Here is a 57,671-nt window from a genome sequence, read left to right on the forward strand (position 1 = left end):
AAGGAGCCTTCCTTTTCTGACCAGTGATGGCCAGAAAAGGAAGGCTCCTTTATTTTGCGGTCAGGGACTTGGCGGCTACCGCGAGCCGGCGCCGAACCGCAATCTGCGTGTCGTTAGCGGCCCCTGCGGACGCGAATGTTTCGACTCGACGCTCTCGGCGACCATCAGGATGCGGTTCGGCGTTGATGGGGGGCGACGTGCCACGGCCCGCAGATCGCAGAGATTCACCGTGCGCGCGGTGGAATCGGGGCGATCGAACGCCGTCCGGCGACTAGACTGGCGGCCATGTCCACCATCTCCCGTGACGAGGTTGCGCGCGTGGCTGCGCTGGCACGGATCGACCTGCGACCTGACGAGGTCACCCGCCTCGCCGGTGAGCTCGACGTGATCGTCGAGTCCGTCGCTCGCGTGAGCGAGGTCGCCACCGCAGACGTGCCGGCAACGAGCCACCCCCTCCCGCTGACGAACGTGTTCCGAGACGACGTACCGGAGCCCGCCCTGCCGGTCCAGGATGTGCTGGCCGGTGCCCCGCAGCAGGAGAACGGACGCTTCGCCGTCCCGCAGATCCTCGGCGAAGAGTGATGGGAAGCAACGACATGACACAGGACATCACCCGACTGAGCGCGTCCGACCTCGCGTCCGCGCTGCGGAGCAAGGACGTCTCCAGCGTCGAGGCCACACAGGCCCACCTGGACCGCATCGCCGCCGTCGACGGGGATCTGCACGCGTTCCTGCACGTCTCCTCCGAGGAGGCGCTGGCCACGGCCGCCGAGGCCGACGCGAAGCGCGCCGCCGGCGAGGAGCTGCACCCGCTCGCGGGTGTGCCCATCGCGGTCAAGGACGTCGTGGTCACCAAGGGACTGCCGACGACCGCCGGGTCCAAGATCCTCGAGGGCTGGATCCCGCCGTACGACGCGACACTCGTCCAGCGCATCAAGGCCGCGGGCCTGCCGATCCTCGGCAAGACCAACATGGACGAGTTCGCCATGGGCTCCTCGACGGAGCACTCGGCGTTCGGCAACACCAAGAACCCGTGGGACCTCGATCGGATCCCCGGTGGGTCCGGCGGTGGTTCCGCCGCCGCCGTGGCCGGCTTCGAGGCGCCGCTCGCGATCGGCACCGACACCGGCGGATCGATCCGCCAGCCTGGCGCCGTGACCGGCACGGTCGGTGTGAAGCCCACCTACGGTGGCGTCTCCCGGTACGGCCTGATCGCCATGGCCTCCTCGCTCGACCAGGCCGGCCCCGTGACCCGCTCGGTGCTCGACGCCGCACTGCTGCACGAGCTGATCGGTGGTCACGACCCGCATGACTCGACGTCGATCAACGAGCCGGTCCCCGGCGTCGTCGCGGCCGCCCGGCACGGCGCGAACGGTGACCTCAAGGGTCTCCGGGTCGGCGTCGTCAAGGAGCTGTCGGGCGAGGGCTACCAGGCCGGCGTGTCCGCCCGGTTCGACGAGTCGCTCGACCAGCTGCGTGCGCTGGGCGCGGAGATCGTCGAGGTCTCCTGCCCGAGCTTTGGCTACGCGCTGGACGCCTACTACCTCATCATGCCCGCCGAGGCCTCCAGCAACCTGGCCAAGTTCGACGGCATGCGGTTCGGCCTGCGGGTCGAGCCTGCCGAGGGGCCGGTCACCGCGGAGCGCGTCATGAGCGCGACCCGCGGCGCGGGCTTCGGCGACGAGGTCAAGCGCCGCGTCATCCTGGGCACCTATGCCCTGTCGGCCGGCTACTACGACGCCTACTACGGCAGCGCGCAGAAGGTACGCACGCTGATCCAGCGCGACTTCGCCGCCGCGTTCGAGCAGGCCGACGTGCTGGTCTCGCCCACGGCGCCGACCACGGCGTTCAAGTTCGGCGAGAAGCTGGACGACCCGCTCGCGATGTACCTGAACGACATCGCGACGATCCCGGCCAACCTCGCGGGTGTGCCGGGCATGTCCCTGCCGAACGGCCTGTCGGACGACGGCCTGCCGGTCGGCTTCCAGATCCTGGCCCCCGCCAAGGCGGACGACCGGCTGTACCGCGTGGGCGCCGCCCTCGAGGCGGCCCTCGAGTCCCGCTGGGGCGGACCCCTCCTGAACAAGGCACCCGAACTCAAGACCACGGAGCTCGCCCGATGACCGCCGCAACGACGACCGGCCTGGTCGCCTACGAGGACGCCGTCCGCCGCTACGACCCGGTGCTGGGCATCGAGGTGCACGTGGAGCTCGGCACGCTGACCAAGATGTTCTGCGCGGCGGAGGTCGCGTACGGCGGTGAGCCCAACACCCAGGTGACGCCGGTGAGCCTCGGGCTGCCGGGCGCGCTGCCCGTGGTCAACGGCAAGGCCGTCGAGTACGCGATCCGCATCGGCCTCGCGCTGAACTGCACCATCTCGGAGAACTGCCGGTTCGCCCGGAAGAACTACTTCTACCCGGACGTCCCCAAGAACTTCCAGACCTCGCAGTACGACGAGCCGATCGCCTTCGACGGCTGGATCGACATCGAGCTCGACGACGGCGCGGTGTTCCGCGTCGAGATCGAGCGCGCGCACATGGAGGAGGACGCCGGCAAGAACACCCACGTGGGTGGCGCTACCGGCCGCATCCAGGGCGCCGAGTACTCGCTGGTCGACTACAACCGTGCGGGCATCCCGCTGGTGGAGATCGTGACGCGGCCCATCGAGGGCGCCGGCGAGCGCGCACCCGAGGTGGCGCGCGCCTACGTGCAGACGCTGCGCGACATCTTCCGCACGCTCGACGTCTCCGAGGCACGGATGGAGCGGGGCAACGTCCGCGCGGACGTGAACCTGTCGCTCCGCCCGAGCCCTGAGTCGCCCCTGGGTACCCGGACCGAGACCAAGAACGTGAACTCGTTCCGCTCGATCGAGCGCGCCGTCCGCTACGAGGTGTCCCGCCAGGCCGGTGTGCTCGACGCGGGCCTCCCGGTCATCCAGGAGACGCGCCACTTCCACGAGGAGGACGGCACCACGTCGTCGGGCCGCGTGAAGTCGGACGCCGAGGACTACCGGTACTTCCCGGAGCCCGACCTGGTGCCCGTGGCCCCGAGCCGCGAGTGGGTCGAGGAGATCCGGGCGACCCTCCCGGAGATGCCGGTCGCGCGCCGTCGTCGGCTCCAGACGGAGTGGGGATACGCCGACGCCGAGATGCGCGACGTCGTCAACGCGGGCGCCATCGAGCTCATCGAGGCGACCGTCGCCGCTGGCACGAGCGCCGCGGGCGCGCGCAAGTGGTGGATGGGCGAGCTGGCCCGGCGGGCCAACCAGGACGAGGTCACGCTCGAGGACCTGACCGTCACCCCGGCGCAGATCGCGCAGCTGCAGGGGCTCGTGGAGTCGGGCCGGATCAACGACAAGCTTGCCCGCCAGGTGCTCGACGGCGTGCTCGCCGGCGAGGGCGACCCGGAGGCAGTGGTCGTGTCCCGCGGTCTGGAGATCGTGTCCGACGACGGCCCGCTGCTCGCCGCGATCGACGACGCGCTGGCGGCTCAGCCTGACATCGTGGAGAAGGTCCGCGGCGGGAACCAGGGTCCGGTCGGTGCGATCATCGGCGCGGTCATGAAGGCCACGAAGGGTCAGGCCGACGCGAAGCGGGTCCGGGAGCTGGTGCTGGATCGGATCGGCTCGTGATGAGGCCGGGCAGGTGACACGCGGCCCGCTCCTGCACGGCGAGATGATGCGGCTGCGCCCGATCGAAGGGCGCGACGCGGAACGCCTGTGGGAGGCGGTGCAAGATCCGGAGGGTACCCGTCTGACGGGGACCACCGCCGTCTTCACGCGCGAGCAGATCAACGAGTGGGCGAGCACGGTCAGCGACCGGCCCGGCCGCTACGACTGGGCGATCTGCCCCGCCGCGGTGCGGGACGGCAAGCCGGTCAGCGACGACATGATCGGCGAGATCGTGCTCAACGACCTCGACGAGGACGTCCGCTCGGCGAACCTGCGGCTCCAGCTGCTCCCGAACTACCGGGGCCGCGGGTACGGCCGGGAGGCCATCCAGGAGGTGCTGCGGTTCGCGTTCGACGGTGTCGACGGCGAACCCGGCCCGGGCCTGCACCGGGTGAGCCTGGACGTGCTCAGCATCAACCCGCGTGCCCAGGCCCTGTACGAGTCGCTCGGCTTCCGCGAGGAGGGCCGCCTGCGCGACGTCTACCGTGACGGCGACACCTGGGCGGACGCGATAGTGATGAGTATCCTCGAGGACGAGTTCCGGGCGATGCTGCGGCCGTAGGGCGTCGCCGGGGACGTAGGTCCGGACGAGTACGCAGTCCTGAATGTTTGTCCGACTGCGTATGAAGTGAGCGCTAACATCCCTCCATGTCGCATCTGTGCCGTCTGCTGCTGCGGGCGTTTGCCGTGGTGGCGCTGACGTCCGTCGCCGCCCAGCTCGTCTGCGTCCCGGCTCAGGCGGCGACGGATATCACCGACCAGGTCCGGGGAGGCGAGAACGTCGAGCTGGCGGGCGACGCCACGATCACGCTCGGCGACGGCGAGGAGGTCGTCTACGGCGGCGTCTTCTCCGGCGTGGGCACCCTGACGGTCAGCGGGCGGGGCAAGCTCGTGCTGACCGCGGACAGCGACTTCCAGATCCCCGAGGACCGCCGACGGCAGCGGATGGAGATCCTGGGCATCACGAATCATCCCTATGCCGCCGTGCACGACCCCGACCCTCCGGCCGTCACCGTCGAGGCCGGCGCGACGCTTCAGTACGGCGACGGCACCGGTGGTACGACTGGCCGGATCGGCCACTACCCGTACGACTACCCGAACTTCGCGTGGAACGTCCTCAACCACCAGGTCGACGGAACGCTGATCGTCGCCGTCGGCGGGGCGCTGTACCACCCGGGCATCCTCTCCGGCGTCGGCGTCCTGAACCAGCCACGCTTCATCTGGGACGGCGTCGAGCTGGCCGGGGACCACCCGTTCTCGGGCACCATCGTCAACGGCACCGGGGTCCATGCCAGCAAGCGGGAGATGTTCCGGACGTCCCTGCCGAACCTGTCCAAGCTGGTCAACTATGGCTCGTTCATGATCGATACGCCCCACGCCTATGACACCGTCCTCGGTTTCAACGTCTTCTCCCGCGAATGGGGGAACGACATCAACTTCTACGGTGCCCCTGACGGCAGCCGCGTGATCATGTCCGGCGTCTACTCCTGGAGCGACCAGGGCTCGGAGACCGACCCCTCGCTGTCGAACCCCGACCTGAACTACGTCGCGGTGCCCAAGAACATCAACAAGCGTGGCGTGAACATCCAGGGCGCGATCGTCCAGTGGGGCGACGGCACCCACAACCGGTTCTTCCTGCCGGGCACGCGCGAGACGATCTACATCAACCTGTACACGCGCCGTGCCCGCGGGCACTTGATCTTCGACTACAACGGACCCGTCACGCTGGGCGCGCCGATCTCGGGCGGGCAGTACCACGACACGATGGACGCCGTAGCGGTCGGCGACGTCACCATCGCGGGCACGCCGGGGAACGACGTCACCTTCGCGGACCAGCAGAACTACGACGGCACCACCACTATCGAGGGCGGCGCTACCCTCCGGCTGGGCACGGGTAGCCCGGGACAGGACTCCTGGCTGATCACCGGAACCGAAGGCGCGAGCATCGTCGATGACGGCGCCCTCGTCGTCGGCAATGCCGAGCAGGCCATCGAGCTCTCCCGGATCTCCGGCACGGGTTCCTTCGAGCAGGCGGGCCCGGCCGCGGTGACGTTCACGCGTGACACCACCTACTCGGGGCCGACGACGGTGTCGGGAGGCGCGCTCGTGCTCGCCGGCGGAACCCTCGCGTCATCGGCGAGCCTGCAGCTCTCGAAACCTGGCGCGACGCTCGACATGACCGCGGCGGGCGACCAGACCGTGAACAACCTGAGCGGCGTCGGCCGCACGATGCTTCGCCTCGGCGCGGACACCGTGACGATCGCGAGCAGCAAGGACACGAAGTACGCCGGAGGCGTCGAGGGTGCCGGCGGCATCGTGAAGTCCGGGACCGGGACGCTCGCCTACTCCGGGAAAAGCACCGCCAAGGGGCCCTGGGCCGTCACCCAGGGGACGCTCTCGCTCGCGCGCGCGGAGCTCGGCGGGGATCTCGCGGTCGACAGCTCGCTCCGAGTCAACGGGACGGCTGCCGTCGGCGGCAGCCTGACGCTCCGGAGAAAGGCCACCCTTGAGGCGGGCACCGGCTCCGCGCTGACGGTCGCGGGCGACGTCGCCCTCGGCGGCGCCACGCTCAAGATCCGCCACAAGGACGGCGCCCCGCTTCCCCGCGAGGTGCCCGTCATCTCCTCCGGCGGTGAGATCAGCGGGACGTTCAAGGGCCTCGACGAGGGCGCCCGGCTCGACGTCGGCGGCAAGGCCTACGAGATCAGCTACGCGGACGGCCGGGTCGTGCTCGCCGCCCCGGCGCCCGCAGTCGTCCCGAGCTCGGACGCCGCGTCCGAAGCGAGTGCCGGAGTGTCCGCTCCGCCGAGCGGTGCCTCCCCGGTCGTCGTGGGTACCGTCGTCTCGGTAGCGGCGCTCGGCCTCGGCGCGCTGGTCTTCTTCGCCCTCCGCCGACGGCGAGGGATCGCAGGCCCACGGCATATCCGACGCCGCATCGCGGCGTCCTTGCCTAGACCGCAGGCCCGCCCGTGATGTAGGCCGTCAGCTGGTCACGCTCGGCCTGGATCTCGGCGATCCGGTGCTTGACCACGTCTCCGATGCTCACGATCCCCGTCAGCCGGGCATCGACGAGCACGGGGACGTGCCGCACCCGGTGCTCCGTCATGACGGGCATCAGCTCGTCGAGCGTGGCCTCGGGCCCGCAGGTGTGCACGGCGGCGGTCATGATCGCCTCCACCGTGCCGTCCAGGATGCCGTCGCCGTCCGAGTGCAGCCGCCGGACGACGTCGCGCTCGCTGACGATGCCGTCCACGTGCACGCCGTCGTCGGACACCACGACGGCGCCGATGCCGTGCTGGGCGAGCAGGGCGAGCAGGTCACGCACGCTCCGGTCCCGGGAGATCGTGACCACCGAGCTGCCCTTGCGCCGCAATGCCTCTGTTACCCGCATTCGAGTACCCCCTCGCGTGCACGCCGGAATCCGCGTCATTGCGGGCTCCTGGTACGACCGTACGGCACACGACAGGGTTCAGGTAGGGGGTGAAGTCTGATCGTCCGGCGGCGAAGGGACGGGATGCGCCGCCGCTGACGCATCCCGTCCCGGCTAGCGGGGCACGTGCGTCATGAGCACGTGGCCGATGGCAGCGTGTTGCTGCCGTTCTTGTAGAGCGTGACGCCGAAGTTGTTGCCGGCCCCGTTGGGCGTCGCGGTCAGCGTGCCGGTACTGCCGGTCACATTGGCGTTCCAGCTGTTCTGCAGCGACTGGCCGCCGGAGAGGCTGATCCTGGTGGTCCAGCTGTTCGTCCCGCTGACCGACAGGTTCACGTTGAACCGGTCGCTCCACTCCTGCCCCCTGGTGACGTTGACGGTGCAGGAGGTGCCGCCGCCACCACCTCCGCCCCCGCCGCTCGTGCCGACGGTGATGTTGGAGTTGCCGCTGCTCTGGAACCCCTCGGTGGCCATGATCTGGTAGTCGTGGTTGCCCAGGTTCATGCCGCGCGCGGCCCAGGCGTCGAAGTGGGCGCCTGCGGAGATGGTGCCGCCGGTGCGCTTCTGCTGGCGGACGCTCCAGTACTGCGGGAACGTCGCGGTGCCCTCGATGGACGGCTGGTTGTAGCGCATGGTCCGGTAGATGTCGTAGGTGCCGCCGTCGGTGGTGACGGTGCCCTGGTAGTCGCCCGTGGGCCGGTAGGTGCCCCAGTTGTCGACCACGTAGTACTCGACGAGCGGGCTCCTGGTCCACCCGTACAGCGTGAGGTAGGAGTTTCCGGAGGGGTTGAACGTGCCCGAGTAGGTGACGTTGCGCCGGGCGCCGGTGGCCCAGCCCTTGCCGGCGACGAAGTTGCCGGTGTTGCTCCACTGCGTGGAGTAGTTGCCGCCGGAACCAAGGTTCATGGAGACGGTTCCGGGGGCGTCGGTCCAGAACGAGTAGAAATACCCGCCGTGGTTGCCGGTCTCGTTGCGGTCCACCGCGGCGGCGGGGACCGAGGTGGCCACCATCCCGGCCGCGAACAGGGTCAGGGTGGCGCCGATGCTGGCCAAAGTCCGGAGCAGGCGGCCGCGGCGCGGTGGCCCCGATTGCTTGGTAAACGATTTCGCAGTGGTAAACGTTTTCGCCATGTCGCACCTCGTTGTACGTAGCAGTGAGCGGATACATGCGTGTGACGCGCGCGGGTCCCGAACAGCGGCGTCCAGGTAACCGGCATCCTTGCAGGCAGGGCCGATAGTTCGACGTCGGCGGCCTGCCGGTAGACAAGTGTGCACAGGCCGCATGGCTGGGTCAAGGGTTGGCGGGTCACCCTGTGGACGCCGGGTGTCCCGAGCCGCAGACCGGAGGTAGCGTGCAGAGGCCGCCTGCCCCGCACAGTGCCCGGCCAACCAGTGCGGCCACCCAGCATCGAAGGAGCTGAACCGTCATGAGCCGTCCCCTGCGCTCCCGGACGTCCACCCACGGCCGCAACATGGCCGGAGCCCGCGCGCTCTGGCGTGCGACCGGCATGGGTTCCGAGGACTTCGGGAAGCCGATCATCGCGATCGCGAACTCGTACACGCAGTTCGTACCGGGGCACGTACACCTCAAGGACATGGGCGACCTCGTGGCCTCGGCGATCCGGGAGGCCGGGGGCGTCGCCAAGGAGTTCAACACGATCGCCGTCGACGACGGCATCGCGATGGGCCACGCCGGCATGCTCTACTCCCTGCCGAGCCGCGACCTCATCGCGGACTCCGTGGAGTACATGGTGCAGGCGCACACCGCGGACGCCCTGGTGTGCATCTCGAACTGCGACAAGATCACGCCCGGCATGCTCAACGCCGCGCTGCGGCTGAACATCCCGGTGATCTTCGTGTCGGGCGGGCCGATGGAGGCAGGTAAGGCCGTCGTGGCCGACGGCGTCGCGAAGACGCCGCTGAACCTGATCAACGCGATCAACTACTCGGCCGACGAAGGTGTGGACGACGCCGCCCTCGGCCTGGTCGAGGAGAACGCCTGCCCCACATGCGGCTCCTGCTCCGGCATGTTCACCGCGAACTCGATGAACTGCCTCACCGAGGCACTGGGGCTCTCGCTGCCGGGTAACGGCTCGACGCTCGCGACGCACGCCGCCCGCAAGGAGCTGTTCCTCGAGGCCGGGCGCACCATCGTCGACCTGGCTCGCCGGTACTACGAGGACGAGGACGACACCGCCGCGCCGCGCGGGATCGCCACCAAGGCGGCGTTCGCCAACGCGATGGCGCTCGACGTCGCCATGGGCGGCTCCACCAACACGGTGCTGCACGTTCTCGCGGCGGCCCAGGAGGCGGAGGTCGACTTCACGCTCACCGACATCGAGGACATCAGCCGCCGGGTGCCGTGCCTGTCGAAGGTCGCGCCGAACCACCCCGACTACCACATGGAGGACGTGCACCGGGCGGGCGGCATCCCCGCGCTGCTGGGCGAGCTCGACCGGGGCGGCCTGCTGGACCACGACGTCACCTCGGTGCACACGCCCACGCTGCGCGCGTGGCTCGACGACTGGGACATCCGTGGCGGCAAGGCCACCGAGCGGGCGCTCGGCCTGTTCCACGCGGCCCCGGGCGGGGTGCGCACCACCAAGGCGTTCTCGACGAACAACCAGTGGGAGACCCTCGACACCGACGGCGCCGGCGGCTGCATCCGCTCGGTCGAGCACGCGTACACCGTCGAGGGCGGGCTCGCAGTGCTCCGCGGAAACCTCGCGGAGGACGGCGCCGTGTTCAAGACGGCGGGCGTCGATCCGGACGTGTTCCACTTCGTCGGCAAGGCGCTGGTCTGCGAGTCGCAGGACGAGGCCGTCGAGAAGATCCTGACCAAGCAGGTCGAGCCAGGGCACGTCGTGGTCGTGCGCTACGAGGGCCCCGCCGGCGGGCCGGGCATGCAGGAGATGCTCTACCCGACGTCGTACATCAAGGGTCGCGGGCTGGGGAAGGTGGTCGCGCTGATCACCGACGGCCGGTTCTCGGGCGGCTCCAGCGGCATCTCCGTGGGGCACGTCTCCCCGGAGGCCGCCGCGGGCGGCACGATCGGCCTGGTCGAGGACGGCGACGAGATCGAGATCGACGTCGACACCCGCATGATCCGGATCAACGTGCCGGACGAGGTGCTCGCCGAGCGCCGCGCCAAGATGGAGTCCTCCGAGCGGCCGTGGGAGCCCGTCGCCCGCGACCGGTACGTGTCGCCGGCGCTGCAGGCCTACGCGGCGTTGGCGACGTCGGCCGACCGGGGTGCCGTGCGGGACGTCGCGCGGCTCCGCCGGGGCTGATCCGCCCGGCGCACGCAGGACGGCAGGCCCGCACCTCCCGGGGTGCGGGCCTGCCGCTCTATCGCCGTCGCCAAGCGCAGGTCCGTGTCGCACGAGACGGCGCCCTGTGCTCGGGTGAGGCGCGAGTGTCACAGGCTCGTGACAGGGTGAGGCGAGACGAGCAGGGGACGACACCGGGAGACGGGATCATGACGGACGGCATCACCGCAGCGGAGTTCGCCGCGGCAGAGGGTACGGGCGACTGGCGTGTGCAGGGCGATTCGGCGGCCGCGCGGTTCACCACAGGTTCTTTCGCCACGGGCCTGAGGTTCATCACGCGTATCGGCGCACTCGCCGAGGCTGCCAACCACCATCCGGACGTCGACCTGCGCTACGGGACGGTGACCGTGCGGACCTCGTCGCACGACATCAACGGGCTGTCCCGGCGGGACCTCTTGCTCGCGCGGGAGATCTCGGCGGCGGCTCGCGAGCTCAGCATCGAGGTGGATCGGGGCGATCTCTGAACGGGCGAAAAAAGCGGTGACCCTGGCGCGGTGGTCGGGTAGCGTCCTGCGTTTGTGCGCTCGCTCCCGCCCCCCGCTCGGAACCCCTACTGGCGGTTCCTGGTAGCGGGTATCCGCGGCCAGTCGGCCTACCCGCTGGCGACGCTCGCGGGCCTGGTGGCGAACGCGACGTTCGGCCTGCTCAAGGGCGGAATCATGGGCGCGGCGGTCGAGAGCTCGGGCGGCGAGCTGGCCGGGTACTCCGCGGCCACCATGGCCGCGTTCGTCTGGCTGGGGCAGGGCATGCTCGGCTCGGTGAACTTCTGGGGCGGCAGCGACCTGCAGGCCCGGATCAAGTCGGGTGACGTCGCCGTCGACTTCCTGCGGCCGGTCAGCGTGCAGGCGGCGAACGTCCTGACCGACGTCGGCAAGGGGTTGTTCGCCCTGCTGCCGCGCGGGCTGCCGAGCGTGGTCATCGGGGTGCTGGTGTCGAGCATGGTCCTGCCCGCCGACCCTGCCGCGTACGCGCTGGGGCTGATCAGCCTGCTGCTCGGCATCACGGTCTCGCACGCCACCGTGTACGTGGTGGCCACGACCGGGTTCTGGCTTGTGGAGACGCGCGGCGTCAGCGTGCTCTACATGGCGCTCTCCGGGTTCTTCGCCGGCCTGTACACGCCGATCTACCTGTTCCCCGACTGGCTGCTGACCCTTGCGCTGCTCACACCCTTCCCGTCGATGATGCAGTTCCCCATCGATGTGCTCTCCGGGCAGGTCACGGGGGCGGCGGCGGGGCAGCACCTCGGGGTGCAGGTGGTGTGGCTGGCGGTCGTGCTCGGCGTCGGGCACCTGATGACGCGGGCCGGGCGCCGCAGGCTGGAGGTGCAGGGTGGCTGACGTACGCCGCTCAATGCGGGCCTATCGGGCGGTCCTCGCAAGCCGCGCACGCTCGCAGGCGAGCTACCGGGCCAGCTTTCGTATGGACCTGGTCGGCGCCCTGCTCGTGGGCATCATCGAGTTCACCGAGATCTGGGTGCTGTACACCGCGTCCGACCAGATCGGCGGGTTCACGCTCGCGCAGATCATGCTCGTGTTCGGCCTGGCCGACCTCGCCTTCTCGTTGGCGGACCTGGTGTTCGGCCACTGCGACAACCTTCCCCTGTACGTACGCAAGGGCACGCTCGACGTGTTCTTCCTGCGGCCGCAGCCGGTGCTGGCGCAGCTGGTGACGAGCGACCTCAGCCTGCGCCGGATCGGGCGCTGCCTGGTGGGCGCGACGGCGCTGACCGTGGGGCTGGTGGTCAACGACATCGACTGGGGCGTGGGCACGATCGGGCTGCTGGTCCTGTCCCTGGCCTGCGGGTTCGTCATCTTCGCCGCGCAGTTCGTCATGGCGGCCGGGCTGCAGTTCTTCCTGATCAACGGCGCCGAGATGACCAATGCGTTCGTCTACGGCGGCCGGTACGCGGCGACCCAGCCCGCGACCGTGTGGCCGCGCGCGCTGCTGGTCCTGTTCGGCGGGATCTTCCCCGTGGCGTTCGCCGCGTACCTCCCGGTCTCCACGTTGCTCGGGGTGCCCAGCGTGGCCGGGCTGCCCGTATGGCTGGGCTGGTGCGCGCCGGTCGCGGCGCTCTGGGCAGTGTGCGTCGCCTGGCTGTGCTGGCGCTGGGGCCTTCGTCACTACCGAGGAGCAGGCGGATGAACGTCATCGAGACCGAGGGCCTGACCCGGGTGTTCACCGGGCGGCCGGACCGGAAGAACCGGCTGCGGCGGGCCCGGCACGTCGCCGTCGACGGCCTGGACCTGACCGTCGAGACGGGTGAGTCGGTGGGCTACATCGGCGCCAACGGCGCCGGGAAGTCGACCACGATCAAGATGCTCGTCGGCATCCTGGTGCCCACCAGCGGTGCGGTGACCACGGTCGGGCTGCACCCGCTGAAGCAGCGCCGCGCGCTCGCGCGCCGGATCGGCGTGGTCTTCGGGCAGCGTTCGCAGCTGTGGTGGGACCTGCCCGTGCGCGAGTCGTTCTCGATCCTGTCGGCGATCCACTCCCTGTCCGCCGGCGACGAGCGCACCCGGACGGCCGAGCTCGTCGACATGCTCGAGATGGGCGAGTTCCTGACGACGCCCGTGCGTCAGCTGTCGCTGGGGCAGCGCATGCGCGCCGAGGTGGCGGCGGCGCTGCTGCACCGGCCTGAGCTGCTGATCCTCGACGAACCGACGATCGGCCTGGACGTGCTGTCCAAGCAGCGCCTGCGCGAGTTCCTCGTGGCCCAGCGCCGCGAGCACGGCACGACGCTGCTGCTCACCACCCACGACATGGGGGACGTCGAACGGCTCTGCGACCGGATCCTCGTCGTCGACCACGGCCGGCTCGCGTTCGACGGCACGCTCGACGGGCTGGCCCGTACGGTGGGCGCGCGGCGCGAGCTCGTGGTGGACCTCGCGACGGCGAGCCCGGATCTGGTGGACCTGGACGGCGCGGAGCACGTGCGCAGCGAATCGGGCGGCCTGCGGCAGCGCCTCGCGTTCGACCCGCAGCACACGACGGCGGCACGTCTGCTCGCCGCGGTGTCCGAGCGAGCCGAGGTGCTGGACCTGTCGATCACCGAGCCGGACATCGAGGACGTGGTGCGGGAGATCTACCGGGCCACCCGGGGCTGACCCCGCCGGGGCCCCGGGCCCCGGGTGGTCGGCAGAACGTCAGGTAGTCGGCATTCCGAGCTGCCGATGACCTGACATTCTGCCGACCACCCGGATCCAAAACCCGCGCGTCACGGGGGTGCCCTACTCTGTGCCGGTGCTTCCCGAACCAGCCGCCGTGCTGAACCCGGTCACCGCCCGATCCACCGAGCCGTCCCAGCAGCCCTCGCAGTCCCCGCGCCCTGTCGCCCGCATCGCCGAAGTGGCCGTTCACCTGCCCGAGCGCACCCGAGACGTGGCCGACGCCGAGCGCGAGCTGCACCGCAGGAACCCGAAGGTCGCGCCGCGCCTGCCGATGGTGTCGCGCCTGACCGGCGTGCGCCGCGTCCACGTGGCCGACGACGACCAGCAGGCCTCCGACCTCGCCGTCGCCGCCTCGCGCACGGTCCTGGACCGGGCGGGACTGGAGCCGGCGGACGTCGACCTGCTGATCTTCGCCTCCGCGACGCAGGACATGATCGAGCCCGCGACCAGCCACATCACCGCCGCCAAGCTCGGCGTCCGCGCGCCCGTGATGGACGTCAAGAACGCCTGCAACTCCGTGCTGAACGGCATCGAGGTCGCGGAGGCCCTGATCGGCACCGGCCGGTACCGCCGGGTGCTGGTCGCGTGCGGCGAGATGCCCACGCGCGGGGTCCGGTGGGACGTGCCCGACCGCCGCACGTACGCGATGTCCGCGGCCGGCTACACGATGTCCGACGCCGGGGCCGCGGTGCTCGTCGAGGCGACCGGCGCCGGGGGCGGTGGTGCCTCCGGGCGGATCGACGGCTTCGAGGACGACCTCGCCGCGGAGCTCGCGGGGCTCGTCGGGACCGCCGGCCGGCCATCGGGCATCCTCGGCTCGGCGTTCGCCGCCGAGTCGCAGCACTGGGACGTCGGCATGCTCCCGGGCGGCGGCACGGTGAACCCGCGCGACCCCGAGCGGACCTACTTCGAGATCGACGGCTCGCGGCTGCGCGAGGCGTTCGACGCGTTCGGGTCCGGCCCCGTGGACGAAGCCCTGGCCGCGGCGGGCGTGACCATGGACGACGTCGCGCTCGTCGCGGTGCACCAGGTGGCGGTCACCTACCTCGCGGACGTGCACCGAACGGTCGGCGTGCCGGCCGACCGCACCATCGTCACCGTGGCCGACCACGGGAACATCGCCTCTGCGACGCTGCCGTTGCAGCTCGCCATCGCTCTGGAGTCCGGCCGGCTGCAGCGGGGCGACGTCGTGCTCCTGCTCGGCCTCGCGGGCGGGATCAGCATGGGGGCGATGGTGGTCCGGTGGTGACCCCGCACCGCGAGCGCCGCGAAGGAGCGGAAGAAGCAGTGGAGCACCCGCGCCTCGCCGTCGTCGTGCCCGCGCTGAACGAGGCGCACGAACACGGGATCCTGCGCACGCTGGAGGCGCTGCACGCGCAGGAGGACGACGATTTCGACCTGGTGGTGGTGGACAACGGGTCCACCGACGGCACGCCCGACGTCGTCCGCAAGGCGATAGCGGACTGGGGACGGCTGCGCTGGCGCGTCGTCGAGGAGACCCAGAAGGGGACCGGCGCCGCCGCCGACACGGGCATGCGCGCGGCCATCGGGCTCGGCGCCGACCTGCTGGCGCGGACGGACGCCGACTGCCTGCCGCCGTCGACCTGGACCCGTGCGGTGCGGGCGGCCTTCGCGTCGGGCGACGAACTGGTCGCCGGGCGGCTCGTACCGCGGACCGACGACCTGCCGGTATCGCGGTTCCAGCAGGGCGTGCTGTCGTTCGCGCTGTGGGCGTCGAGCACGTTCGGCAAGGTCCGGCCGGGCAACCAGGACGAGGGCTACCTCGGGCCGTACGTGATGACGCCCGGCTGCAACATGGCGATCACCGCGTCCTTGTACGAACGCGCCGGCGGGTTCCCGCGCACCCGGATCGAGGACGTGCACGAGGACCGCGCCCTGGTCAACGCCGTGCGGCGGCTGACGACTCGGTACGCGGAGCATCCTGAGGTATGGGTGCGCGCGTCGACGCGCCGCGTGCACGCCTGGGGCCTGGTGCGCACACTCGGCTGGTACGCGGACCACCGTTACCGGCCCGAGGTCGTGGACATCCGATGAGGACTGCACTGGCGGGTCGGCGGTTGACGGCGGCCGTCGTCGGCGAGGCGCCCGAGGCGGCCTGGGAGGAGCATGTGCAGCGGGCCGCGCACCCGGTGGCCTACCCGGCGCTCCGGTCCGCCCGGAACCGGCCCGTGGTGCGGGTACCGCGCATCGGGGTGGTGGTGAGCGACGCCGCGCTCGCGCGCGAGGTGCTGCTCGACCCGGACCACTTCTCGAAGGTGGGCCCGGGAGCGCCGTCGGACCTGTGGACGCCGGTGCTCGGGCCGTCCGTGCTGCTGAACATGGAGGGCGCCGAGCACGCCGCGCTGCGGCGCGCGCTCGGGCCCCTGTTCTCGCCCCGGGCGGTACGCCGGCTCGTGGCGGCGGACGGCGCGGGCGACACGGACGGCGCGGGTGTGCTGCCGGACCTCACGCGGCGGCTCGCCGACGGGGAGACCGTGGACTTCGCGGCGGCCGTGTCGGCGCAGGCCGGGGCGGTGATCTGCGGGATGGTCGGGCTGCCGCCGACGGACGACGCCGTGCGCTCGTCCATGGCGGCCGCCCAGACGATCACGGGGATGGTGCGGCTGCACCGGCACGGGCTCACCCGGTCCCAGGTGACCCAGGCACGGGCGGTGCTGGAGCGGCTGACCGCGCCCGCACGCGCCGCGTACCGCGCGGGCGACTCCGCGACGGTGCCCGGGCGGATGCGCGACCTGGGCCTGTCGGAACGCGAGGCGATGGGCGCGGTCGGGGCCTTCGTGCTCACCGGGACCGAGACCATCCAGTCGTTCGTGCCGCGGCTCGTCGCGATCGCGCACGACACGGGCTGGACCGCCCGCCTTCTGGCGGACGACGCGCAGCTACGCCGCCGCGCCGTCGAGGAAGGGCTGCGCGTCACGGTGCCGACGCCTGCGATGCTGCGCTCCGTCCGTGGCCCCGCGTCGGTCGGCGGTGTGCCGGTCGCCGCGGGCGACCGCGTCGTGATCGCCACCGTGAACTGCTGCCGGGCGGCCGGCGGCTTCGATCCCGACCGGCCCGTCGACCCCGCCGTCCGGCACCTCTGGTTCGGCGCCGGGCCGCACTTCTGCCTCGGCATGCCACTGGCGGTCGCGCAGGTGGACGCGGTCCTGGACGCGCTCGCGGCGGCGGCGTCGGACGGCCGCGTGCCGGTCGTGGGGCGGCGCCGTGCCGCACACGGCGTGCTGGTGCCGGCGTACCGGTCCCTGAAGCTGAGCATGCGCGCCGTCGGTGGCGCCGGGTTCCCGGAGGTGGCGGCGTGACGCACTTCCTGGACGATCTGCTGGCCGTGGCGCGGGACGCGCCCGACGTCGTCGCGCTCCGCTGGTTCGGCGACAGCCGGTTCGGCGGCCTGCTCGGCCGCCGGGACGGCGCGCGGGTCCGCGAGGAGGTGACGTTTGACGAGCTCGCCGAGCGGATCCAGTGGACGGCAGCCGGTCTGCTCGCGCGGGGCATGGAGCCCGGCGACCGGGTGCTGTTCAGCATCCGGCCCCGGCCGGAGGGCGTGATCCTGTGCCTCGCGATCCTGCGCGCGGGTGGCGCCGTCGTCTTCGTGGACCCCGGCTCGACGCCGGAGCTGTTCGCCGCCCGGATCGCGGCGGCGAGACCGCGCTGGGCGGCGACGGAGGCGTTGCTGTACGCAGCGTCGTCCGGCCCTTTGCGGGGGATCGCCCGGTCGCGCGGGCTGCTGCTCCCGGACTACGGGCGGCTGCCCGTGCGGCACCTGTACACGGGACCGCGGCTGCCGGGAGTGCCCCGCGGCGCCCGGCGAGTGCAGCGCCTGGCGAAGCCGGGCGTGGGTCCCGCTCCGGGCTCGGGTCCGGCTGCGAGCTCGGCTCCGGGCCATGCTTCGGCGTCCGGGGGAGCGACGGACGACGCCGACCGGGAGGCGCTCATCGTGTTCACGTCCGGGACGACGTCCGATCCCAAGGCGGTGGTGCACACCGCGCGCACGCTCGGCGGCATGCTGAGGCTGTTCGCGCAGGTCGGCGACCTGCGGCCCGGCCAGCGGGCGCATACCGACCAGATGTTCCTCGGGCTGCCCGCGATCCTCGCCGGGGGCACGTGGGAGATTCCGGCGAGGTCGCCGAAGGACGCGCCCGAGGCGTTCGCGCGCGGCGTCGCCGGGGCCGACTCGTCGTTCCTGGTCCCGGCCGACGTCACCGCGCTGCTCGACGTCCTGGAGGCCCGGGCCGAAGCGGCACCCGGGTCCGCGGACCCGCGCGACGCGGCGTCGGCGGCGTCAGCGGAACCTCTCGACGGCGGCGAGCGCCGGGCAGTGGGCCCGGCCGTGCTGGCTGTCGGCGCGGCACCCGTCACGGTCGCGCTGCTCGAACGGGGCCGCCGCATCCTGCCGGGTACGCGGTGGCTCGCCGTCTACGGCGCCACCGAGATCCTGCCCGCCGCGGTGACGGACGCGGGCGAGAAGATCGCGGCTGCGGCGTCGGGCGACCTGGTGGGCCGCCCGCTGGACGGGATAGGCGTGCGGGTCGACCCGGCCGTCGTCGACCTGGACGATGCCGCGCCGGGCGGGCCGACGTCGTCGGACGGCGAACCGCCGGTGGGAGAGCTGGTGCTGACCGGGCCGTCGCTGATGGCGGGCTACCTGGCGGATCTCGACGCGGGCAAGCCCCGCGCCACCGAGCACCGCACCGGCGACCTCGCCTATCAGGACGGCGCCGGGCGGATCGTGCTGGTCGGCCGGAACCGGGACATGATCATCCGCGGCACGGTGAACATCTACCCCGGCTTGTTCGAGCCGCGTCTGCGGGAGCTTCCGGGGGTGGCGGACGCCGTCCTGGTGGGTGTTCCCGTGCCGGACGGCGACGAGCGGGTGGTCCTCGTGGTGACAGCGGAGGGCGGGCCCGGGGGAGCGGGGGCGCCGCAGATCCGGCCGGACACGGAGCTGGCCCGGTCGGTCGCGGACCAGGTCGCGGGTGTGCTGGACCACGGCGCGCTGCCCGATCTGGTGGTCGAGGCGTCGCACCTGCCGCTCGCGGGCCGCTCCCGAAAGCCTGATCGTCGTGCACTGGTCAACTTGGTGTCACCACTGGCGGGTACAGTGCGCGCATGAGGGTGGCTGTGACCGGTTCGTCGGGTTTTGTCGGGGGTGCCGTCGTCCGCGACCTCGCGGCGCACGGGCACGAGATCGTCGCGTTCTCGCGGCGTGTGCCTCGTCTGCCCAGCGAGATCCTCCATCAGGTCTCGCACCAGTTCTGGGACCTGCGGGACGGGCCGCTCGCCAAGGAGGACCGGCCGGAGGACATCGACGCCGTCGTGCACTGCGGGGCTGCGGTGAGCGACGGGGGCAACCACGCCCGGGCGTGGGTGGTCAACGTCGAGGGCACGCGTGCCGTGCGCGAGACGTTCCCGGAGGCGCGGTTCGTGCATGTGTCCTCGGGCAGCGTGTACGACCCGCGCACGCCCAGCGTGACCGTGAGCGAGGCGGAGGCGCCCGCACGCGGCTACGTCAACGCGTACGGCTCCACCAAGGCGGCCGCCGAGCGTTACCTCGCCGCCGACGCCGCGCGCGAGGACCGCGGGCCCGTCGTCGTGCTGCGGCCGCACGCGGTCTACGGTCCTGGCGACACGACCCTGCTGCCGCGCCTCGAGTCCGCGGCGATCGGCGCCTGGCTCCCGATCCCCGGCGGCGGGAAGGTGCGCCAGCACCTCACGCACATCGAGACACTGGCCCAGGCGGTGCGGGCGGCGCTGGACGCCGACGTCGAGCCGGAGATGGCCGCCGGCCGGCCGCTCGTGGCCAACGTCGCCGATGCCCGGCCCGTCGACCTGGACGAGACCCTCGAGCTGCTCATGTTCGCCAGGTTCCGGCCGGTGCAGGTGGTGGGGATCCCGATCCGGCTGGCGAACGCGCTGGCCTGGGCCGGGGAGCGGGTGTCCCGGTGGACCGGCCGGGAGCCGCGTCTGTCGCGGTACGCGATCAGCCACCTCGCGATGGAGCGCACCTACGATCTCACGGTGCTGCGCGAGCGCCTCGGCGTCGACCCGGCGCCGACGTCCCTGCACGGCGCGATGAGCTGGTAGACGTCTGTCCGGAATGCCCTACCCTGTGCGGGTGATTCCAGCGAGCGAGGCCGCGGTCGAGACGCTCGGGCTGCGCAAGACGTACCGGACGGTACGCGGGCGCGCGGTGGGCATCGACGGGCTCGACCTGCGGGTGCCGGCCGGTGGCCTGCACGCCCTGCTGGGGCTCCCGGACTCGGGCAAGACCACCGCGCTCCGCCTGCTCACGGGCCTGGCCCGCGCCGACGCGGGTGCCATCAAGATCTTCGGCGTCCCCGTCCCGGACGGCCTGCCCGGCCTCGTCGGCCGCATCGGCGCCGTCGTCGGCGAACCCGGGTTCCAGCCCTGGCTGAGCGGCCGCCGGAACCTGGGGCTGCTCGCCTCCGTGGCCGGCGTGCCCCGCACGCGCGTCGACGAGGTGCTCACCCGGGTGGTCCTCGCCGACCGCGCGAAGGCGGCCTACGGCACCTACTCGGCCGAGGAGGAGAGCCGGCTCGCGCTGGCGGCCGCGCTCCTGCGCGATCCGGACCTGCTCGTCCTCGACGAGCCGAGCGCGGGCCTCGACGCCGTGGGCACCCGCGAGATCCGCCAGGCCTTGCGCCGCCTCGCGGACCAGGGCAAGACGGTCCTCGTCGCGACCGGCGTCCTGACCGAGGCGCAGCAGATCGCGGACACCGTGACGGTGCTCGACCGCGGCCGCGTGCTCGCCCAGGGCAGCACCGCCGACCTCCTGGGCGACGCCAAGGTCAGCGTCCGGGTCCGCCTCGACGAGCCGGCGAAGGCCGCCACGGCGCTGCGCGCCGCCGGTTTCGCGATCCGGTCGGACGGCGACGCGCTGCAGGTCGACGGCGTCGCCGAACCGTCCGACATCTCCAGGGCGCTCGCCAAGCAGAAGCTGTTCGCCGGCGAGCTGGTACCGCAGCGCGAGGACCTGGCGGCCGTCATCGGACGGCTGAGGCCGGTCGCGCCGCCGGTTCCGAAGCCACTGAGCCGCGCGGAGGAGCGGGCCGCCCGGAAGGCGGCCGAGCAGCAGGCCGCGGACCGCAAGAAGGCCGCCGACCAGCGCAAGACCGACCAGCGCAAGGCCGACAAGGAGGCGGCGGCGAAGAAGGCGGCCGACGCGGACCAGGACGAGACCACCAAGCGCGCCGAGGAGGAACGATGACGGGGCTGCTGTGGGCCGAGCTGCGCCGTTTCGGCACGCGCCCGGCGAACCTGTGGATCGCCGCGGGCATGCTGCTGCACGTGGCGCTCGCGGTGGCGCTGACCGCGTTCGAGGCCGGCGCGACCACCCTCGCCGGGATGCTGGAACAGGGGCAGATCTCGTTCTACGCCATGACGTCCGTGTTCCTCGCCTACGTGGCGGGTGTGCTGCTGGTGACGGGCGAGGCGGCGTCGGGCGGGACGCGCGCGCTGCTGACCGTCGAACCGCGCCGGGGCCGCGTCTACTGGACCAAGCTCGCGGCCGCCGGGCTCGCGGCGGTGCCCGGGGTGGCGGCGGCCTACGCCCTGCTGGCCGTGGGCATGTACGGGGTGCACGCGCGCGTGGGCCTGCTCGGCGGCCCGTCGTCGGACCTGGTGGTCGCGATGACGTGGAGCGGCGTACGAGTGCTGGCGCTGGCCGTGTGCGCGGCCGTCGGCGGCGCGGCGCTCGGCGTGCTGGTGCGACGCTGGTGGGTGGCGGTCGCGCTCGCGGTGGCCTGGTTCCTGGTGGAGCAGCAGGTGGTGCTGACCTCGACGTCCGGCGCCGGGACCTGGGGCCCGTTCACGAACGCCGACATGTGGGTCCGCGGTACCCGGACCGTCCTGTCCGGGGAGGGCGCCCTCGCAGGCCCGCTGGTGCACAGCGCCGTCCTGCTGCTGGGCGTCACGGTCGTGCTCGCAGTGCTCGGCGCCGCCGTCTTCCGGCGCCGAGATGTGCCCTGAGAAACGCGCGCGGACGCCTCGGGAGGCCCGGAATTCCGCGCATGGAACCTTTCCGCGTCTCGGATCGTGGGACCTTCGGCCCGCTGGGTGACATCGCCGAAGATTCGGCGTAACGTGCGTCACGTGCAGACGATCATTCTTGTAGTACTTCCTGAGCGCGCGGCCTAAGCCCAGCACAGGCATCGTCCGCGCGCTCACCCTGGCAGTCCTTGCTTACCAAGGACCCGGGGTTTTTTTGTTGTCACGAACGCTCGCTTTCGCCCCAGCACGGGGCGCGACGGCAGGAGATCCGTATGACCGGCACACCGACACCCGCACAGATCGCCGCGCGCGCCGAGGCGCGTGACCAGGTGCGCACCGAGCTTCGGTCCCGCGTGGTAGGTGGTAAGGCCGAGCCCGAGGCGGCCGCGCCTCGCGTCGGGCCGGAAGAAGTCACGGGCGCGCAGTCCATCGTCCGCTCGCTCGAGGAGATCGGTGTCGACACCGTCTTCGGTATCCCGGGTGGCGCGATCCTGCCCCTCTACGACCCGCTCATGGACTCCGCCAAGCTCCGCCACATCCTCGTGCGGCACGAGCAGGGCGGCGGGCACGCGGCGTCGGGCTACGCGCACGCGACCGGCAAGGTCGGGGTGACCATGGCGACGTCGGGCCCGGGCGCGACGAACCTGGTGACGCCGATCGCGGACGCGCACATGGACTCGATCCCGCTCGTGGCGATCACCGGCCAGGTGGCCTCTTCGGCGATCGGGACCGACGCGTTCCAGGAGGCCGACATCGTCGGCATCACGCTGCCGATCACCAAGCACAACTTCCTGGTCACCGACCCGGCCGACATCCCGCGCACCATCGCCGAGGCGTTCCACATCGCCTCCACGGGGCGGCCGGGGCCGGTGCTCGTCGACATCTCGAAGTCTGCGATGCAGTCGCGCACCACGTTCTCCTGGCCGCAGGAGATGCAGCTGCCGGGCTACCACCCGGTGACCAAGCCGCACTCGAAGCAGATCCGCGAGGCCGCGAAGCTGCTGGCCACGGCCAAGCGGCCGGTGCTGTACGTGGGCGGCGGCGTCATCCGGTCCGGCGCCGCGGAGCTGCTGCGCAAGCTCGTCGACCTGTCCGGCGCGCCGGTCGTGACCACGCTGATGGCCCGCGGCGCGGTGCCGGACAGCCACCCGCAGCACCTCGGCATGCCCGGCATGCACGGCACGGTGCCCGCGGTGGCGGCGCTGCAGAAGGCGGACCTGGTCTTCGCGCTCGGCGCCCGGTTCGACGACCGCGTGACGGGCAAGCTGTCGAGCTTCGCACCGCTGGCGGCGATCGTGCACGCGGACATCGACCCGGCGGAGATCGGCAAGAACCGTGAGGCGGACGTCCCGATCGTCGGCGACCTCCGCGAGGTCATCGGCGACCTGCTGCCCGAGCTGGCCCGCGAGCACGAGACGCACGGCAAGCCCGACGTCGAGGGCTGGTGGCGTCAGCTCGACGAGTGGCGCCGCACCTACCCCCGCGGTTACACCCAGCCGGAGGACGGGCACCTCTCGCCGCAGCACGTGATCCAGCGCCTCGGCGAGCTGACCGGGCCGGACGGGATCTACGTCGCGGGCGTGGGGCAGCACCAGATGTGGGCGGCGCAGTTCATCAGCTATGAGCACCCGAACACCTGGATCAACTCCGGCGGCCTCGGCACCATGGGCTACTCCGTGCCTGCCGCGATGGGCGCCAAGGTGGGCATGCCCGACCGGACCGTGTGGGCGATCGACGGTGACGGCTGCTTCCAGATGACCAACCAGGAGCTCGCCACCTGCGCGATCAACGACATCCCCATCAAGGTGGCGGTGATCAACAACAGCTCGCTGGGCATGGTGCGGCAGTGGCAGACGCTCTTCTACGAGTCGCGCTACTCCAACACCGACCTGCACACCGGCCACGGCACCCGGCGCATCCCGGACTTCGTGAAGCTCGCGGACGCCTACGGTTGCGAGGGCATCCGCGTGGAGCACGCCTCCGACGTCGACGCCGCGATCAAGCGGGCCAACGAGATAGACGACCGGCCCGTCGTCGTGGACTTCACCGTCTCGCGTGACGCGATGGTGTGGCCCATGGTCGCCGCCGGCGTGAGCAACGACGACATCCAGTACGCACGCGGCATCTCGCCGGCGTGGGACCGAGAAGACTGAGCGAGGACTGAATCCCATGTCGAGGCACACCCTGTCCGTGCTCGTGGAGAACAAGCCCGGCGTGCTCACGCGCGTCGCCGGCCTGTTCGCCCGTCGCGCGTTCAACATCCACTCCCTGGCGGTGGGCCCCACGGAGCACGAGGAGATCTCGCGCATCACCGTGGTGGTCGACGTCGAGGAACACCCCCTGGAACAGGTCACGAAGCAGCTCAACAAGCTCATCCACGTGATCAAGATCGTCGAGCTCGAACCCGAGTCGTCAGTGCACCGCGAGCTCCTGCTCGTCAAGGTGCGGGCCGACGCCGCCACCCGTACCGGGGTGCTGGAAGTCGTCGAGATGTTCCGGGCGCGCGTCGTCGACGTGGTGCCGGACGCCGTGGTCATCGAGGCCACGGGACCCGCCGCGAAGCTGGACGCACTGCTCGCGGCGCTGGAACCATACGGTGTCCGTGAGATCGTCAAGTCCGGGACCCTGGCCATCGGCCGGGGCGCCCGATCCATCACGGACCGTGCGTTCGAGCGCTCGGTCCGGTCCGCGTGACCGCGTGACCTACCCACTTACCTTCCACCGAGAAATCACACTGAGGAGCAAGAACCGTGGCTGAGCTGTTCTACGACGATGACGCCGACCTGTCGATCATCCAGCAGAAGAAGGTTGCTGTGGTCGGCTACGGCAGCCAGGGCCACGCGCACGCCCTGAACCTGCGTGACTCCGGAGCGCAGGTGACCGTCGGCCTGCGCGAGGGCTCCGCGTCCCGTGAGAAGGCCGAGAACGAGGGCCTCGCGGTCGCGACCGTGCCGGACGCCGTGCGGGATGCCGACGTCGTCGTCATCCTCGCGCCCGACCAGGTGCAGCGGCACCTGTATGCCGAGGACATCGCGCCGAACCTGAAGGAGGGCGCGGCGCTCGTCTTCGGGCACGGCTTCAACATCCGGTACGGCTACATCAAGCCCGAGGCCGGGCACGACGTGCTGATGGTCGCCCCCAAGGGCCCGGGCCACATCGTGCGCCGCGAGTTCGCCGACGGCCGCGGCGTGCCCGTGATCGTCGCGGTGGAGCAGGACGCCTCGGGCTCCGCCTGGGACCTCGCCCTCTCGTACGCCAAGGGCATCGGTGGCCTGCGCGCCGCCGGCATCAAGACGACGTTCACGGAGGAGACCGAGACCGACCTGTTCGGTGAGCAGGCAGTGCTCTGCGGCGGGGCCTCGCAGCTGGTCCAGTACGGGTTCGAGACGCTGACCGAGGCCGGCTACCAGCCGGAGGTCGCGTACTTCGAGGTGCTGCACGAGCTCAAGCTGATCGTCGACCTGATGATCGAGGGCGGCATCGCCAAGCAGCGCTGGTCCGTCTCCGACACGGCCGAGTACGGCGACTACGTCTCCGGGCCGCGGGTCATCGACCCGCACGTGAAGGAGAACATGAAGGCCGTGCTGGCCGACATCCAGAGCGGCGCCTTTGCGGCGCGGTTCATCGCCGACCAGGACGCCGGCGCCCCGGAGTTCAAGGAGCTGCGCGCCAAGGGCGAGCAGCACCCGATCGAGGCCACCGGCCGCGACCTGCGCAAGATGTTCGCGTGGATCAAGCCGTCCGACTCGGACTACGTCGAGGGCTCTGCCGCTCGCTGACGCAGACAGAACAGCGCCCCCACGCTCCGCGAGGAGTATGGGGGCGCTGTTGTGTGTGCGGTGCGGGATCAGCTCTTCAGGGAGTCGACCCAGTCCTGGTTGTCCGCGATCCAGGCCTCGACGCCCGCGGCCGGGTCGTCCGGGTTCTGGTTGACGACCTGGTCCTCCAGGGTGCCGTACTGCTCGTCGTCCAGCTTCGCGTTCGCCATCATCTCGGCGACCTCGGGGAACTCCTCGCTGAACCCGGCGGTCGCGAGCTCGTGGAGCGCCTCCGGCTCGCCGAGAGCACCCTTCGGGTCCTCCAGGTCGCGCACGGGGAACGTGTTGTTCGCCCAGAAGGGACGCCACAGCGTCACGACGATGTCCTCCTCGGAGCCGACCGCGTCCTCGAGGGCGTTCAGCATGGCCGGTGTCGAGGAGGTCTGGAGCTCCCAGCCGTCCTCGTCCAGGCCGTACTTCGGGATGACCTGCTCCTGGACGGCCTTGGTGAGGCCCGCGCCCGCCTCGATGCCGACGATCTTGCCGTCGTAGTCGCCCGACTTGCCGACGAGGTCCTCGATCGACGTCAGGTCGGAGTACTCCGGGACGGCCATGGTCAGCTTGGCGTCGTCGTAGTACGCGCCGAGGTCCTCGATGTCGTCGCCGTACTCGTCCATGTAGGACTTGTGCGTGACCTCGGGCCATGCTGACGGGTACACGTCGAAGTCGCCCTCGGCGAGCCCGGTGTACAGCGGCGCGGCGTCGTTGATCTCCTCGATCTCGACCGTGTAGCCGTCCTCCTCGAGGATGTTCTTCCACAGGTAGGCGGTGCTCAGGCCATCTGTCCACGAGGGGATGATGCCCATCGTGATGGTCTGGTCGCCGCCGTCACCGCCGCCGCTCTGTTCGCCCGAGCCGCAGGCCGAGAGGCCGAGGGTCAGGGTGAGAGCCGCCGTGGCGGCTCCGATCCGCTTGCCGGTCGTGCCGATCATCTTCAGGCCTTCCGTTTCGTATATGCATCGTCGTGTACGTAATCGTTGGGTAGGGAAGTCATGTGGTCCGCGGAGGTGTGGCGGTCAGGAGACGCGGGCCGGGGTCCTGTCGGCCGGAGTGCGGGTGAACCGGTCGCGCAGCTCGCGGAGCCGGCCGTGCCCCGGACGGCGGGAGCCGATCGACGCCGTGAGCCGGTCCAGGAAGATCGCCAGGATCACCACCGAGATGCCGGCGTCGAACCCGAGCGCGAGGTCGAGCGTCGAGATAGCGCTGACCACCTCGTTACCGAGGCCGCCACCGCCGACCAGACCGGCGATCACGGCCATCGACAGCGCGAGCATGATCACCTGGTTGACGCCGGCCATCAGGGTCGGCAGCGCCAGCGGCAGCTGGATGTCCTTGAGGATCTGCCGCGACCCGGCGCCGAAGGCATGCCCGGCCTCGACCACCTCGCTGTCGACCTGACGGATGCCCAGCTCGGTGAGCCGGACGGCTGGGGGGAGCGCGAAGATCACGGTAGCGACCATGGCGCCGGCTACGCCGATGCCGAACAGGATGACCACCGGCACCAGCCAGACGAAGCCGGGCATGGTCTGCATGAAGTCCATGACCGGTTTGAGGATGCGGCTGACGGCGGGCGAGCGCGCCGCCCAGATGCCCAGCGGGATCCCGATCACCAAGGCGAACAGCGTTGCGACCACCACCAGGGCCAGGGTCTCCATGGCGGGGTCCCACATGTCCATACCGATGATCACGACCATGCCCACCAGTGACCCGACCGCGAGCTTCCAGTCGCGCACGAGCCAGGCCAGCAGGGCGAAGACGATCGCGAGAACCAGCGGCTCCGGGGCCTGAAGGAGCTCGGCGAACCCGTCGATCACGCTGTTGATGAAGTCGCCGATGGCGTCGAAGGCGGCGTCGAAGGTGTCCTTGAACCAGTCGAACCCCGTCTCGAAGAGTTCGCCGACCGGAAGCGGGGGCACGATCGTCAGGGGAGTGGTGCCCTCAATCACGGACGGCCTCCTTCATCTCGTCGATATCGGGGGTCAGCACGGTCTCGGTCTCGGAGGAGGTGGTGACCTCCGACTCGTTGGCTGCTGCGAGCGCCGCGAGCAGCGTGATGCGCGGGATGACGCCGTTGAGGCGGCCGGCGTCGTCGACCACGGCGATGGCCGGGGTCTCGGCCGCCGGGCCGAACAGGTCGGCGAGCGACGTGTCGGGGGTGACGCGGGCGAAGTCGGGTACCGGCTTCATGAGGCCGGTGATGTCCTTCTGGTCGAGGTGCCGGCCGACCTCGTCCTCGGTGACGTAGCCCTTCAGGGTGCGGTCGCGTCCGGTGACGAACATCGCCGGGAGCTGGTGCTCGCGCATCAGCTTGTGCGCGGCGCGCGGTCCTTGCTCGGCCCCGAGGACGGCGGCCGGCGGCTCCATGACGGACGATGCCGTCAGGACCCGGGTGCGGTCGACGTCGGCGACGAACTGGGCGACGTAGTCGTTGGCGGGGTCGGTGAGGATCTCCTCGGCCGTTCCGACCTGGACTATCCGCCCGTTGCGCATCATGGCGATCCGGTCGCCGATCCGCATGGCCTCGTTGAGGTCGTGGGTGATGAACAGGATCGTCTTGCCGAGCTTCTGCTGGAGCTCGATGAGCTGGTCCTGCATGTCTCGCCGGATCAGCGGGTCGAGGGCGCTGAACGCCTCGTCCATCAGCAGGATGTCGGTGTCCGCGGCGAGCGCGCGGGCCAGGCCGACCCGCTGCTGCATGCCACCGGACAGCTCGCTGGGCAGGTGCTCGTCCCAGCCCGTCAGGCCGCACAGCTCCAGCGCCTCGTGGGCCCGCCGGCGCCGCTCTTCCTTGGCGACACCCTGGGTCTCCAGCCCGTAGGCGGCATTGTCGATGACCGAGCGGTGCGGGAAGAGCGCGAAGTGCTGGAACACCATGCTGATGCGCTCGCGGCGGAGCCGGCGGAGGTCCTTGCCGGTGGCGGCGGTGATGTTCTCGCCGTAGAGCTCCACGTGGCCGGCGGTCGGCGGGTGGAGCCCGTTGATCATGCGGATGAGCGTGGACTTGCCGGACCCGGAGAGGCCCATGACCACGAAGATCTCGCCCTCCTCGACGGTGAACGACGCGTCGATGACCGCCGGTGTCAGTCCTGCTTTCTTCAGCTCGTCCGTATCGGCGCCGGCTTCGAGGCGCCTGACGCCCTCGCGGCCCTTGCGGCCGAACACCTTGTACAGATGATGTGCCTCGATGGCTGGCACAGAGCCTCCTTGCCTTGGCAGGAAATTGTCGAAAACGCGTCGATAAGACGCGAACCGTCGTCCACCCGACCACGATCAGTCACGAACATGCAAACCCGGTAAGCGTTCGTTACCGGATTGTTCAGCCCTCGTAACGTGTCCCGACCCTCGTCCGACAGCGGTGGGTTAGGGCAGGATGTCCTCGTGACCCACGACGTGAACCCGCAGGCCGCGGACGACGACAGGCCGAGCGACCCCGAGTCCGGGGCCGAGCCTTTCGACCCCGCGACGTTCGACCCCGAGGCAGTGTCCGTCGAGGACTCGGAGCTGGCCGCGGAGGTGCTCGATTTCTGGGCCGCCACGCGCCAGTACGCCGGTATGGCGAAGGCCAGCATCGTCGTCGGCCAGACCGTGAGCGAGACCGTGCCGCCGCAGGCCTGGTCGTTCGGCGACGAGCCGGAGCTCGCGGAGAAGCTGCTGGGCGCGGTGCTGGCGGGGAACAAGACGGCGACGTCGTCGGCCCTGTGGGACTACGACGACGAGGGCGCGCCGCTGCCGATGGTCGGCGAGCTGTCGATCCTGCTCGACGGCGAGGGCCACCCGCGGGCGCTGATCCGCACCACGAGCGTCGAGACCACGACGTTCGAGGAGGTCGACGAGGACTTCGCAGCCGCTGAGGGCGAGGGCGACCGCACGCTCGAGTCATGGCGCGCCGACCACGAGGCGTTCTGGCGCCGGAATCTCGGCGAGGGTCGCGAGTTCACGACGGACATGCCTGTCGTGTGCGAGCGGTTCAAGCTGCTCTACCCAAGGTCCTGAGCAGGTTGCGCCGGGTGCGGGGCGTACCCCGGCGCGACGCGTAGCGGCGGCCGGTCAGCTCTCCACGGCAAGGCGCCGGTCGATGCCGGTCCCGCGCTCCGGGTCGCTGCCGCGCACGTGGATCTCGGTGCTGTCCACGGTCGCCCGGTAGAGCCGGAGCTCGGCGTCCCCGCTGAGCTCGTCCACGCCGTAGGCGCGCACGCCCCTCCGGACCGACGAGAAGGCGGCGGCGACGGCGGAGGGGAGCTCGGCGTCGGGCACCTGTGTCGCGGTGGCGCCCAGGTAGACGGCGGCGATGCCGGGGCCGGGATCGACCTGCGAGTTGTAGATGACCATCTCGACGCGGGGCTGAGCGGCGACGTTGCGCGAGTGCCGCGCGTGGGGCGACGAGATCCAGTAGAAGTCGCGGTAGCCCACGTGGTTGTAGAAGACGGGCGAGACGCGTGGGGTGCCGTCGGGCTGGCTGGTTCCGAGGACCATGAAGTGGTTGTCGTCGATGACGCGTCGCGCGATGTCCCTGGGTTCCGTGCTGGTGGTTTCCATTCGGGATGGACGGCCGGTGAGCGGGGAAGTCATCGGGAGTGTCAGTGTCTCGTCGTAGCGTCTGGGCATCGGTCCGGTCCTGGGCCGACGTTCCCGACATGAGGTGAGAGCGATGGCGCTGCGCTGGTACTCGACCGTGGTGGAGTCCACCGACCACAAGAAGCTGGGCCGCTGGTGGGGCGAGGCCCTGGGCTGGGAGGTCATCTTCGAGACGGACGAGGAGTCCGTGCTGGTGCCGCCATGGGCACGCGAGCTCTCCGGAAAGCTGGACTTCCACCAGGTTCCGCCCGGCATGGTGTTCGTCCCGGTCGAGCACGAGAAGGCCGGCAAGAACCGGCTGCACTGGGACTTCGCGCCGCACACGAGCGACGACCGGGACGCCGAGGTCGCCCGGCTGGTCGAGCTGGGGGCCACGGTGATCGACGTCGGACAGCCGGCCGACGCGACGTGGACCGTCCTGGCCGACCCGGACGGCAACGAGTTCTGCGTGCTCTCGGCCAGGGAGCAGTAGACCCCGGCCTGCGAGCAGTGCGCGGAGCGGGCGATGAGTTTCCGCCGCGGCGGCTGTCAATCAAACATGAGCACACACGTGAAGACCAAGAATCTCGGTGACCTCTACGAGCTCGCGCCGCTGCAGTGGGAACCCGTGGCCGCGGCGCTCGCCGACATCGGCGACCAGGCGCCCGGCGGCCGGGGGCCGGACCGCCACTCGCACTGGCTCACGACGATCAATGCCGACGGCAGCCCGCACACCACCGGCGTCGGGGCGTTCTGGGACGACGGCCGGTTCTACATCGTGTCCGGCCGCGGTGTCCGCAAGGGCCGGAACATGGAGCGTGATCCGCGGTGCACGGTGGCGGTCGCGGCGGACGACTACGACGTGGTCGTGGAGGGGGTGGCGGAACTGGTGACCGACACCGCCACCGTCGCGCACATCGCCGAGGTGGCGGCCGCGGGTGGCTGGCCGGCGACGGTGGACGAATCGGGCACGGCGCTCACCGCGCCGTACAGCGCGCCCTCGGCAGGCCCGGCCCCGTGGCATGTGTACTGCGTGACCCCCACGAAGGCCAACGCGCTGCTCGTGCGGGACCCGGGCGGGGCCACGTCGTGGTCGTTCGACTGACTCGCCGTCGGCCTCGCCCGCGACCTCGACCACGCCGTCCATCACGTGAGACCCGCGTCTCATCCGACTGGTCGCGCGCGTAGGCTCCGGACATGGCACAGGTGGGTACGACAGACGGCATCGACCTCGCAGTGGTCGCAGGTGACGGCATCGGTACCGAGGTCGTGGAGCAGGGGCTCTCGGTCCTCGAGGCGGCGCTGGCGCCGTCGGGTACCAAGCTCTCCACCACCGAGTTCGATCTGGGCGCGCGCCGCTGGCACGCGACGGGCGAGACCCTCACCGACGAGGACCTCGGGAAGATCAAGGGCCACGACGCCATCCTGCTGGGCGCCATCGGCGACCCGTCGGTCCCCAGCGGTGTGCTGGAGCGCGGCCTGCTGCTCAAGCTGCGCTTCGCGCTGGACCACTACGTGAACCTGCGCCCGACCAAGCTCTTCGAGGGTGTCACCAGCCCGCTGGCCGACCCGGGCGAGATCGACTTCGTCGTGGTCCGTGAGGGCACCGAGGGCCCGTACGTCGGTAACGGCGGCGCGCTGCGCGTCGGCACGCCGCACGAGATCGCCACCGAGGTCAGCGTCAACACCGCGTTCGGCGTCGAGCGCGTGGTGCGGGACGCGTTCACCCGGGCGAACGCCCGCAAGCGCAAGCACCTCACGCTGGTGCACAAGCACAACGTGCTGGTGCACGCCGGTCACCTGTGGCGCCGTACGGTCGAGGCCGTGAACGCCGAGTTCCCCGACGTCACCACCGACTACGCGCACGTGGACGCCGCGACCATCTACCTCACGACCAACCCGAGCCGGTTCGACGTGATCGTGACCGACAACCTCTTCGGTGACATCCTCACCGACCAGGCTGCCGCGATCAGCGGCGGCATCGGGCTGGCGGCGTCGGCCAACATCAACCCGGACCGCACCGCGCCGTCGATGTTCGAGCCGGTGCACGGCTCGGCACCCGACATCGCGGGCCAGGGCAAGGCCGACCCCACGGCGACCATCCTCTCGGTCGCCCTCCTGCTGGACCACCTGGGCTTCGCGGCCGAGTCCGCGCGGGTCCAGGACGCCGTCGCCCAGGACCTCGCGACGCGCGGCGACGTAGTACGCACCACCGACCAGGTAGGCCGCGACATCGCGGCCCGCGTGACCGGGTAAACCCGCTGCACGACGGCGGCGCCCGGGTCACGCAGACCGCACCCGGGCGCCGCCTTCGTACGTCGAAGGCCGTCCGGGCAGGCGCCCGGCTCGGAATGCTCTCCCTGCCTTGCCGGGCGTGGAAGACTGACAACAGCATTCCGGTGAAAGGCATCGACATGACAACAACGACGGACCCCATCCTCCCGACCCGGCTCGAAGACCTGGTGGCGCTCTTCGACGTGCGGCCCACGGACGTGCCGACGCCGGACGAGGAGCGCGCCGAGGCGCTCCGCGCACCGAAGTTCGGGACGGTCTTCACGGATCACATGGCGCGGGTCTCCTGGACCAGCGCAGACGGCTGGCGGGACCGGCGGATCGAGAAGTACGGTCCGCTGCAGCTCGACCCGGCGACGGCAGTGCTGCACTACGCGCAGGAGATCTTCGAGGGCCTCAAGGCCTACAAGCACGCCGACGGCTCGGTCTGGACGTTCCGCGCGGACCAGAACGCGGCGCGCTTCGCCCGGTCGGCGCACCGCCTCGCGCTGCCCGCGCTCAGCGTGGACGACTTCATCGGGTCACTGGCCGCGCTGGTCCGCACGGACATCGACTGGGTGCCCGACGGCGAGGACTCGTCCCTCTACCTGCGGCCCTTCATGTTCGCCTCGGAGGTGTTCCTCGGGGTGCGGCCTGCGCTCGAGGCCGAGTACCTGGTGATCGCCTCGCCGGTCGGACCGTACTTCCCGGGCGGCGTCAAGCCCGTGTCGATCTACGTGTCCGAGGAGTACCACCGGGCAGGGCCGCCCGGGGGTACCGGCGATGCGAAGTTCGGCGGCAACTACGCCGCGAGCCTGCTGCCGCAGCTCCAGGCGCAGAAGGAAGGCTTCGACCAGGTCTGCTTCCTCGACGCGGCCACCAGCACCTACCTCGAGGAGCTCGGTGGCATGAACGTGTTCCTCGTGACGGACGACGGGACGATCCACACGCCCGAGCTCGGCTCGATCCTGGAGGGGATCACCCGCGCCTCGGTGCTGCAGCTCGCCGCCGACCGCGGGTACGAGGTGGTGGAACGGCGGATCCCGCTCGCGGAAGTCGCGGCCGGCGTCGAGTCCGGCAAGGTCAAGGAGTTCTTCGCGTGCGGCACCGCCGCCGTCGTGACGCCGGTGGGTCGCCTCGCCGGGACCACGTTCGACCACGAGATCAACGGCGGCGAACCGGGCGAGCTCACCATGGCGATCCGCCAGGAGCTCACCGACATCCAGTACGGCCGCGCCGAGGACCGGCACAACTGGATGCGCCGCCTGGCCTGACCCTGCCGAAGTAGAACTCTGGCGAGGTAGAACTGCAGCGAGGTAGAACCAGGGCGAGGTAGAACTGCAGCGAGGTAGAACCGCGGCCTCCGCTGCGGTCCTACTTCGCCGCAGTTCTACCTCGCCCTGGTTCTACCTCGGCAGAATGGGGTGGTCAGGTCCAGAGGCGGCCTATCGCGTCGCGGGCTACCAGGAACCCCACGATGCCCACCACCCAGGCGGTCGTGCTCGCCGCGTTCTTGGTGAGCCAGGCGTCCAGCCGGCCGAGCGGGCGCGCCACGAGCCGCGCCGCGAACACCCGCGCGGCGGTCAACATCAGGGCCGGCGCGATCATCACCAGGCAGTACCCCAGGATCCAGAGTCCCGACGTCGGCCAGCCGGGTCCCTGCGTCCCGATCAGGCCGAGCGCCGCGAGGTAGGGGAGCATCGTCGCGACCTCGACCAGCCCGGCAGCGACCGCGAGCCCGGCGAGCGCCGCACCACTTCCCGACTCACTGCTCAGCACCCGCTCGCGCCAGCGGCTCAGCCGGCCGGCACGGGCCGGCTCGGCGAGGGCCGGTGCCGCATCCGACGTCGTACCCGGCGCGCCGCCCGCCGCGGGCGCGCCGCCCGCGGGCAACGCCGCACCGCCCGCCACGGACTCGGCAGGCTTGCGTCCGCCGGCGGGTTCCAGCTTGAAGCTCCACGCGAACAGCCCCACGCCGAGCAGGAGCTGCGCGATCAGGAACGGGCGGGTGCTCGACAGGGTGGTCAGCGTGTCGCTCAGGGCACCCGCCCCGAGCAGGATCGCCAGCCCGACCAGCGCGTAGAACCCGGCGATCGATCCGAGGTAGAGCAGCATCCGCCCCACGCGCACTCGCCCGGGCGCCATCAGGAGCCACACCGGGATCAGCAGGGTGCCGAAGCTCGTCGAGTCGATCAGCGCGAGCAGGGCCAGGGCGCCGATCAGCGCGGCGCCCGTGAGCTCGCCGGAGATGAATTCCATGCCCACAGCCTGGCGCGGGCCTCGTGGGGGCGCATCGGCCGAAGCGACGAGGGCCGGATACATCCTTCGGATGACCCGTGCCGCGCCGCCTCGTGCTGAGATGGTGCCATGTCCCGCGCCGCCGACCTGATCGCGCCGATCACCAAGGTGGTCAACGCCGAGGACCGGCGCGGGGACATCATCACGGCCGCCGGCCTCCTGGCCATCGCGCTCGCACTGGACGCGCTCGGTCTGGTCCGGACGTCCTGGAGCGGTCCGCCGGACGTGCCGTCCTGGTGGTTCGTCCTCCCGGCGGTCGTCGCCTGCACCGCACTCGTCTGGCGCCGGCACCACCCGCTCGGAACGCTGGGCGTCGCCACGGTCGCCCTCGTCGCCGACGTCGCCCTGGGCGGCAGCGTCGGCCTCCTCGTGATCGTGTGGGAGGCGCTGTACTGCGTGCATCTCTACGGTCGGCGCGTAGCGCGGCGGGTCACCGCGATCAGTGTCGCCGTCGTCTCCCTGGCCGCGATGATCCTGGTCGGCGAGATGACGGGCGAGGCCAGGCTCGCGGTTCTCGCCGGGCTCCAGGCCGTCACCCTCCTGGTCATGCCGATGTGGTGGGGCGCGAACGTGCGCCAGGGCCGCGAGCTGACCGCCGCCGCGCACGAGCGGGGACGGCTCGAACGCGATCGCAGCACCGCGCTCCTCCGCCTCGCCGAGGCCGCGCGGCACGACGCCGTCCGCGCCGAGCGCACCGCCGTCGCCCGGGACCTGCACGACGTCGTCGCGTCGCACCTCTCCGCGATCACCATCACCTCGGGCGCGGCGCTCGCCGGCGAGCCCGAGCCGGAGCGCGACCGGGCCGCGCTGCGCAGCATCCGCGCGGAGAGCCTGGCCTCGCTGCAGGACATGCAGGCGATGATCCGGGTGCTGGCCGCCGAGACGGGACAGGGTGGGCAGGCGCAGGGCGGCCCAACGGCGGACGGCGGGCCGTCGTCCGGCCCGGCCCAGCAGGGATCGGCGCCGCCCGGCGCGGGCGCCGTCGGCTCCGACCTTTTGGCCGCGCCGCGCGTCGCTCAGCTCGCGCCCGTGCTGGAGCAGGTGCGGCTCGCGGGGCTAGAGCTGACGGTGACCGATCCCGACGGTGTGCTGGCCGGCGACACGATCCTGCCCGCGGCGGTCGACCACGCGGTGTACCGGGTGGTGCGGGAGGCGCTCACGAACGTGCTCAAGCATGGTGGTGCCCGCGCGGAGATCCGGGTCGCCGCGGGGGACGGGCTGGAGCTCACGGTGCATGACGACGGGGTCCGCCCCGGGGACGCTCCCCGGGATCCGGCCGACGTCGGCGGCGGGACCGGGCTCGGTCTCGTGTCGATGCGCGAACGCGTCGAGTCCCTCGGTGGCACTTTCGAGGCGGGGGCGGCGAACGGCAGGCCAGACGACGGCGGCGGTTCTGACCGCGATCGCGACGGGCGCCGCAGCGGTCGGGCCGACGGCCCGGGATGGCAGGTCCGGGCGGTACTGCCGCTGCCGGGCCGGGCGGCCGCGGAGCCGGCGTCGTCGGACCGGACGATCCGGGGGATCCGCGCATGATCCGCGTCCTGCTCGCCGACGACCACGCGGCGATCCGCGCGGGCCTGCGCATGCTGCTCGCGACGGCCGGCGACATCGAGGTGATCGGCGAGGCCGGTGACGGCGCGGTCGCGGTGGCGAACGCGCGGGCGCTGCGCCCCGACGTCGTGCTCATGGACGTCCGGATGCCCGGGACCGACGGCGTCACCGCGACCCGGCAGATCGTCGAGGAGGGTCTGTCCGAGGTCCTCGTGCTCACGACGTTCGACCTGGACGAGTACGTGTTCGGCGCGCTGCGGGCGGGCGCCGCGGGCTTCCTCCTGAAGACCGCCGAGGCGACGGCGCTGGTGGACGCCGTCCGGCACGTCGCTGCAGGTGACGGTGTGGTGGCGCCGGAAGTCACGCGCCGGCTCATCGCCGAGCTGTCGGCGCCGCGGGCGGGGAACGGCGTCGGCCACCGCGGCCCGGTGACGGAGCTGCCCGAGGACCTGACCCCGCGGGAGCGTGACGTGCTCGCGGGTCTCGGGTTCGGCCTGTCCAACGCCGAGCTCGCGACCGAGCTGATGATCAGCGAGGCCACGGCCAAGACCCACGTGTCGCGGGTGCTCGCCAAGCTCGGTGTCACCTCCCGCGTTCAGGCCGCCATCGCGGCGCGGGACGCGGGGCTCGCGTAAGCCGCTGCGGTCGGGGCTCGTGCCCGATCTCAAAGATCATCGAAGCGCTTGCGTCAAACCCTTGACTTCACCCTCGGGCACCCCGAGCATGGGAGCGTTCCCACAGGTGCACACGAGAAAGGCCTCGTCATGCAGAGAACTGCGCGCACCATGGCCGGCATAGTCGCCGGCCTCGCACTGACACTCGCTTCGGTCGCCCCGGCGGCCGGGGCCGCAACGGCCAGCAGCGGTACGGAGACCGGCAGCGTCGCCGGAGAGACGCAGGACAAGGGCAAGGGCAAAGACAAGGACAAGGACACCGTCGCGGACATCGCGGCCGACATGCAGCCGGGCTGGAACCTGGGTAACACCTTCGACTCGACCGGCAGCGACGAGACGTCGTGGGGCAACCCGCGCGTCACCGAGGAGTTCCTGGACCAGATTCGTGCCCAGGGCTTCAACAGCATCCGTATCCCCGTCACCTGGGGCCAGCACCAGGGCGGCGCACCGGACCACACGATCGACCCGGCGTACCTCGACCGCGTCGAGGAGGTCGTGGGCTGGGCGCTCGATGACGGCTTCTACGTGATGATCAACATCCACCACGACTCCTGGCAGTGGATCAACACGATGCCCACCAACCACGATGCCGTGCTCGACCGCTACAGCGACACCTGGACCCAGATCGCCGAGCGGTTCCAGGACGCGGACGCCCGCCTCACGTTCGAGAGCGTCAACGAGCCGCAGTTCGCGAACAGCTCGGGCGAGGCTCAGGAGCTCGAGCTGCTGGCCGAGCTGAACAGGGTGTTCCACGAGATCGTGCGCGGTTCGGGCGGCGTGAACGCGACCCGGCCGCTGGTGCTGCCGACGCTGCACACAGGGTCTGATCCGGCCCTGCTCGACGCGCTGGCCGCGGAGATCGCCGCACTGGACGACCCGAACCTCATCGCTACCGTGCACAACTACGGGTTCTGGCCGTTCAGCGTGAACATCGCCGGGTACACCCGGTTCAACGCCGAGGTGCAGCAGAACCTGACCGACCAGTTCGATCTGGTGCACGCCGCGTTCACCGCCCGCGGCGTGCCGGTGGTCATCGGGGAGTACGGGCTGCTCGGGTTCGACCGGCACACCGGGACCGTCGAGCAAGGCGAGAAGCTGAAGTTCTTCGAGTACTTCGGTTACGCGGCCCGGCAGCGCGGCTTCACGACCATGCTCTGGGACAACGGGCAGCACTTCGACCGCACGGCGTACAGGTGGCGAGACCAGGCGCTGTTCGACCAGATCTCGTCGAGCTGGACCGAACGGTCGGGGACGGCGTCGTCCGACCTGGTGTTCGTGCCCGCCTCGGGCAACATCGCCGCCCAGAGCCTGACGCTCAACCCGAACGGGACGAGCTTCGAGGCCGTGCTGCACGACGGCGGCGAGCTGGTCGCCGGGACCGACTACACATTGGCGGGCAACGAGCTGACGCTGTCCGCCGCGCTGCTGGAGCGGCTCGCGGGCGACAGGACGCCGGGCCCGGCCGACGAGCTGGTGGTCCGGTTCTCGGGCGGCGTGCCGTGGACGGTGCGGATCATCAACCAGGAGACGCCGGTGCTCCAGGCCGCCTCGGGCACGACGGGGTCGTTCGCGATCCCGACGTCGTTCACGGGCGACCTGCTCGCGACGATGGAGGCGAAGTACGCGGACGGTTCGAACGCGGGGCCGCAGAACTGGACGTCGTACAAGGAGTTCGACGTGACGTTCAGGCCCGACTACGCGGCCGGGACCATCACCCTCACCCCGGAGTTCTTCGCCGAGGTGAACGACGGGACCGTGAACCTGACGTTCCACTTCTGGAGCGGGGACACGCTCACTTACGCCCTCACAAAAACGGGAACCACGGTAACGGGCACCCCCTGACCCGTCCGTTGAGTGCGTGATTCTCGCCCTGTCAGCACGTGCTGACAGGGCGAAAATCACGCACTCAGCGAGGGGGTCAGGGCGAACGGCGGACCACAGTTCGGCTCAGGGTGCCCGTCAGCAGCGAGTAGACGGCCGAGCCGATGACGATCCAGACGACCGCGGCGAGGATCGCCGGGACGAGCTCGAAGTCGCCCGCGAAGGGCACCGCGGCGAGGATCACCGTGGCGAGGCCCACCACCCAGCCGAAGAACGACCGGGGGCGCGGCGTGCTCATCACGAGCAGGTAGAGCACGATCGACGCGACCAGCGCGAAGAGGGCACCCGCCACGACCCAGGCCATCAGGTCGGAGCCGGTGGCGAACAGGTCGGCCTGCGCCTGGATCTCGAGGTTCAGTACCTCCTCGAGGATGAACTCCGCGGCCAGCCCGATGAGAGCGGCCACGAGCATCGTCGCCAGCGCGCCGGCCCAGTAGCGGCCCACCTCCAGGCCGAGGCGCGGGTCCTGGGTGCCGGACGTGACGGGCTGGACCGTCTCGTCCGGTGTCTCGCCCACCGGCTGGGTCGGCGTGCCCGGCGCCTGGGCGGGCGGCGGATAGGCCGGCGGCGGTCGCTCGCCGTAGTCGGCGTCGTAGGGGCGGTTCGGGTCGCTCATCGTGGTACCTCCCGGTTGTGAGGCCTATGTCCACTCCAGCACAGATCGGCGAGAGTCGCACGGCACGCACCTAAAGGACCGGGCTCACCTGGTGTTGCGGGCGCAACCGTTGTGACTACGTGTCCCTTTTAGCCGCAACGGTCGCGCCCACAAGAAAGGAGGTCAGCTCAGGGACTGGAGGTCCAGGACCAGGCCCTTGATCGCGGTCGCCGGGACCTGGGCCGTGTCGTCGTCGACCCAGCGGGCTACGGACGACGGCACGTCCGCGTCCGAGCACAGCACGAGCGGGGTGTCCGCCGACGAGTCGGGCAGGCGGCCGTGCGTACCGCGCACGTAGGACGCGTCGAGCGGCGTGGTGCTCATCGCGTACCGCAGGCCGAGCTTCTTGCGCACCAGGTTCAGCCCGGCCTTCGCCTTGGCCAGCGGGTCAGCCGGGTCGAAGAACAACTCGGCGGGGTCGTAGCCCGGCTTGCGGTGGATGTCGACGCCGCGCGCGAACTCGGGCGCCCGGTCGTCGTCGAGCCAGTAGTAGTAGGTGAACCACGCCCGCGGCTCGGCGACGACCACGAGCTCGCCCGCCCGCTCGTGGTCCAGCCCGTACCTGGCCTGCGCCGCGCGGTCCAGCACCTCGTCGACGCCGGGCACCCCACGCAGCAGGTCCGCGACCCGGGTCACGTCCGAGAGGTCGTCGACGTACACGTGCGCCACCTGGTGGTCGGCGACCGCGAACGCCCGGGAGGTCCACGGGTCGAGCTGTTCGCGGCCGTCCTGCGTGTACACCTCCAGGAAGCCCTCGCGCCGCAGGATCCGGTTGATGTCCACAGGCTGGTTCGCGGGCCCGATGCCGTACTCCGAGACGGCGACGACAGTGACGCCCGCCGCCTCGGCGTCGTCGAGCAGAGGCGTCAGGGCGACGTCGAGGTCGGCCGCCGCCCGGTCCGCCTCGGGCGAGCTCGGCCCGAAACGCTGCAGGTCGTAGTCGAGGTGCGGCACGTACGCCGTCGTGAGCTGGGACTTCCGCGTGCGCAGCAGGTGCCGGGTCACGTCCACGATCCACCGGGTGGAGGCGATGGACGCCGTCGGGCCCCAGTAGGTGAACAGCGGGAAGTCGCCGAACCGGCCGGTGAGCTCGCCGTGCATGGCCGCCGGCCGGATGTAGGCGTCGGGCGACTTGCGCCCGTCGGCGTGGTAGATCGGGCGCGGCGTGACGGTGACGTCGGTGGTCATGCCCATCGCATACCACCAGCACACGTTGTCGGCGGTGTACATCGCGTCGCGCTTGCGGGCGGCCTCCCACACCTTCTCGCCCGCGACCAGCTTGTTGTGCTGGCGCCAGAGATACACGTCGCCCAGCTCGCGGAAGTACCAGCCGTTGCCGACGATCCCGTGCTCGGCCGGCATCAGCCCCGTGAGCATCGTCGACTGCACGCTGCACGTCACGGCGGGCAGCACGGTGGCGAGCTCGGACTGCCAGCCCGAGCTAGCCAGCCGCCGCAGGCGCGGCATGTGGGCCAGAGCGCGGGCCGTCAGCCCGACGACGTCGAGCAGCAGGACAGGCTTCATGCGTGGCTTCCTTCCGTGGCGGCGGCAATGAGGTGTTCCCGGGCCCAGCGCAGCTCGGCGGCGATCCCGGTCACGAGCTCGTCGGCGCCGTCGGGCAGCACGTCGGGCGGCAGGACCGACCACGTGTACGTCTCGACGTCGAGGTGCGCCTCGTCGCCGTGCGGCGCGGCCCGGACCGCGGCGACGGCGTCGCGCAGCACCTCGGTCGTCGCCGCGAGCGGCGCCGCCGGCTCGTGATGCAGCGGCACGTGGAAGTGCACGCGCCACGGCCCGTCGCCGGGCAGGCCCGGCCGCCGGTCGGCGATGCCGAGCGCCACGGGCAGGTCGTCGGAGGCCAGCACGTCGCCCGTTGCCGCCAGCTCGCGCACCTGGTGCAGGTAGCGCTGCTCCACGAATCGCCCGACGGCGTCCCGCGCGCCCGGCGCCGCCGGTTCGGCGACCTCCAGCGCGGCGGAGGCCTGGACCTTGACCACGCGCAGGCCCGCGTCCGTGATCCGGCGGACGGCGCCGCCCGGGTCGGCGAACGAGACCGCCAGGTGGCACGTGTCGAGGCAGACGCCGACGTACTTGGGGTCGATGCGCCGGTCCTCGGGCCACTCGGGGCCGGTCCGCGCGGCGAGCCACGAGACGACGTCCTCCACGGTGTCGAGCACGCAGCCGGGCTCGGGCTCGACGGCGACCCGCACGGTCCGGCCGGTGCGTTCCGCCAGCGACCGCAGCTCGGCCGACAGTGTGGCGAACGCCTTGGTCGCCTCGTCGTCGTCGGCGCGCGTCCAGGGCGCGCGCCACGCCAGGGGCAGGGTCGAGATCGACCCGGGGACGCCGTCGGGCAGCAGGTCGGCCAGGACGCGCGCGCAGGCGAGTACGTAGTCGAGGCGCGCGCGCTCGGCCCACGTGGGGGAGTACACCGCGAGCTTGACCACCTCGCGGTGGAACCCGCCGTACGGGAAGGCGTTCAGGGTGTGCACCTGGAGCCGGTGCTCCGCGAGCGCAGCGCGCAGCCGGTCCCGGTCGGGCGCGGACCGGTCCAGGCGGTGCGCCAGTTCGGCGGGCAGCCACAGGCCGACGCCGAGGGTGTCGAGGCCAGCGGCCTCGCGCACCGGGCCCGAGTACCGGGCGAGCTGTTCGATCACGCCGTCGAGGTCCTCGGCGGGATGCACGTTGGTGCAGTACGAGAGCAGCATGTCAGGTCCCCTCAGGCTCGGACGCCGCGCAGCACGGACGAGCCCTCGAACTCGACGCCGGGTGTCGGCGGCGCGCCCTCGCTGAAGCCGGGCACCGGGTCGAGCACGAGGTTTCCCGACTGCTCGTAGAACGCGGCGGGGTTGCGCCAGAGCACCTGGTCGACGTCGTCCTCGGTGAAGCCGGCCGCGAGCATCGCCTGCCCGGTCCGCGCGGTCTTGAGCGGGTCGGAGCGGCCCCAGTCGGCGGCCGAGTTCACGATCATCCGGTTGATGCCGTACTCCTTGAGCAGCGCGACCATGCGGTCCTCGTCCATCTTGGTGTCGGGGTAGATGGAGAACCCGGCCCAGGCCCCGGCGTCGCGCACGAGGGCGACGTTGGTCTCGTTGAGGTGGTCCACGAGCACCCGTTCGGGCGCCAGCCCGGACTCGCGCACGACATCGAGGGTGCGGCGGGTGCCCGCGAGCTTGTCGCGGTGCGGGGTGTGCACCAGGACGGGGAGCTCGGCCTCGCGCGCCAGCTGGAGCTGGGTGGCGAACACCTCGTCCTCCTCGGGCGTCATCGAGTCGTAGCCGACCTCGCCCACGGCGACGACGCCGTCCTTGAGCAGGTAGCGGGGGATCTCGGCGAGCACCTCGCGGCAGCGCGGGTCGTTCGCCTCCTTGGGGTTGAGCGCGATGGTCGCATGGTGCCGGATGCCGAACTGTGCGGCCCGGAACCGTTCCCAGCCGAGCAGGGAGTCGAAGTAGTCGGTGAACGAGCCCACGCTCGTGCGAGGCTGACCCAGCCAGAACGCCGGCTCGACGACGGCGCGCACCCCCGCGGCGTACATCGCCTCGTAGTCGTCGGTGGTGCGGCTCGTCATGTGGATGTGCGGGTCGAGGATGCGCATCGTCACTCCTTCGTGCTGCTGAGCCGGGTGATCGGGGTGGTGGTGAGCCGGTCGAGGTCGGCGGGCACGGGGCGGCCGGCCGCCCTGCGCTCGGCCGCGAAGTCGCGGGCCATGCGGTCCAGCTCGGCGTCGGCCCGGTCCTCCAGGCCGCTCACGGCGTCGAGGCTCACGCCCTGGAAGACGAGCTTGAGGATGGCGTGCCGCCACGTGTGCTGGTCCAGGCGCCGGGACCCGAACGGGCCGACGGCGGCCGCGACGAGGCTCGGGTCGTTGGTGCGCAGGGCGTCGGCGGCGAGGTCGAGGCCGGCGGTCACGAGCTCGGCGGCAGCGGTGCCGGGGCCGGGTTCGGCGCCGGCACCTCCGAGGTCGCCCCGCTCCTCCAGCGCGTCCAGGCCTCGCAGCACGCCGCGCCGCTCGGCGCCGTCCCCGTGCCGGTAGAGGGCGACCAGGCGCGCGGCACAGTCCGGTCCGGTGCCCACGGCGTCGGCCAGGGCGACGACGAGGGCGGCCCGGGCGGCGTCGTCGACGGTGCCGTGGACGACGCCGGTCGGGTCGACGTCGTGGCGTCGTGGCCCGCGCCCGACCCGGCGGGCCGCCAGTGCGAACGCGCGGGTGACGCTGTCGGGGTCGCGGGCGACGTCCGCGCGCGCGGCGTCGAGCCAGCTCGCCCCGGCCGGGGCGCCGGGCCCGGCGCCCGAGCCGGTTACCCCGTCGGCGGGCACGTCAGCGTTCATGACCTGGTCCTTTCGCCGGTCGGCGCGCCGATGACCGCCGCCCACGCCCGCATCAGGGCGGCGCGGCTGTCGAGGGCGAGCCGGGGAGCGTCGTGCGAGTGGCGGGGCAGCTCGACGGCGGCGACGCCCGTGTAGCCGATGTCGGCGAGGGTGGCGAGCACCAGCGGTAGGTCGATGTCGCCCTCGCCGAACGGACGGTGCTCGTGGTGCGTGCGGGGCATGTCGTCGAGCTGCACGTTGCTCAGGTACGGCGCGGCGGCCCGCAGCGCGCCCTCGACGCCGTCGGGCTCGACGACGAGGCAGTGCCCGACATCGACGGTGATACCCAGCTCGGGCGGCGCGCCGACGTCGGAGTGGAGCCGCAGGGCGTCGTCGACGGTCTCGACGAGCATGCCGGGCTCGGGTTCGATCGAGAGCCGCACCCCACGCTCCCCGGCGTACTCGACCAGGGCGGGAATGCGGTCGCGGAGCCGGGCCCAGCCCTCGGCGGGCGCGGCGTCGGCCGGCAGGATCCCCGAGAAGAACGAGACGCAGCGGGCGTCGAGGTCCGCCGCGATCTCGATGGCGCGTTCGAGGTAACGCATCCGCAGGGTCGCGTCCCGGTCGACGAGCGTGGGCCGGTGCTTGTGCAGCGGGTCGAGCAGGTACCGCGTGCCGGTCTCCACGACCGCCGCCGCGCCCGCGCCCCCGCGCATCCGCAGGAGGTGCGCGCGCAGCGCGGTGACGTCGTCGCGGGCGAGCGGGGCGAACGGGTCGAGGTGCGGGAACCCGAGCGTGACCGCGACGGCGTCGTACCCGACGTCGTCGAGCACGTCCAGCGCCGCGGGCAGGGGGTGGTCACCGAAGCCGTTGGTGCCGTAGCCCAGCAGGAACGGGGGCCTCATGTGATGCTCACCCCCGCGCGGCCGCGGGCGCGGCCCAGCAGCCGCAGCCCGTAGCCGACCGCGGCGACGCCGGCCAGGAGCGCCGTCGTGCCCAGGCTCCCGGAGCGTGCCGCCCACGTGGCCTGCAACGGGACCATCGCCTGGATCCCGGAGCGGGTGGCGGTCCGGGCGTTGGCCGCCGTCGGGGCGGCCGCCGCGCGGACCTGTGCGGGCAGGCAGGCGGCGGCGTAGGCGCCGGCCGCGGCGAAGGTGGTCCAGCGGGTCCGGCGGCCGGCCGTACCGGCGCCCGCACCCGCGGCCCCGGCGGACGGCGCGGTGGCCGCCGCCACCACGGCGCCCGCCACGGTCCCGGCGGCGACGCACCCGGCGACCCGCGTCGTGGTGCCGTGCACCTCGCCGCGGGAGAGGACCGTGACGCCGAGCGTGTGCGCGGCCAGGCCCGCGGCGGCCGGGAGCGCGGACCGCATGCGGTCGGGCGTGGCGCCGAGCAGCACGTCCAGGCCGCGGCACGCGGCCATGAAGAACGGTCCGGCCGGGTGGTCCTTGGCGACGAGGTCGTAGGTCCAGACGCAGGCCGCGAGCGGGGCGGCCACGGCAAGTGCCCGCCGTCCGCCCGCGAGGCCCGCCGCCGCGAGGCCGCCCGCAGTCAGGGCCGCGCCGACCGCGAGCGCGCCGCGCGGCGTCACCCGGCCCGACGGGATGGGCCGCTCGGGGCGCTCGATGGCGTCGACGTGCTGGTCGGCGTAGTCGTTCAGGGCCATGCCGCCCAGGTAGAGGCAGGCCGAGGCGACCGGGAGCAGGGCGTGCCGCGCGCGCAGGGGCGTCGGCGCGCCGGCCCGGGCGGCGGCCAGCCCGGCGAGGGAGTCGCCGACCACGGAGAGCGCGGCGGGCGCGCGAACCAGCTCGGCGAGGTCGCGCACCGATGGGCGCCCCGCGGGCGGCCGTTGACCACAGCGGTTGCTGCCAGGACCGGCGTCCGCCTGGCAGGAACTGCTGTGGTCAACGCCCGGACCGTCGGCGGTAGCCGGGTCGGAGAGTGGGGGGTCGAAGCGGGGGCGGAAACGGGGGATCGGCCGGGCCGTCATGGGCGGACCTGTGCCGAGGTGCGGCGCACCCACTCCTCGAGGACGACGGCCTGGGCGGCGGCGTCGTGCACGTCGGAGTCCCACGGGTCCTTGAAGAAGAAGCCGAGCTCCGGAATCGTTCCGCGGATCCCGGCGGCGTGCGCGAGCGCGAGGAGGCGCACCAGGTCGAGGACCAACGGCGCCGCGAGCATCGAGTCGTGAGCGCTCCAGGTGGTCTGCAGCGTGATCCGCGAGCCGAGGAAGCCCTCGACGTGCACGTGGTCCCAGGCGACCTTGATGTCGCCCAGGTCCGGCACGTTGTCGATGTGCAGCGGTGTCGTGTCGCTCCCTGTCAGCGCTGTCAGTCCCCGGGACTTGGTGGCGAGCTTGCTGCGCACGGCGTCGGGATCGGCGAGGGTGGCGCCGTCCCCGCCGCCCAGCAGGTTGGTCCCCGACCACGACAGCACCTTGAGCCCGCGAGCGGCGAACGCCGGCGCCAGCACGGTACGCAGCCAGGTCTGGCCGGTCTTGCCGTCCTGCCCGGCGACGGGGATCCCGCGCTCCTGGGCGAGGCGGGCGAGGGCGGGGAGCCCCATGCCGGCCGACGGCGTGAAGGCGGCGTACGCGGCTCCGGCAAGGATTGCCGCGTACGCCGAGACCGATGACGCAGGGAGCACGGCGCGGGCCGGGTCCGCGAGGGCGGCGAGCAGCGCCTCGGGGTCGTCGTGCTCCGGCACCGGCTCGACCGGCGGCTCCGTGGAGGAGAGGTCGACCACCACGACCCGCGCCAGGTCATGCCGCTCCTGGAACGACGTGATGTCGGCGGCCAGGCGCTCGGCGACGGCCTGCTGGGAGGCGCCGTCCGCGCCGTCGGGCCCGGCGGCATGCGGGTCGTACCCGGGGCGCACCTCGGCGTCGGTGCGTTCGAGGGCGTCATGGGTGGCGGCGAACAGGCGCGGCGGGAGCATCCCGGTCTCGACCAGGCACTCCGCGCGCTTGGTCATGGTGACGACTGAGATGTCGTGCCCGCCCACGACGAGGTCGGCGAATCCCGGCAGGCCTGCCGAGGCGAACGGCTCGCGTGCGGTGACGCAGCCCGTCGGTGGTGACTGCCCGTCGGCGATGGCCGCGAGGCCAACCGTCGCGGTACTGGCCACGGAGCCGCGGGCTCCGACGAACCAGATCCCAGTGCGTGCTGCTGCGTTGTGGCGTGCAGAGGCGTCGTGCATCATCGCTCCCCGGTTCGACGTCGTCGTCCCGAGCAACCTATCCCGCACTTATGACGATAGGCAAACAAAAGTTCAAAGATTTTCGGAAGAAGCGAGATGACCGACATAGGCCTGGTTCTGGACACGACTACCGTCACCCGCCCGGCTGTGGCACTATGACCCGCATGACGACTCCGCGCTCCACCCTGCGACCGGTGATCATCATTTCGTAGCGCGTCCGGCGACACCCCACCGGACGCGCAGACCTTCCACACTCGGAGGGTCTTTTTTTGTTGGCACGAAGATCTGACCTCGGGCCACATCGCCAGATACATCGTTGGGAGCATCGATGACCACCGCCTCGTTCCAGGTGTACGACACGACGTTGCGCGACGGCGCGCAGCAGGAGGGCATGAGTCTCTCCGTCTCCGACAAGCTCGCTATCGCGGCTCTCCTCGACGAGCTCGGTGTCGGCTACATCGAGGGCGGCTGGCCGGGTGCGGTTCCCAAGGACACCGACTTCTTCGCCCGCGCCGCCACCGAGCTGACCTTGAAGAACGCAGTGCTCGCCGCGTTCGGGGCGACCCGCCGGGCGGGCGTCCGGCCGGGCGACGACCCGCAGGTACGCGCACTGCTCGACGCTGCCACGCCGGTGGTGACGCTCGTGGCCAAGTCGGACGTGCGGCACGTGGAGCGTGCGCTGAAGACCACGCGCGCCGAGAACCTCGCGATGATCACCGACACCGTCGCCTTCCTCGTCGCCGAGGGCCGCCGGGTGGTCCTGGACGCCGAGCACTTCTTCGACGGCTACCGCCACGACGCCGAGTACGCCACGAGCGCCGTCACCGCCGCGTTCGACGCCGGGGCCGAGGTGGTCACGCTGTGCGACACCAACGGCGGCATGCTGCCCACCTGGGTCGGCGAGATTGTGAGCGAGCTGCGGTCGAGGACCGCCGTCGGGCTTGAGCAGCTGCTCGGCGTGCACGCGCACAACGACACCGGCTGCGCCGTCGCGAACTCGCTCGCCGCCGTCGAGGCGGGCGCTACGCATGTGCAGGGCACGGTCAACGGCTACGGCGAGCGCACTGGCAACGCCGACCTCGTGACCGTCGTCGCCAACCTCGAGCTCAAGGGCGGCATGTCCCTCCTGGCCGACGACGGCCTGCGGGAAGCGACCCGGATCGCGCACGCCATCAGCGAGATCACGAACATCTCGCCGTTCGCGCGCCAGCCGTACGTCGGGGCGAGCGCGTTCGCGCACAAGGGCGGGCTGCACGCCAGCGCCATCCGCGTGGACCCGGACATGTACCAGCACACCGACCCGACCCACGTGGGCAACGACATGCGGATGCTCGTCTCCGACATGGCCGGCCGTGCCTCGATCGAGCTCAAGGGCCGGGAGCTTGGCTTCGACCTCGCGGGCCAGGGCGAGCTGCTCTCCCGGGTCACCAACCGCGTGAAGGACGACGAGGCGGCCGGTTACACCTACGAGGCGGCCGACGCGTCGTTCGAGCTGCTGCTGCGGTCCGAGCTGGGCCGCCGCCCGGAGTTCTTCACCGTCGAGTCGTGGCGCACCATCGTAGAGACGGTCCCGGCGGGTGCGGCCCCGCCGTCGGTCCACGCGCCTGACGCCGTCGCCGTGGCCGAGGCGACCGTCAAGATCCATGCCGGCGGTGAGCGGATCGTGACGACGGGGGAGGGCAACGGGCCGGTCAACGCGCTGGACCAGGCCCTGCGGACGGCGCTGTCGCAGGTCTACCCGGAGCTCAGCCGGTTCGAGCTCATCGACTTCAAGGTGCGCATCCTCGACACGGAGGCTGGTACGGACGCGATCACGCGGGTGCTGATCGACACGAGCGACGGCGAGCACTCCTGGTCCACGGTCGGGGTGGGCCCGAACGTGGTCGAGGCGGCGTGGGAGGCGGTGACGGAGGCGTACGTGTACGGCCTCCTGAAGTCGGACGTAGAACCCCGCCCCTGACCCAACCCGCCGAAGTAGAACCCTGCCGAGGTAGGACTCTGGCGAGGTAGGGCTCTGGCGAGGTAGAAGTACAGCGAGGTAGAACTCTGGCGAGGCAGAACCATTCGGTTCTGCCTCGCCAGAGTCCTACCTCGCCAGAGTCCTACCTCGCCAGAGTCCTACCTCGCCAGAGTCCTACCTCGCCCTGGTCCTACCTCGCCCTGGTCCTACCTCGCCCTGGTCCTACCTCGCCCTGGTCCTACCTCGCCCTGGTCCTACTTCGCCAGGGTCCTACCTCGGCTGGGCTTCGGCAGGGAGAGAGGGTGGGTCAGACGGCCGGGGCGGCCGGCTCGGCCGGGCGGTCCAGCTTGCCGCCGCCGAAGTCGAGACGCTGGTCGCGTACCGCCTCGAACGTCGCCTTGATCGCGACCGACGAGCGGTCGTAGGTGCGCTGGGCGACCCGGACGAACAGGTAGTCCACGACCGTGAGCTGCGCGATGCGGCTGGACATGGCGCCGACCCGGAACTGGGTCTCGCGGGCGGTGGTGGCCAGGACGACGTCGGACACGAGGCCGATCGGGGCGTCCGGGAAGTTTGTGATGGCCGCCGTCAGGGCGCCGCGCTTGCGCGCGATCTCCAGGGCCTGGTTGGTCTCACGCGTCTGGCCCGAGTGCGAGACGGCGATCGCGACGTTGCCCGGCTCGAGCAGCGCCGAGGAGGCGAGCTGCTGGTGCGGGTCGGGCGAGCTGAACACGAAGACGCCGATGCGCTGCAGCTTCATCGCCAGGTCGGCGGCGGCCAGGTTGGACGACCCGACGCCATAGACGTCGACGCGCTTGGCCTCCGAGATGGCGGTGGCCACCCGCTCGATCGCGTCGGTGTCGATCATGCGGGCGGTCTCTTCGATCGTGCGGGCCTCGTGGAACGCGATCTTCGAGACGACGGCCTCGATGTCGTCGGTCTGGTTGATCTCGCCCTCGGCGATGCCCGACCGCTCCATCTCGACCTCGCGCCGGCTCGTCGCCTGGGCCAGGTCGATCCGGAACTCGGGGTAGCCCGCGTAGCCGACGGCGCGGCAGAACCGCACCACGGTGGCCTGTGACGTGTCCGCGTGACCGGCGAGCTCGGTGATGGTCGACGCGACTACCGTGTTCGGGTCGTCGAGGACCGTCTGCGCAACCCTTGCCTCCGCTGGCCGCAGCGTCGGCAGTGCGCGCCTGAGTCGGACGAGAACGTCACCTGTCATGTCGCATCTCCCGGGATGGGGTGGTGGGGCTGGGGGTCGAGAACATACACCCGTACCGGGGATTCGGGCACAACGGGGTAGTGATGGAACCGGTCAGCGAACAACCGTCGGTCACTGAAGCTCGTCACCGGGCAGCTCGGTCGCCGACAGCTCGGCCGTAAGGGTATCCGCGGCCCCTACGTCCTCGGCGGCCTCGCGCAGGGTGTGGTGGCCGTCGACGCGGACGGTGAGCCACGGCCGGAAGCCCGCCACCGACTGCGGTGCTTCACGCAGGCGGCGGGCCAGGGTCAGCGCGCCGTCCAGCGGCGAGCCGGCGCTCGGTACCAGCGACACCTCGGGCCGGTCCTCCGAGAGGTGCTTGGTGAGCGACACCGTGAGCGGCGACTCCTCCTGCACCAGGCGGCCGGTCGTGGAGGCGAGCGGCGGGATGCCACGGCCCAGCGCGCTCGACAGCGTGTCGGCGAGGTGCCGTCCGGCCTCCTCGAGGATCCGGATCGACGTCGGGTCGCCCTCGGTCGCGGCGATGATGACCTCCGGGGCCATCGACGCGAGCTGTCGGGCACGCTCGGCGTTCTTGTAGAACTGGTTGGGCCAGCTCTCGATCAGGCCGAACTTGGCGACAGCGGCTTCCAGGAGCCGCTTCGACGCGCCACGGGAGGCGCCGTCGTGGTAGCGACCGGCCGCGCGCAGCGCCTCGCCGCCTACCCAGACACCGGCGCCCAGGTCACCGAGCAGGTGGCCCCAGCCGTCGGCGCGGCGCCAGCGGCTCACGCCGTCGTAGCCGAACGCGACAGCGCCGGTGCCGACCGAGAGGACGGCACCGGCGCGACCGGCCAGAGCGCCGAGGTGGGCGGTGAGCGCGTCGCCCGCGACGGCGGTGCGGTTGGTCCGCAGCTCGCGGGCCAGGATGTCGTGCACGTCGCCCGGCTTCTCGACGAGCGAGGTCAGGCCGGTGATGCCGACCGCTGCGGACGCGACGGGGGCGGTGCTGCCGTCGCTCATCCCGTCGTGTCCCATGCGGGCGGCCCACGCGTTGAACGACTGGCACAGGGAGGCCACGACCGCCGGAGCGTCGCTGCCGTGGTGGTTGACCTTGACGGCGCGGCCGCTCAGGCTGATGCGCTCGGGGTTCACGGAGTTGCCGAATTCAGCGACCAGGCGCGAGCCGCTGCCGCCTACGTCGAGAGCGACGACCCAGGCGTCGATCGCCACTTCATCAATACCCTGTGCGAGTTCGGACACCAGGTCATTCTGACACGAAACCAGGCCAAGGTTGTCTAAAGAAAGGAGGAAATTCTGGTCTGTTCTGCTGTGTCTTCTCACCAAATATCCGACGTGCCCGACGCCGAGGCCGCTCCTTCCGTACCCAAGGCACGGCCCCGGCGTCGGACACCGCAGGCACCGTCGCCTACTGTGAACACGTGCGAGGAGAGTACAAGGTTCCACTCGGAAAACTGGTTCGTGTCGAGACCGACGTGGTCGGGTCGGAGGGCCCTCCGGGCGGGTCGGCCGGGAGGCTGACGGGCACGCGGGTGAGCGGGGACTTCTTCCTCGAACCCGACGAGGCCCTGGAGGCCATGGGCGCAGCCCTCGACGGCATGCCCGCCGACGCCTCCAAGGCCCAGCTCGCCGAGGCGGTGCGCACGGCGCTGGACGGCGCCACCGCCGTCGGGTTCGACGCCGACGCCGTGGCCGTCGCCGCCCGGCGCGCGCTCGGCCACGCGACCGCCTGGGAGGACCACGAGTTCCAGGTGATCCGCACCCCCGCCGTGTCGCCCCTGCTCAACGTCGCGCTCGACCAGGTCCTGACCGAGGAGCTGGGTGCCGGACGGCGCGGGCCGACCCTGAGATTCTGGGAGTGGGACGAGTCGGCGGTGATCATCGGGTCGTTCCAGTCGCTGCGCAACGAGGTCGACGTCGACGGCGCCAAGCGGCACGGGGCCCGCGTCATCCGGCGGATCTCCGGGGGCGGCGCCATGTTCATGGAGCCTGGCAACACCATCTCGTACTCCCTGTACGTTCCGGGCTCGCTCGTGGACGGGCTGAGCTTCGAACGGTCCTACGCGTTCCTGGACGACTGGGTGATCGGAGCCCTGCACGGCCTCGGCGTCGACGCCGCGTACGTGCCGCTGAACGACATCGCCTCGCCGGCGGGCAAGATCGCCGGCGCCGCCCAGAAGCGGCTCGCCGGGGGCGCCGTCCTGCACCACGCGACGATGGCCTACGACATGGACGCCGACAAGATGACCGACGTGCTGCGGATCGGGCGCGAGAAGCTCAGCGACAAGGGCACCCGCAGCGCGAACAAGCGCGTCGACCCGCTGCGCTCCCAGACCGGGCTCGGCCGGGCCGCGGTGATCGACGCCCTGGAGGCGTCGTTCCGCGCGCGGTACCGCACGGTGGCCGGCGAGATCACGCCCCGGGAGTGGGGGCTGGCGGGCGAGCTGGTCGAGTCGAAGTTCGGCACGGAGAAGTGGACGGCGCGGGTGCCGTAGCGAGGTTGTCCGTCAGGGCCGGTGCCCTGCACGAGACGGGACATAGGGGGCGTGCCATGATGGGCAATCACGGTTTGGTAACACCCCTAGCAGATAGTTCATCCCGTCAGTAATCTCCACGCAATGCCGCGTATTGGGAAGTTCATTTCTCAGAAATATCACCTGGCTACTCTCGCGGCACCGAGCGAAAGGAAGCCGAACGATGACTCGAGCGATGCGGCGGCCCCTGGTGGCAGCCACCGGCGCAGTGCTTCTCGCGGCCACGACGGCCGCGTGCGCCGGCGGTAGCGGCGACGAGACCGAGGGTGACGGCACCCTGAGCGTCTGGATCATGCAGGGCACGAACCCCGACGCCAAGACGTTCTTCGACGACGTCTCGGCAGCGTTCGAGGAGCAGACCGGAGCGACGCTCGACGTCGAGTTCGTGGAGTGGGCCGACGCCCACGACCGGTTCGTCACCTCCATCGCCGGCGGCACCACCCCGGACGTCGCGGAGACCGGCACCACCTGGACCCCCGAGTTCGCCGACGCCGGGGCGCTCGCCCCGCTCGACGAGTACGTCGACGGCGCCGGCGTCACCGAAGACCTGGTCGAGGGCCTCGTCGAGGCCGGGACCTACGACGAGCAGCTCTACGGCATGCCCTGGTACGCGGGCGTGCGCTCGCTGGTCTACAACACCGAGATGTTCGAGCAGGCCGGCGTCGAGCCGCCCACCACGTGGGCCGAGCTCGAGGAGGCCGCGGCGGGGCTCAAGGAGGAGTTCCCGGACAAGATCGCCGTCGCTGTCCCCGGCGACGCCGAGTTCACCGTCTACCCGTGGGTGTGGGGAGCGGGCGGCGAGGTCGCCACGCTCGACGGCGACACCTGGACCTCGGGCCTCGACAGCCCCGAGTCGCAGGAGGGCATCGAGTTCTGGACCGGCCTGGCGACCGAGGGCGGCTACTCGTCGGAGGGTGCCACGACGTGGCGCGAGACCGACGTGCTCGACGCGTTCGCAGCGGGCGACGTCGGCATGGCGGTCATGGGCTCCTGGACGCCGGGCGCGATCGTCGACGCGAACAAGGACATGGAGGGCAAGTTCGCCGCCGTGCCCATCCCGGGCCAGGACGGCGGCATCGCCCCCTCGGTCCTCGGCGGCTCGCACCTGAGCATGTTCGAGACGGCCGAGGACAAGGACCTGGCGTTCGAGTTCATCGAGATGATGACCACCGGGGAGTTCGCGCAGCAGTGGGGCGAGCAGTCCGGGTACTTTCCCGGCCAGGTCTCCCTGCTCGACGAGACCCTGGCGAGCACCGACCCGCTCGTGGCGCCGTTCGCCGAGCAGTTCGTCGACGGCGGCGCGTCCGTGCCCGCGGCGCCGACCTACGGCGCGGTGCAGGCCAAGCTCACCACCAGCACGATGATGCAGTCCATCCTCTCCGGGGAGGCCGACGTCGCCACGGCGAGCGAGGCGGCGGCCGAGGAGATGACGAACGTGCTGAACGGGTCTGAGTGACCCAGCAAGTGACCACGCAGCTGACCGAGAAGCTCCCGCGGCTCAGCCGGGCCAGGGCCGCCACCGTGCGGCCCTGGCTGCTGCTCGCCCCCGCGCTGGCGGTCCTCGCGGTCCTGCTGCTGTGGCCGCTGGTCCGGGTATTCCTCTTCTCGCTGCAGGACTACGGCCTGCGCGAGATCACGACGGGCGAGCCCAACTGGATCGGCGTCGAGAACTACGCCCAGATCCTGGCCACGCCCGAGCTGTGGACGGTGGTGCTGCCCAACACCTTCGGCTTCGCGGTGCTGTCCGTCGCCGGCACCGTCGTGCTCGGTACGGGCGTCGCGGTCCTGCTCGCGTCGCTCGGGACCTTCTGGCGCACCGTCACGTCCAGCGCGATCATGGCCGCCTGGGCGATGCCCGCCGTCACCGGCACCTACGTGTGGGTGTGGATCTTCGACGCCGACCGCGGAGTCTTCAACGACGCCCTGATGAGCCTCGGCCTGCTCGACGACCCGACCAACTGGTTCACCAACCGGTGGACGTTCTACGCGATAGTCCTGCTCAACGTGATCCACCACGGCTTCCCGTTCGTCGCGGTCACCGTGCTCGCGGGACTCCTCGGCGTGCCGAAGGAGATGCTGGAGGCCGCAGAGATGGACGGCGCCGGGTCGTTCCGCCGGTTCTTCTCGATCATCGTGCCGCAGCTCCGGCAGGTGTTCGCCGTCGTGATCATCCTGTCGACCATCTGGGACTTCAAGGTGTTCGCGCAGGTGTTCCTCATGCCCGGCGGCGCCGGATCGAATCGGTCCGTGCTCAACCTCGGGGTGTGGTCGTACGTCGAGTCGTTCGGGCAGAACAGGTACGGCTTCGGCTCGGCGATCGCCGTCCTGCTGACCCTGCTCCTGCTCGTGGTCACCGCGGTGTACGTCCGCACCGTGCTCGCGGAGGAGGAACGATGAGCACCACCCGACCGCTGGTCCGCCCGGACGCCGGCGCAGTCCGGCGCCCGCAGCGTCGCCCGTACGGGCGCACCTCGCGGCGCTCGCCCCTGCGGCAGCTCGGCAAGGGCGTGCTCGTCGCACTGCTGCTCGTGTTCACGCTGTTCCCCGTCTACTGGATGCTGAACAGCTCGCTGGACGCGCAGGCCGGCCACACCAACAGCTTCTGGCCCGCAGAGCCGACCCTCGAGCACTACGTGTTCGTGCTGACGGAGGGCGGGTTCGGCACGTTCCTGCGCAACTCGCTGCTCGTCGCACTCGGCACCGTCCTGGTCTCGTCCGCGCTCGCGCTGCTGGCATCCGTGGCGGTGGCCCGCTTCCGGTTCCGGATGCGAACCCAGATCCTCATGCTGGTGCTGGTCGTCCAGATGGTGCCGCTGGAGGCGCTCGTCATCCCGCTGTTCGTCCAGGTCCGCGACCTGCAGCTGCTGGAGACCCTGATCGGCCTCGTCGTCGTGTACGTGGCGCTCGCCCTGCCGTTCGGCATCTGGATGCTGCGCGGGTTCGTCGCGGCGGTCCCGGTCGAGCTGGAGGAGGCCGCCTACCTCGACGGCGCGAGCTGGGGCCGCATGTTCTGGTCGGTCCTGCTGCCGCTGGTGGCGCCGGGCCTGGTCGCGACCAGCATCTTCAGCTTCATCACCGCGTGGAACGAATTCATCTTCGCCATGACGATGCTCGGCGGCGCTACGGAGAACTACACGGTGGCGATCGGCCTGCGCTCGTTCTTCGGCGTCCACTCCAACGACTGGGGCGCCATCATGGCGGCCTCCACGATCATCACCGTGCCCGTGATGATCTTCTTCATCCTGGTCCAGCGTCGCCTTGCCTCCGGTCTGACCGCGGGGGCCGTGAAGGCATGACTGCCGAGCCCGCGGGCCCGACCCGCACGGAGCGCGCGATCAACGGCGTGCTCCTGCCCGGTTTCGAGGGTGTGCTCGTGCCGGACTGGCTGGCCGACGCCGCCCGGGCCGGCCTGGCCGGCGTCGTCTACTTCGCGCGGAACACACCGGACGTCGCGACCACCGCCGAGCTGTCCGCGGCCCTGCACGCGATCTCGCCCGACCTGGTCATCGCCGTCGACGAGGAGGGCGGCGACGTGTCACGGCTCGAGGCGACCAGCGGCTCGTCCTTGCCCGGGGCGGCGGCGCTCGGCGCCTACCCCGCTAGCCGACCTGGCGGCGGCAACGTCTCCCTGGACGCCGGCCGGGCGCTGGGCCGGCTGCTCGCCGCCACCGGCATCGACCTGCTGCTCGGCCCGGTGCTCGACGTCGTCTCCGAGCCCGACAACCCGGTGATCGGCGTGCGCGCCTTCGGCACCTCGCCCGACGACGTCGCCCGGCACGGCATCGCGTTCGCCCGCGGCGTGCGCAGCGCCGGCGTCGGTGTATGCGGCAAGCACTTCCCCGGGCACGGTGCCACCACCGTGGACTCCCACATCGGCCTGCCCGTCGTGGACGAGCCGCTCGACGTCGTGCGGGCGCGCGACCTCGCCCCGTTCGCGCGCGCTCTGTGCCCGAAGGGGGCGGACGGACCGGTGCCGGCCGCGCGTGGGAAGTCCCGGCTCGACGCCGTCATGACCGCTCACGTGGTGTTCCCCGCGATCGGCCCGGCGCCGGCGTCCGTCGAGCCCGCCGCAACGCGGCTGCTGCGCGAGCTCGGCCACGACGGCCCGATCATCACCGACGCGCTCGACATGGGCGCCCTGCGAAAGCTCACCGGCTCGGTGGGGGAGGCCGCCGTCCGCGCCGTCGAGGCGGGCGCCGACCTGCTCTGCCTCGGGCTGGACCCGGTCCTGTACCGGGAGGCGTACGACGCCCTGAGCCGCGCCGTGGCCTCCGGTCGCCTGACGGTCGGCCGGCTCGAGGAGTCCGCGGCACGCACGCGGGCGCTCGTGGCCGCCGTCCGCGACCGCCGGGCGGCCGCGGGGACGGCCACCGGCGTCGGCGCGGCGTGGGAGGCGCTCGCGGAGCTGTCGGAGGTCGGGGCGAGCATCGCGGACGCCGTCGTGCGGGTGCGGGGTGGACAGCTGGTGCCGCTCGCGCCCGAGGACCGGCCCGACGTCGTCGACCTGCGTACCCGGCTGGACCATGCCGCCGGCCGCACGGCCCGGCACGTCCAGGCCGCCGTCGCGGCGGCCTGGCCCGGGGCGAGGCTGTACCCCGATGGCGACGACATGTCGGGAGGGGTCGACCCCGGCGACGACGCGCCGCGAGAGGGCGCGTCCGGAGAAGTCGCGTCCGGCGGCGAACTGCCTGGTGGTGGCGCTGCCGAGCCGAAACCTGTGCAACTCGGTCTGGATGAACGTGGACTTGCAGTGCTTATTGCCCGATTCACCCGGTACGGTGTATCGGCGGATCTCGACAGAACCGGTATCAAACGTGGCGCAGACTTTCCTGAGGGTGCTTCCCGAGGCGTGTCTCGCAGCGAACCGCTTGTCGTGATCACCCGTGAACCCGTCCCGGGTTCGGCTGAACGTTCCCGGCTGGAGCAGCTCTGGGCCGTGCGGCCGGATCTTGTTGTGGTGCACACGGGACTTCCCGGGCCGGTCGACGACTGGTTCGGGACGCTGAGTGGTGGTGGCCCGGCTGTCGTGGTGGCGTGCGGGACCGGACGCGCGAACGCGGCGGCCGCCGTCGCGCGCCTCCGCGATCCGCGGGCCGGCAGGACATCGAAGAGCAGCGC

51 protein-coding genes (1 of these 51 running past the window's edge) are annotated in these 57,671 nt (G+C 71.5%); 34 read left to right on the top strand and 17 right to left on the bottom strand.

What is annotated here, in order from left to right; genetic code table 11:
• Window positions 1-285 precede the first annotated feature (285 nt).
• From gatC to EW117_RS23140, 5 genes are all read left to right on the top strand, one after another.
• Complete coding sequence (gatC, locus tag EW117_RS23120; protein WP_129789061.1) at window positions 286-582, top strand: Asp-tRNA(Asn)/Glu-tRNA(Gln) amidotransferase subunit GatC; 297 nt, start codon at window positions 286-288, stop codon at window positions 580-582.
• Between the two features lie 14 nt (window positions 583-596).
• Entirely contained in the window at window positions 597-2,123 is a 1,527-nt protein-coding gene (gene gatA / locus EW117_RS23125; RefSeq protein ID WP_129789062.1) for an Asp-tRNA(Asn)/Glu-tRNA(Gln) amidotransferase subunit GatA, read from the top strand.
• Window positions 2,120-3,631, top strand: coding sequence for an Asp-tRNA(Asn)/Glu-tRNA(Gln) amidotransferase subunit GatB (gene gatB, locus EW117_RS23130; protein ID WP_129789063.1), 1,512 nt, complete (start codon window positions 2,120-2,122; stop codon window positions 3,629-3,631). Before gatA ends, gatB begins: the two co-directional genes overlap by 4 nt.
• 13 nt (window positions 3,632-3,644) lie before the next feature.
• Window positions 3,645-4,232: a GNAT family N-acetyltransferase gene (locus EW117_RS23135; RefSeq protein WP_129789064.1), complete on the top strand. Its 588-nt coding sequence runs from the start codon at window positions 3,645-3,647 to the stop codon at window positions 4,230-4,232.
• Between the two features lie 86 nt (window positions 4,233-4,318).
• Window positions 4,319-6,643, top strand: coding sequence for an autotransporter-associated beta strand repeat-containing protein (locus EW117_RS23140; RefSeq protein WP_129789065.1), 2,325 nt, complete (start codon window positions 4,319-4,321; stop codon window positions 6,641-6,643).
• Here the strand turns inward: EW117_RS23140 and EW117_RS23145 are convergent.
• Both EW117_RS23145 and EW117_RS30555 read right to left on the bottom strand, forming a co-directional pair.
• On the bottom strand, window positions 6,621-7,061 hold the full coding sequence (locus EW117_RS23145) for a CBS domain-containing protein (RefSeq protein ID WP_129789066.1): 441 nt from the start codon (window positions 7,059-7,061) through the stop codon (window positions 6,621-6,623). The two genes, EW117_RS23140 and EW117_RS23145, sit on opposite strands and share 23 nt — an antisense overlap.
• 170 nt (window positions 7,062-7,231) lie before the next feature.
• Window positions 7,232-8,152: a glycoside hydrolase family 11 protein gene (locus EW117_RS30555; RefSeq protein ID WP_277986488.1), complete on the bottom strand. Its 921-nt coding sequence runs from the start codon at window positions 8,150-8,152 to the stop codon at window positions 7,232-7,234.
• 374 nt (window positions 8,153-8,526) lie between these two features.
• Here EW117_RS30555 and ilvD point away from each other — a divergent pair, with 374 nt between their 5' ends.
• The 15 genes from ilvD (at window position 8,527) to ilvC (ending at window position 25,402) form a co-directional block, all read left to right on the top strand.
• Complete coding sequence (gene ilvD, locus EW117_RS23155) at window positions 8,527-10,389, top strand: dihydroxy-acid dehydratase (protein WP_129789068.1); 1,863 nt, start codon at window positions 8,527-8,529, stop codon at window positions 10,387-10,389.
• A 188-nt stretch (window positions 10,390-10,577) separates the two neighbouring features.
• Complete coding sequence (locus tag EW117_RS23160) at window positions 10,578-10,892, top strand: 4a-hydroxytetrahydrobiopterin dehydratase (RefSeq protein WP_129789069.1); 315 nt, start codon at window positions 10,578-10,580, stop codon at window positions 10,890-10,892.
• Window positions 10,893-10,946: 54 nt separating this feature from the next.
• The gene (locus EW117_RS23165) at window positions 10,947-11,765 is read left to right on the top strand and encodes an ABC transporter permease (RefSeq protein ID WP_129789070.1); all 819 of its coding nucleotides are present in this window, start codon (window positions 10,947-10,949) and stop codon (window positions 11,763-11,765) included.
• Window positions 11,758-12,570 (top strand): ABC transporter permease, encoded by an 813-nt coding sequence (locus EW117_RS23170; RefSeq protein WP_242504479.1) that lies wholly within the window; start codon window positions 11,758-11,760, stop codon window positions 12,568-12,570. The genes EW117_RS23165 and EW117_RS23170 overlap by 8 nt, the downstream gene beginning before the upstream one ends.
• A complete protein-coding gene (locus tag EW117_RS23175) occupies window positions 12,567-13,532 on the top strand; it encodes an ABC transporter ATP-binding protein (RefSeq protein WP_129789071.1) in 966 nt (321 codons plus the stop codon). Before EW117_RS23170 ends, EW117_RS23175 begins: the two co-directional genes overlap by 4 nt.
• Window positions 13,533-13,668: 136 nt before the next feature.
• Window positions 13,669-14,844 (top strand): 3-oxoacyl-ACP synthase III family protein, encoded by a 1,176-nt coding sequence (locus tag EW117_RS23180; RefSeq protein WP_242504480.1) that lies wholly within the window; start codon window positions 13,669-13,671, stop codon window positions 14,842-14,844.
• A gap of 38 nt (window positions 14,845-14,882) precedes the next feature.
• Window positions 14,883-15,650, top strand: a complete 768-nt coding sequence (locus EW117_RS23185) for a glycosyltransferase family 2 protein (protein ID WP_129789072.1) — start codon at window positions 14,883-14,885, stop codon at window positions 15,648-15,650.
• The gene (locus tag EW117_RS23190; RefSeq protein ID WP_207212007.1) at window positions 15,647-16,915 is read left to right on the top strand and encodes a cytochrome P450; all 1,269 of its coding nucleotides are present in this window, start codon (window positions 15,647-15,649) and stop codon (window positions 16,913-16,915) included. Before EW117_RS23185 ends, EW117_RS23190 begins: the two co-directional genes overlap by 4 nt.
• Entirely contained in the window at window positions 16,912-18,726 is a 1,815-nt protein-coding gene (locus EW117_RS23195) for a class I adenylate-forming enzyme family protein (protein WP_129789073.1), read from the top strand. Before EW117_RS23190 ends, EW117_RS23195 begins: the two co-directional genes overlap by 4 nt.
• On the top strand, window positions 18,723-19,697 hold the full coding sequence (locus EW117_RS23200) for an NAD-dependent epimerase/dehydratase family protein (protein WP_129789074.1): 975 nt from the start codon (window positions 18,723-18,725) through the stop codon (window positions 19,695-19,697). Before EW117_RS23195 ends, EW117_RS23200 begins: the two co-directional genes overlap by 4 nt.
• Window positions 19,698-19,728: 31 nt before the next feature.
• A complete protein-coding gene (locus EW117_RS23205; RefSeq protein ID WP_242504481.1) occupies window positions 19,729-20,841 on the top strand; it encodes an ABC transporter ATP-binding protein in 1,113 nt (370 codons plus the stop codon).
• Window positions 20,838-21,602, top strand: a complete 765-nt coding sequence (locus EW117_RS23210; protein ID WP_129789076.1) for a hypothetical protein — start codon at window positions 20,838-20,840, stop codon at window positions 21,600-21,602. The genes EW117_RS23205 and EW117_RS23210 overlap by 4 nt, the downstream gene beginning before the upstream one ends.
• A gap of 293 nt (window positions 21,603-21,895) precedes the next feature.
• On the top strand, window positions 21,896-23,776 hold the full coding sequence (locus EW117_RS23215; protein ID WP_129789077.1) for an acetolactate synthase large subunit: 1,881 nt from the start codon (window positions 21,896-21,898) through the stop codon (window positions 23,774-23,776).
• A gap of 16 nt (window positions 23,777-23,792) precedes the next feature.
• A complete protein-coding gene (gene ilvN / locus EW117_RS23220) occupies window positions 23,793-24,317 on the top strand; it encodes an acetolactate synthase small subunit (protein WP_129789078.1) in 525 nt (174 codons plus the stop codon).
• A gap of 56 nt (window positions 24,318-24,373) precedes the next feature.
• Entirely contained in the window at window positions 24,374-25,402 is a 1,029-nt protein-coding gene (gene ilvC, locus EW117_RS23225) for a ketol-acid reductoisomerase (RefSeq protein ID WP_129789079.1), read from the top strand.
• A 68-nt stretch (window positions 25,403-25,470) separates the two neighbouring features.
• On the opposite strand, the gene EW117_RS23230 is transcribed toward ilvC, so the two are convergent.
• From EW117_RS23230 to EW117_RS23240, 3 genes are all read right to left on the bottom strand, one after another.
• Window positions 25,471-26,373 (bottom strand): glycine betaine ABC transporter substrate-binding protein, encoded by a 903-nt coding sequence (locus EW117_RS23230; protein WP_129789080.1) that lies wholly within the window; start codon window positions 26,371-26,373, stop codon window positions 25,471-25,473.
• Window positions 26,374-26,457: 84 nt separating this feature from the next.
• Window positions 26,458-27,387, bottom strand: coding sequence for an ABC transporter permease (locus EW117_RS23235; RefSeq protein ID WP_129789081.1), 930 nt, complete (start codon window positions 27,385-27,387; stop codon window positions 26,458-26,460).
• Window positions 27,380-28,636 (bottom strand): quaternary amine ABC transporter ATP-binding protein, encoded by a 1,257-nt coding sequence (locus EW117_RS23240; RefSeq protein ID WP_242504482.1) that lies wholly within the window; start codon window positions 28,634-28,636, stop codon window positions 27,380-27,382. The genes EW117_RS23235 and EW117_RS23240 overlap by 8 nt, the downstream gene beginning before the upstream one ends.
• 183 nt (window positions 28,637-28,819) lie before the next feature.
• On the opposite strand from EW117_RS23240, the gene EW117_RS23245 reads away from it, so the two are divergent.
• Window positions 28,820-29,434, top strand: a complete 615-nt coding sequence (locus EW117_RS23245) for an ASCH domain-containing protein (protein ID WP_242504483.1) — start codon at window positions 28,820-28,822, stop codon at window positions 29,432-29,434.
• Between the two features lie 54 nt (window positions 29,435-29,488).
• On the opposite strand, the gene EW117_RS23250 is transcribed toward EW117_RS23245, so the two are convergent.
• Complete coding sequence (locus EW117_RS23250; protein ID WP_129789082.1) at window positions 29,489-29,977, bottom strand: pyridoxamine 5'-phosphate oxidase family protein; 489 nt, start codon at window positions 29,975-29,977, stop codon at window positions 29,489-29,491.
• 112 nt (window positions 29,978-30,089) lie between these two features.
• Between EW117_RS23250 and EW117_RS23255 the strand changes: the two genes are divergently transcribed.
• The 4 genes from EW117_RS23255 (at window position 30,090) to EW117_RS23270 (ending at window position 33,540) form a co-directional block, all read left to right on the top strand.
• Complete coding sequence (locus tag EW117_RS23255; RefSeq protein ID WP_129789083.1) at window positions 30,090-30,488, top strand: VOC family protein; 399 nt, start codon at window positions 30,090-30,092, stop codon at window positions 30,486-30,488.
• 66 nt (window positions 30,489-30,554) lie between these two features.
• Window positions 30,555-31,100 carry a pyridoxamine 5'-phosphate oxidase family protein gene (locus EW117_RS23260; protein ID WP_242504484.1) on the top strand — a complete coding sequence of 182 codons (546 nt, stop codon included), beginning with the start codon at window positions 30,555-30,557 and terminating at the stop codon, window positions 31,098-31,100.
• A 92-nt stretch (window positions 31,101-31,192) separates the two neighbouring features.
• Complete coding sequence (locus tag EW117_RS23265) at window positions 31,193-32,251, top strand: 3-isopropylmalate dehydrogenase (RefSeq protein ID WP_129789084.1); 1,059 nt, start codon at window positions 31,193-31,195, stop codon at window positions 32,249-32,251.
• Between the two features lie 158 nt (window positions 32,252-32,409).
• Complete coding sequence (locus EW117_RS23270) at window positions 32,410-33,540, top strand: branched-chain amino acid aminotransferase (protein WP_129789085.1); 1,131 nt, start codon at window positions 32,410-32,412, stop codon at window positions 33,538-33,540.
• Window positions 33,541-33,694: 154 nt separating this feature from the next.
• Here the strand turns inward: EW117_RS23270 and EW117_RS23275 are convergent, their stop codons facing one another.
• Window positions 33,695-34,525, bottom strand: coding sequence for a GAP family protein (locus tag EW117_RS23275; protein ID WP_129789086.1), 831 nt, complete (start codon window positions 34,523-34,525; stop codon window positions 33,695-33,697).
• Between the two features lie 108 nt (window positions 34,526-34,633).
• Here EW117_RS23275 and EW117_RS23280 point away from each other — a divergent pair, with 108 nt between their 5' ends.
• From EW117_RS23280 to EW117_RS23290, 3 genes are all read left to right on the top strand, one after another.
• The gene (locus EW117_RS23280) at window positions 34,634-36,097 is read left to right on the top strand and encodes a sensor histidine kinase (protein ID WP_129789087.1); all 1,464 of its coding nucleotides are present in this window, start codon (window positions 34,634-34,636) and stop codon (window positions 36,095-36,097) included.
• Window positions 36,094-36,750: a response regulator gene (locus EW117_RS23285; protein WP_129789088.1), complete on the top strand. Its 657-nt coding sequence runs from the start codon at window positions 36,094-36,096 to the stop codon at window positions 36,748-36,750. Before EW117_RS23280 ends, EW117_RS23285 begins: the two co-directional genes overlap by 4 nt.
• Before the next feature lie 129 nt (window positions 36,751-36,879).
• Window positions 36,880-38,631: a cellulase family glycosylhydrolase gene (locus tag EW117_RS23290; RefSeq protein ID WP_129789089.1), complete on the top strand. Its 1,752-nt coding sequence runs from the start codon at window positions 36,880-36,882 to the stop codon at window positions 38,629-38,631.
• A 76-nt stretch (window positions 38,632-38,707) separates the two neighbouring features.
• Here the strand turns inward: EW117_RS23290 and EW117_RS23295 are convergent, their stop codons facing one another.
• From EW117_RS23295 to EW117_RS23330, 8 genes are all read right to left on the bottom strand, one after another.
• On the bottom strand, window positions 38,708-39,286 hold the full coding sequence (locus EW117_RS23295) for a DUF6069 family protein (protein WP_129789090.1): 579 nt from the start codon (window positions 39,284-39,286) through the stop codon (window positions 38,708-38,710).
• Window positions 39,287-39,448: 162 nt separating this feature from the next.
• Window positions 39,449-40,849, bottom strand: a complete 1,401-nt coding sequence (locus EW117_RS23300; protein WP_129789091.1) for an alkaline phosphatase family protein — start codon at window positions 40,847-40,849, stop codon at window positions 39,449-39,451.
• Complete coding sequence (eboE, locus tag EW117_RS23305) at window positions 40,846-42,033, bottom strand: metabolite traffic protein EboE (protein WP_129789092.1); 1,188 nt, start codon at window positions 42,031-42,033, stop codon at window positions 40,846-40,848. Before eboE ends, EW117_RS23300 begins: the two co-directional genes overlap by 4 nt.
• A gap of 11 nt (window positions 42,034-42,044) precedes the next feature.
• Window positions 42,045-42,923 carry a TatD family hydrolase gene (locus EW117_RS23310; RefSeq protein ID WP_129789093.1) on the bottom strand — a complete coding sequence of 293 codons (879 nt, stop codon included), beginning with the start codon at window positions 42,921-42,923 and terminating at the stop codon, window positions 42,045-42,047.
• A gap of 2 nt (window positions 42,924-42,925) precedes the next feature.
• Window positions 42,926-43,657, bottom strand: a complete 732-nt coding sequence (locus EW117_RS23315) for an EboA domain-containing protein (protein ID WP_129789094.1) — start codon at window positions 43,655-43,657, stop codon at window positions 42,926-42,928.
• Window positions 43,654-44,541: a sugar phosphate isomerase/epimerase family protein gene (locus tag EW117_RS23320; RefSeq protein ID WP_129789095.1), complete on the bottom strand. Its 888-nt coding sequence runs from the start codon at window positions 44,539-44,541 to the stop codon at window positions 43,654-43,656. The genes EW117_RS23315 and EW117_RS23320 overlap by 4 nt, the downstream gene beginning before the upstream one ends.
• Window positions 44,538-45,461, bottom strand: coding sequence for an SCO3242 family prenyltransferase (locus EW117_RS23325; RefSeq protein WP_242504485.1), 924 nt, complete (start codon window positions 45,459-45,461; stop codon window positions 44,538-44,540). The genes EW117_RS23320 and EW117_RS23325 overlap by 4 nt, the downstream gene beginning before the upstream one ends.
• Window positions 45,462-45,622: 161 nt before the next feature.
• Complete coding sequence (locus EW117_RS23330) at window positions 45,623-46,837, bottom strand: inositol-3-phosphate synthase (protein WP_207212008.1); 1,215 nt, start codon at window positions 46,835-46,837, stop codon at window positions 45,623-45,625.
• A 325-nt stretch (window positions 46,838-47,162) separates the two neighbouring features.
• Here EW117_RS23330 and cimA point away from each other — a divergent pair, with 325 nt between their 5' ends.
• Window positions 47,163-48,794 carry a citramalate synthase gene (gene cimA, locus EW117_RS23335; protein ID WP_129789098.1) on the top strand — a complete coding sequence of 544 codons (1,632 nt, stop codon included), beginning with the start codon at window positions 47,163-47,165 and terminating at the stop codon, window positions 48,792-48,794.
• A gap of 307 nt (window positions 48,795-49,101) precedes the next feature.
• Here the strand turns inward: cimA and EW117_RS23340 are convergent, their stop codons facing one another.
• A complete protein-coding gene (locus EW117_RS23340) occupies window positions 49,102-50,019 on the bottom strand; it encodes a MurR/RpiR family transcriptional regulator (RefSeq protein WP_129789099.1) in 918 nt (305 codons plus the stop codon).
• Window positions 50,020-50,130: 111 nt separating this feature from the next.
• A complete protein-coding gene (locus tag EW117_RS23345) occupies window positions 50,131-51,261 on the bottom strand; it encodes an N-acetylglucosamine kinase (RefSeq protein ID WP_165362833.1) in 1,131 nt (376 codons plus the stop codon).
• 179 nt (window positions 51,262-51,440) lie between these two features.
• On the opposite strand from EW117_RS23345, the gene lplAB reads away from it, so the two are divergent.
• The 5 genes from lplAB to EW117_RS23370 form a co-directional block, all read left to right on the top strand.
• Window positions 51,441-52,514 (top strand): lipoate-protein ligase LplAB, encoded by a 1,074-nt coding sequence (gene lplAB, locus EW117_RS23350; RefSeq protein ID WP_129789101.1) that lies wholly within the window; start codon window positions 51,441-51,443, stop codon window positions 52,512-52,514.
• 202 nt (window positions 52,515-52,716) lie between these two features.
• Complete coding sequence (locus EW117_RS23355) at window positions 52,717-54,009, top strand: sugar ABC transporter substrate-binding protein (RefSeq protein WP_340641108.1); 1,293 nt, start codon at window positions 52,717-52,719, stop codon at window positions 54,007-54,009.
• Between the two features lie 20 nt (window positions 54,010-54,029).
• Complete coding sequence (locus EW117_RS23360) at window positions 54,030-54,950, top strand: carbohydrate ABC transporter permease (RefSeq protein ID WP_207212017.1); 921 nt, start codon at window positions 54,030-54,032, stop codon at window positions 54,948-54,950.
• Entirely contained in the window at window positions 54,947-55,849 is a 903-nt protein-coding gene (locus tag EW117_RS23365; protein WP_242504487.1) for a carbohydrate ABC transporter permease, read from the top strand. The genes EW117_RS23360 and EW117_RS23365 overlap by 4 nt, the downstream gene beginning before the upstream one ends.
• Window positions 55,846-57,671, top strand: the 5' portion of a protein-coding gene (locus tag EW117_RS23370; RefSeq protein ID WP_129789103.1) for a glycoside hydrolase family 3 N-terminal domain-containing protein. The gene runs 28 nt beyond the window's last position; only the first 1,826 of its 1,854 coding nucleotides appear in the window; it begins with the start codon at window positions 55,846-55,848; its stop codon lies beyond the right edge, outside the window. Before EW117_RS23365 ends, EW117_RS23370 begins: the two co-directional genes overlap by 4 nt.

The organism is Promicromonospora panici, from assembly GCF_900608595.1.
Taxonomy (GTDB): domain Bacteria; phylum Actinomycetota; class Actinomycetes; order Actinomycetales; family Cellulomonadaceae; genus Promicromonospora; species Promicromonospora panici.

What these genes read in the sequence shown, in the direction of transcription:
- gatC (WP_129789061.1), top strand. Translation starts at nt 286, where the DNA reads ATGTCCACCATCTCCCGTGACGAGGTTGCGCGCGTGGCTGCGCTGGCA.
- gatA (WP_129789062.1), top strand. Translation starts at nt 597, where the DNA reads ATGACACAGGACATCACCCGACTGAGCGCGTCCGACCTCGCGTCCGCG.
- gatB (WP_129789063.1), top strand. Translation starts at nt 2,120, where the DNA reads ATGACCGCCGCAACGACGACCGGCCTGGTCGCCTACGAGGACGCCGTC.
- EW117_RS23140 (WP_129789065.1), top strand. Translation starts at nt 4,319, where the DNA reads ATGTCGCATCTGTGCCGTCTGCTGCTGCGGGCGTTTGCCGTGGTGGCG.
- EW117_RS23145 (WP_129789066.1), bottom strand. Translation starts at nt 7,061, where the DNA reads ATGCGGGTAACAGAGGCATTGCGGCGCAAGGGCAGCTCGGTGGTCACG.
- ilvD (WP_129789068.1), top strand. Translation starts at nt 8,527, where the DNA reads ATGAGCCGTCCCCTGCGCTCCCGGACGTCCACCCACGGCCGCAACATG.
- EW117_RS23160 (WP_129789069.1), top strand. Translation starts at nt 10,578, where the DNA reads ATGACGGACGGCATCACCGCAGCGGAGTTCGCCGCGGCAGAGGGTACG.
- EW117_RS23175 (WP_129789071.1), top strand. Translation starts at nt 12,567, where the DNA reads ATGAACGTCATCGAGACCGAGGGCCTGACCCGGGTGTTCACCGGGCGG.
- EW117_RS23190 (WP_207212007.1), top strand. Translation starts at nt 15,647, where the DNA reads ATGAGGACTGCACTGGCGGGTCGGCGGTTGACGGCGGCCGTCGTCGGC.
- EW117_RS23200 (WP_129789074.1), top strand. Translation starts at nt 18,723, where the DNA reads ATGAGGGTGGCTGTGACCGGTTCGTCGGGTTTTGTCGGGGGTGCCGTC.
- EW117_RS23210 (WP_129789076.1), top strand. Translation starts at nt 20,838, where the DNA reads ATGACGGGGCTGCTGTGGGCCGAGCTGCGCCGTTTCGGCACGCGCCCG.
- EW117_RS23215 (WP_129789077.1), top strand. Translation starts at nt 21,896, where the DNA reads ATGACCGGCACACCGACACCCGCACAGATCGCCGCGCGCGCCGAGGCG.
- ilvN (WP_129789078.1), top strand. Translation starts at nt 23,793, where the DNA reads ATGTCGAGGCACACCCTGTCCGTGCTCGTGGAGAACAAGCCCGGCGTG.
- EW117_RS23230 (WP_129789080.1), bottom strand. Translation starts at nt 26,373, where the DNA reads ATGATCGGCACGACCGGCAAGCGGATCGGAGCCGCCACGGCGGCTCTC.
- EW117_RS23250 (WP_129789082.1), bottom strand. Translation starts at nt 29,977, where the DNA reads ATGGAAACCACCAGCACGGAACCCAGGGACATCGCGCGACGCGTCATC.
- EW117_RS23255 (WP_129789083.1), top strand. Translation starts at nt 30,090, where the DNA reads ATGGCGCTGCGCTGGTACTCGACCGTGGTGGAGTCCACCGACCACAAG.
- EW117_RS23260 (WP_242504484.1), top strand. Translation starts at nt 30,555, where the DNA reads ATGAGCACACACGTGAAGACCAAGAATCTCGGTGACCTCTACGAGCTC.
- EW117_RS23265 (WP_129789084.1), top strand. Translation starts at nt 31,193, where the DNA reads ATGGCACAGGTGGGTACGACAGACGGCATCGACCTCGCAGTGGTCGCA.
- EW117_RS23270 (WP_129789085.1), top strand. Translation starts at nt 32,410, where the DNA reads ATGACAACAACGACGGACCCCATCCTCCCGACCCGGCTCGAAGACCTG.
- EW117_RS23275 (WP_129789086.1), bottom strand. Translation starts at nt 34,525, where the DNA reads ATGGAATTCATCTCCGGCGAGCTCACGGGCGCCGCGCTGATCGGCGCC.
- EW117_RS23280 (WP_129789087.1), top strand. Translation starts at nt 34,634, where the DNA reads ATGTCCCGCGCCGCCGACCTGATCGCGCCGATCACCAAGGTGGTCAAC.
- EW117_RS23285 (WP_129789088.1), top strand. Translation starts at nt 36,094, where the DNA reads ATGATCCGCGTCCTGCTCGCCGACGACCACGCGGCGATCCGCGCGGGC.
- EW117_RS23290 (WP_129789089.1), top strand. Translation starts at nt 36,880, where the DNA reads ATGCAGAGAACTGCGCGCACCATGGCCGGCATAGTCGCCGGCCTCGCA.
- EW117_RS23295 (WP_129789090.1), bottom strand. Translation starts at nt 39,286, where the DNA reads ATGAGCGACCCGAACCGCCCCTACGACGCCGACTACGGCGAGCGACCG.
- EW117_RS23300 (WP_129789091.1), bottom strand. Translation starts at nt 40,849, where the DNA reads ATGAAGCCTGTCCTGCTGCTCGACGTCGTCGGGCTGACGGCCCGCGCT.
- eboE (WP_129789092.1), bottom strand. Translation starts at nt 42,033, where the DNA reads ATGCTGCTCTCGTACTGCACCAACGTGCATCCCGCCGAGGACCTCGAC.
- EW117_RS23310 (WP_129789093.1), bottom strand. Translation starts at nt 42,923, where the DNA reads ATGCGCATCCTCGACCCGCACATCCACATGACGAGCCGCACCACCGAC.
- EW117_RS23315 (WP_129789094.1), bottom strand. Translation starts at nt 43,657, where the DNA reads ATGAACGCTGACGTGCCCGCCGACGGGGTAACCGGCTCGGGCGCCGGG.
- EW117_RS23320 (WP_129789095.1), bottom strand. Translation starts at nt 44,541, where the DNA reads ATGAGGCCCCCGTTCCTGCTGGGCTACGGCACCAACGGCTTCGGTGAC.
- EW117_RS23330 (WP_207212008.1), bottom strand. Translation starts at nt 46,837, where the DNA reads ATGATGCACGACGCCTCTGCACGCCACAACGCAGCAGCACGCACTGGG.
- cimA (WP_129789098.1), top strand. Translation starts at nt 47,163, where the DNA reads ATGACCACCGCCTCGTTCCAGGTGTACGACACGACGTTGCGCGACGGC.
- EW117_RS23340 (WP_129789099.1), bottom strand. Translation starts at nt 50,019, where the DNA reads ATGACAGGTGACGTTCTCGTCCGACTCAGGCGCGCACTGCCGACGCTG.
- EW117_RS23355 (WP_340641108.1), top strand. Translation starts at nt 52,717, where the DNA reads ATGACTCGAGCGATGCGGCGGCCCCTGGTGGCAGCCACCGGCGCAGTG.
- EW117_RS23365 (WP_242504487.1), top strand. Translation starts at nt 54,947, where the DNA reads ATGAGCACCACCCGACCGCTGGTCCGCCCGGACGCCGGCGCAGTCCGG.